The organism is Dyadobacter sp. (assembly GCF_039919315.1).
Classification (GTDB): Bacteria; Bacteroidota; Bacteroidia; order Cytophagales; family Spirosomataceae; genus Dyadobacter.
This window is the reverse complement of record NZ_JBDSFX010000082.1, coordinates 1-40,986: the sequence shown is the minus strand read 5'-3', so window position 1 is coordinate 40,986 and position 40,986 is coordinate 1. Positions and strand designations below refer to the sequence as shown.

The window sequence follows — 40,986 nt, the reverse complement described above, 5'->3', positions numbered from 1 at the left end:
CATTAAAGGAAAACTGGGAGTCTATGTGGCAGGTCGCGGAGCATTCAATGATTTTATCCTACCAAAACTCGATAAGCGCCTTAACAACATCAGGGCGAAATTCGGAGAGCTGTCGGCCAAGTCTTTCTGGCGGGTCAATGAGCGGAATACGGTAACGTTGATGGGCTATTATAGCAATGATTTTTTCAAAACAGATTTACTGACGAACCTACCGAATGTAGTAGGCAATGATACGCACTATAAGCACATTACGACCAATTCCATGTTGCGCTGGCTGCATGTAATCTCGCCGAAACTGAATTTACAAACCTCCGTCATTTATGCCAGATATGCCCCGGACATAGGTACCGCCGAAAAGGAAACAGGGAATGTAGTCAGGTTGCGATCGTCGGTTGAGCAAAAACAGGTGAAGTCCAACATTAACTACCAGCTGACCAACCACAAGTTTGAAACCGGTCTCATCGCGACGAGATATGAGATCAGGCCCGGCACATTACATCCGGGGCTCAGCCAAAGTGTTAATTACATTTCCACTCCTACCGAAAGAGCCAACGAAATCGCCTGGTATGCAGATGACGAGATCAATTTTTCCAAAAATCTGGCGCTATCCGTCGGTTTGCGCTATTCCCGTTTTATGGCAGTTGGTAAATCCATTGTCAGGAATTATTCGTCCGATCAACCCCGGGATGATTTTTCGGTGGTTGATTCCACGGTGTATGGTAGCGGAAAAATTTCCAAGTCTTACGGAGGGTTCGAGCCGCGAATTGGGTTGCGGTATGCTCTAAATGACCAAATTTCGCTCAAATTCGGCTATAACCTGATGCGGCAGTACATTCAGGTGGTTTCCAATACCGCAACGCCCATTCCAACTTCACGGTGGAAAACAAGTGATACGCACATCAAACCGCAGATCAGCAACCTTTTCACGGCAGGCTACTACCAATCTTTTGATAATGATATTTATGAAGTGTCCGTGGAAGGTTATTACAGGATGGCCAATAATATCATCGACTACAAACCCGGAGCAGATTTCCTTTTGCAGCAATATCCTGAAACCCAACTGGTACAAGGACGTAACAAGTCGTACGGACTGGAACTGATGCTGACCAAGAAAAAGGGAAATGTAAAAGGCTGGGCAAATTATACATTTGCAAGGTCACTCAACATTGTAAATGAAGGCGCAGCACTAATCGAGCTCGTAAACCGTGGCGGCTGGTACCCTGCTAATTACGACAAACCGCACAGTTTCAATGCCTCGCTGGACCTGACCGTCGATAGTCACAATTCATTCGGCTTCACATTTGCATACAGTACCGGCAGGCCTTACACCGAGCCGATTGGCTTTATCAATTACCAGAATAACGTCTATCCATTTTACGATAAGCGCAACAATAAGCGCATTCCAGATTACCACCGACTCGATTTCGCCTGGAATATTTATAATCCCAGCATGAAGAACCGGAAATGGCAGGGTCACTGGACGTTCTCAGTTTACAATTTATACGCGCGAAAAAATGCTTATTCTGTATTTTTCAAGACAGAAAATGCGGTCACGAAAAGCTACCAGCTCAATATCTTCGCTACGCCGATCGTGTCGGTTTCCTATAATTTTGTGCTGTAATTATTTCTTGCGGCTGATCACCACAAGTTTATCATTATTCCGCGCAGCGATGATCGCGTCGCCGTTTTTTAGCTTAATCTTTCGGAGCTTTTTAACCTGCCCTTTTACTGACAAACCATTCAATGGTCCCGCCGTGAAATTACAGTTACCATTGTTGATCAGTACTGTTCCATAATCGCTGTCATACCGGCCCATTTGAATGTTACAATTATAAAAATTGCCCATGATGAGCACGTCAGGCAGTTTGTCGCCATTGCCGTCGATGATCTGAGCGTCGTAAAATGGTGTCCATTGTGCCTGGTAACCCAGCGGCTTTAACGTAAAGTTGCCTTTCCCATCATTCACCAGCACAGCGTTTTGGAAGTAGTCGGCTGACCGCATTTGTGCAGACTTCAACTTATCCTCTCCCACCAAATCCGACAGACTCGCCTTGGCAAATTGAGTTGCATAAATGTATTTTTTTCGGATTACAGGCATCTGTTTCTCCATTTCCAACTTGGTAGGAAACAGCGCCTCCTTGCCATTCAGGTAGTAAGTCAGGATCGGTTCCTTCCTGCCATTGCCGTCGTAATCATTGATATACATCTTGATCGGCTCTTCCGAACTGGCCTTCAAGCGGCTGTTAAGCCCCAGATTCCCAGCCAGAATATCCACATCTCCGTCCCCGTCAAAATCAAAAGGCATGACAAAATTCCACCAGCCTTTCTTGTCTGTCAGCATTTTCTTAGAGAAGCTTTTGCCGTCATTCTGCATCATACAAATCCCGTCCCATTCCAATGCAATGACCAGGTCCTGATCTCCATCCTTGTCCATGTCGGCAAGTTTAGCGTTTTTCACATAACCAATGGTCGCCAGATCTTTCGCATACTGGTTCGTAACATCCGTAAACCGGCCGGTACCGTCGTTTTTTAACAAATATGACCTCGGTATTTCACCATAATTCAGGGGTACCGCGCGCCCTCCTATAAATAGATCGACCACTCCATCACCGGTAAAATCAAATGGAATGACGCAGGAAGCCGTGACGTAAACATTCGAAAAAGCATCTGTCTTGGGACTGAGCTTACCTTTTCCATCATTCAGATAGACACGTGGCATCTGGTACTCCGAGTTATTGGAATACTCATTTCCACCATTCGCCACCACCAGGTCCGGATGGCCGTCGCGGTTCACATCCGTCCATTCCGCATCAACTTCCTCGTAAGTGCTGTCCCTCGTCAATGCTGGCTGAATAGATTCCTTGAACTTGCCATCTGCACTTTGCAAGAACAAATGATTTCTGAGTTTTTTGGAAGAGCCTACAAAAATATCTTCCAGCCCGTCGTGGTTAATATCCGCCACAGCAAGCGCCGGACCGTCGCCGGTTACTTCGAATGGGATCAATGAGTTACGGTCGAATTCTACGAAATTATTCTCCTCGTGCTTCACATCCACGCCCAACTTGGCGGCAATGTCTTCGTAGGAATATGATTTGTCAGCTCTACTTTCTTTAAACTTATTATAATCAAAAATGGGGAGATTGGCTTGATAAGTCAATGACAATGAATCCTTTAAATCACTGCCTTTCAAAACCTGATAATGGTTATCAGGCCAGATAACCAACATGGAATCCACGTCAGCCTTTCTACCCAAACCAATGTTCAAAGGAACTTCCATACTCGACTGAAAACCGCGCACCGGAAACTTCTCCATACTGATCACCTTGTCCTTCTTGAAAACCAGACATTTGGCACCGATCGCATTCAGGTTTCCTTTGGCTCCTTTCAGATAAACTCTTGTAAAGTCGTTTTTAGCTGACTTCTTGTTGTTCAGGTTTTCGTAGATAAATGCCTTCTCATTAATGTTATTGGTCACAATGTCCAGATCACCGTCATTGTCAAGATCTGCGTAAACAGAACCATTGGAATACGAAACCTGATCATTCCGGATCGAACCGCCCCAGTCTTTGAAAGCCAGATCGCCCTGATTGGAAAAGAATTTATTGGGTAGCTTGATCTCGGGCAGCTTATCCGCCAAACCCGGGTCATTTTCATCGAAGTTTTTATTCCTGATCTTTTCCTGCACCACATCGTCCGACACAAACTTAATGTAATCGGTGTCATTCATTCTTTTCGGGATGCCATTTGAAATGAATAAATCTTTCAGTCCGTCATTGTCAAAATCAGTGAAAAGTGCTGCCCATGACCAGTCAGTGGCGTGAACACCAGAATACATTCCTATTTCGCTGAACGTGCCGTTTCCGTTGTTGTATTGCAAATTGTTCCTTGCAAACTGGTAGTTATAACCCTGCCGGATCTTGTACTGAAAAATACTGTACATATCCTCTCCTTCCGACTTTTTAAGAATCTCATAATCAGAGGGAAGCATATCCAGGGACACGATTTCAGGAAAAATATCATTGTTGAGGTCACCAATGTCCACGCCCATGGAAAACTGGCTGGTATGCATCAGCGACGAATCGGTCATGTCACGGAAAGAGCCGTTTTTCTGATTGATGTAGAGGTAATCATTCTCGTGAAAGTCGTTTCCGACGTACATATCCGGGTACCCGTCAAAATTGAGGTCGCCTACGCCCAACCCGAGCCCGTAGCCCAATGCTGAGCTGTGAATGCCTGTTGTCTTGGTCACTTCTACATATTTACCACTGTCATTCCTGAAAAGCTTGTCGCCAGCCAATGGATGATAGGTGTTTTCAAAAAGCGCCCTCCGACCGAATGTGCCATTTTGATGAACGGAATGGTTAAGCTGAAACATATCGAGGTCACCGTCCAGATCGTAGTCAAAAAACATGGCCTGCGTTCCAAAAACGACCAGATCCAAACCATACTCTTTCGATTTCTCAGCATAAACCGGAATACCTTCCTTCGTGATTTCCTGACAGACAAAAAGCAGGTTATGACCCTTCATCGAATCAAAATCCCCTACCTGGCTGATGTAAATATCCAGCATACCGTCCTGATTGATATCCACAATCGATACGCCGTTGGACCAACCTTTTCCTCCTTTGAAATTCGCTTTTTCGGTAATGTCCTCAAACTTCATCCCCGACTTGTTCAGATAAATGCGGTTCGGTTCCTGATTGGCCGAGAAGCAGAGATCTACCAGTCCGTCGTTATTCAGATCTCCCGCCCCAACACCGCCGCCATTGTAAAAATACATGTAGTAGAAAATGTTGAATTCCTTAGTCGGTTTCAATGTATTGGAAAAATCGATGCCGGTTTTTTCGGAGGTTAGCAGGTCAAAATTGTAATCCTGCGCATCTTTTTCCTTCGAGCAGGACAAGCCAATCCAGCATAAACTGACTAACAGAATATGATTAACAGTTTTAAGAAAACGTGTTGGAAATTTTAAGAACAAAACAATGTGGTTTTACAGTTTGTTGATTTTGAACAGGACTGGCGCTGCATTATTGACCAGATTGATCAGATACGGCGCTCCCTGAATGGTGATCGGGCTGATCTGTTTTACCTCGCCATCGATCGCAAAACCGCTTTGGTTACTCAGCAAAACATCGAATTTCATATTCCCTTTATTGATCAGCACATTGCCACGGCAGGCATCCAGACTTCCCAGTTGCGGAATAAAATGAGTAAAATTACCGCCGACGATCAGGTCCTGCTTTCCGTCATGGTTCACGTCCTGGCTCTGGATCGCATTCAGGCAGGAAATTTGAACCATATAAGGAAGCTCAGTCAGCTTGAAATGCCCTTTTCCGTCATTGACCGCGATGGCCGATTGTAGGTAATTGACCGATTTCTCCACGGCAGCTTTGAGTATATCTTCCGGAAACAGATCCTGAATCGCCTGTGTCGCGTACTCGGAATGTTTAAGGCTGGTCTTTTTCAATAGTGGAAATTGCGTGGTTAATTCTCGTTTTAAAAGGATCGGCACGTCTTTAGAATCGACAACTTTGGTAATCACTTTTTCGATTGTCCCGTTTTTGTTGAAATCATTGATCCAGATCTTCATAGGCGATTTTTCAGAAGCTTTCAGCGAAAAGTTTTCGCCAATATTCCCCAAAACAATGTCCTGATCCCCGTCCCCGTCCATGTCAGCAACCTTAATACAACCCCAGAAACCCGCATAGGCCTCCATACCGGACTCCATTTTAACGAATTTTCCTGCCTGAAATTTAAAGACGACAGGCGCCATCCAGTCTCCGGCAACAATCAATTCTTTGGCTTTATCCCCATCCACATCCGCCCAGGCTGCGTCCCGGATCATGCCCAATTTCAGAAACTGTGGCGCAATTTCCTTCCCAATATCCTTAAAAACACCTTTTCCGTCATTCTGATACAGGTAACTTCTCGGACTAGAACCGTACTCCCGGGGAACGCTTCTACTACCCACAAAAAGATCAATGTCACCGTCCCCATCGTAATCATGTGCTGCAATAACCGCAGTATTCATGGAATTAGGTGGCAATGCTCTGGTATTGATCGCAAAATTACCTTTGCCGTCATTTAAATATAGTCTCGTCGGCAAATCCGGACTGGTTACCAATGTTTCATTTCCTCCGCTTCCGACGATCAGGTCTTGGTCGCCATCACCGTCTGCGTCGAAAAAAGTAGCCGCAGTATCTTCAAATCCAGCCAGCTCCGTGAAAACCTTCTGTACAGATTTGATAAATAACCCGCCTTTTTGCAAATATAGTTGCCCGCCTTGCCCCTTGCCGCCGCAAATGTAAACATCGTCGGTACCATCGCCATTTACGTCCCCGATTGCGGCTTTGGGTCCTTCCTGTGATAACATGATCGGAATGTTCCGCTCATTATAAAAATCTTCGTACTTATCTTCCTCATGTGCGTCAAATCCGTTGCTAGCAACCACAGTGAGCGGTGTGGCGATTTTCTTAACAGGCGAAATAACCGCGTCAACCGCGTCCTTGATTGCAAAGTTTAATGTCGTATCTGTTTTGAACTTCGCTGTCCTCGTCACTTTTCGGTTAGGCCACATAATATGGACCGAATCGATCTGCGTTATTTTCCCCAATCCAATGGTCATCGGATATTCGGTACTCGACTGAAATCCGCGTGCGGGATTCAGTTGTTTGCTAAAAATCTGATTGCCTGCGTAAACCGCTATCTTAGCCCCGATCGCAAAGGTATTCTTGCCTTCACCGGTCAATTTTAGCTTCACATAATGGTTCTGCTTCTGCTCCGATTGATTTTTATATACAAAACAAGGCTGGTTCACATTGTTAACGACCAGATCCAGATCACCATCATTGTCCAGATCGGCATAGGCAGCACCATTGGAAAATGATTTGGCACCCAAACCAAATTCCTCGCCTCTCTCCTTGAACTGCAAATTTCCCTCATTATGAAAGAAGTTATTCGGGATCGGGTTCGATGGCATCTTGTCAATGATACTCTGCATATTTTGTTTTTCGCCTGACATGACCATTTTCTGGGTCACTTCATTGGCAAAAAAATCGATAAAGTCCTGGTCCAGAATGTCGTGATTAATGCCATTGCTCACATAAATATCCGTTCTCGCGTCATTGTCAGCGTCGAACAAAAGAGCGCCCCAACTCCAATCACTGGCAGCCACACCCGCATAATTCGAGATTTCACTGAACGTACCGTCCTGATTGTTGAATTGCAGACTGTTCTGCATGTATTGATTGTAAAAACCTTTTTCCTTTTTCAGATTGAACAGGTAATGGTTTTCGAATGAAGTGCTGGTTTTGTAACGGTACCCATCAAGAGGAAGCATATCCGTCACGAACAATTCAGGGTAGCCGTCGTTGTTAATATCCGCCATATCAGCGCCCATAGACGCTAAACTGGTATGTTTGACGCGCTTTTCAAGTTCTTCGGAGAAAGTACCGTCCTTTTGGTTGATATAGAAATAGTCTTTTTCGTAAAAGTCATTGGAAACGTAAATGTCCGGGTACTGGTCACCATTAATGTCGCCGACCGTCACACCCAACCCAAATCCAATGAGGCTTCCATAGATACCGGCCTCCTCGCTCACATCCACGAACTTGCCATTATCATTGCGAAGCAGCTTGTCGCCGCCTCCTTTCAAAAAGTCCTTGACCGGCCAATCCTTTGCCCGCAAATTACGGTCGTTGGCATAGTTGAGTGTGTTTACAGGAATAAAACTGTTGTTCAGGATATAGGCATCCAGGTCGCCGTCCAAGTCGTAATCCAGGAACGCGGCATGCGTCGTATAACCCGACTCATTGAGGCCATATTGTGCAGCCGACTCTGTAAAAGTGAGGTCGCCGTTGTTAATGTAAAGTGAGTTTCCCTGCTTCTTGACAAACTTCTGGTAGCCCGCATTACAGACATATATATCGAGCAGCTTGTCGCCGTTCACGTCCACCATCACTACGCCGGTACTCCATTTCATCGGCTCGGCGACTCCTGCTTTGGTGGTGATATCTTCAAATTTCCAGTTGCCTTTATTGAGATAGAGCTTGTTATCGCCCATGTTGGCGGTGAAATAAATGTCGGGTAGACCGTCGTTGTTAATGTCGCCTATCGCCACTCCGCCACCATTATAGAAATTGCGGTAGTTAAAAATATTAATGTCCTCGCGGTCCTCTACCTTGTTTATAAAGTCGATACCGGTTTCAGAAGCATCCAGTTCTTTAAACAACCCGGCTGGCTTATCCGTTTTTTGGCAGGATAAAAGGAAAATTAAAAGCCCGAATAGAGGGGTATTTTTTGCAAAAATGTTAACTATAATTGTCATTTATCTAACTTGGTGGAACTGAAAACTTCGTCTTCAGTAATATTTGACCAATTGATGGCGGGCATTTTATAAACGATGAACCCCTCGGCTGAAATATACTTGTCGGGTTGTTCAAAATCACTGTATTTGCCAACTCTGCCTGTTATTTTAAAAACCATTTGGTCTTTGGCAAAAGTAATAGCCTCTATTTGCCCATCCGTCATCATATAGCCTTCGCCAATCATATTTTTGGGGTCAATGAGCTTTCCTATTTTCAGGCTGGCATTGAATGCATCTTTCAGATCGACCTTTTTGACAATGGGATTTTGTGCATACCATTTCTCACCGCCGAGGCTGAGCATCGTTTTTCCCTCAAACTGATTGGTTAACGCAAGGCTAAGCATTTGATGCGACAAAGTTACCTGGCCCTTGAAAACACTTTCCGCAGGATAGAATTCCTTTCCGTTAAAGCTGATGATAACCTTCGCCTCGTTCTCTTTAAGTGCTTTAAAAATCTGCTCGACCCTTTCGTTGGAGGCGTTGTTTTGACTGCACCCAAAATTCAAAAAGCCTATTAAAATCAATAAACAATAACCAACTCCTGAACGCTTCATTTGATATCTCAATAAAAAACAAAGATGCCCGGAAACTTCGGGCATCTTTGGCAAAAACTAAGTTGAAATAATTAATATCCCGGGTTCTGAGTAAGATTTGGATTGGAAACCAAAGCCGCAGAAGGAATCGGATAAAGAACAGTATAAGCCTCTTTTACAGATGCACCTAATCCTGTTGTGAATTTACCAAAACGAATTTCAGTAGTTCTTTTGAAACCTTCCCAGTAAAGTTCACGTCCAATTTCGTCAAACAGATTCGCTTCTGTCAACGAAGCCAAAGCAGTTGCACCACGGAGACTTCTCAAAGCATTGACCTGGGTAAGTGCTGCCGCAGCATTTCCGCCTCTCAGCAGCGCCTCAGCTTTCATCAGGTAAGCCTCTGCATAACGCATCAGAAGATATTTTCCGGAATTTGCAGGGTGATATTTGATAACGCGAATTCCCTTATCCGTTGCAGCACCAGCCAATGGTACATCTTTGGTAAACTGCAAAGGCTTCTGAGTACGGGTATCGATCACAACAGCACCTTTATCATCATACTGCTGACCAATCAAGAAGCCATAGCTTATTCCTGCAAACTGGCTACCATCTTTTTTAGCAGGTTTTCCGATACGTGTATCCTTCGCTTCGAAAGTGTCGTAGAAGTCAGCCAATGTTGCAAACCCATTCCATCCTGATGGGTTTTGACCATAATGCAAAGTCATCATCCAGCGGTTTTGAGCTGTTCCTTCCTGCACATTGAAGATAGGCTCTGTTTTCGCGCTTGAAGAGAAAGCGTTAAAATAGTCTGACTCCAATGCATATCCGTCAGCTGTAATGGCATCCACATAAGCTACCACCTTATCCATATCCGCTTTATCGAATGTGTAGGGACCTGCCGGAGTAGCGCTTTTGTAAACTGCCTTATTTAAAAGCAATTTGGCAAGAAGGAAGTTCGCTGCTGCTTTTGAAGCTGTTCCGTTCGTTACGCTTGGTCCTTTTTTAGGAAGGTTTGGTAGCGCCTCTTCCAGATCTTTCATTATATAATCGTATGCTTCCGAGCGAGTTAGCACCTTGGGTAGCTCGTCAACGCCCTGCGTTACTTCGCGGAACGGAACTGCACCCCAGTAATCCATTACCCAATACATATTATAAGCTCTCAAAAACTGCGCTTCCGCTTTCTGCACCGCAGTAGGATTGGATGCAATGATCTCAGTAGCCTTATATGCTCTCTGGTTCAGGTTGTTCCATGCGCTGAGGATCGCGGAGTGAGTCGCGTCCCAGGTATGCTGGTCCAATGTACGCCAAACCCCGTTATCACCCCAGTCCACACCGCGTGTAGGCGGGATCATCTCAGCGGTAACGTGCTCTCCAAGAGCGTAAATTCCGCCCTGATCCGAATAGGTGGATAAATCTTTGTAAGCAGAAGCTAACGCCTCGGGAACGTTCACCGGAGCAAATTTCCCATCAGCGGATTTATTCACCACTGAATCTTTCTCTTCGTTAACAAGGTCAGTACAAGCTGACAAAACAGCCATGCTCATCCCCGCAACTAGTACTTTATATATTTGACTGGTTTTCATTTTTGTAACAAATTAAAATTAGAATGAGACGTTTACGCCAATAGTCCACGTTCTTGCTCTTGGATATGCTGTATAATCTATACCAAATGAAGGAATATCATTCAAAGATTTGTTGGTACTAACCTCTGGATCTTGTCCGTCATATTTGGTAAACGTTAGCAAGTTCTGTCCGGTAACGAAAAGTCTTGCGTTGCTCAGGATTTTGCTGCTCTTCATTGGAATACGATATCCCAAAGTCAGGTTTTGTAATCTTACGAAATCGCCTTTTTGAAGGAAGCGGGTTGATACGTCAGGAGCATTCAATCCACCTTCTCCGTTTCCGATCACATCTTTGGTCACGTTACGTCCGTTAGCAAATGATCCTTGTGTAAAGAATGCGTTGGCTGTATTAGAGTAAAGGTAGTTTCCGAATACACCGTTAAAGAAAATATTCAAATCGAAGTTACCGTATTTCAGGTTATTTGTCAAACCAGCATTCACTTTTGGAAGCGGGCTTTTTCCGCCAAGGAATTGCTGGAAGTCTCCGTTTGGATAAATCGAGTTTCCATTTTCATCATATCCGCCGAATTCACGAAGGAAGTATGCAAATAATGGCTGTCCTTCTGCCAGACGTTGTGCAAATGCACCTGTTAAACCTTGTCCATTGATCTCACCTGTATCATAAACACCGATCAGGTTCTTAATCAGGTTTTTGTTATAGGACGCATTGAACAGCACTTCCCATGAAAACTTCTTGCCGTCTACCACCACTGCATTCAATGCAAGCTCTATACCACGGTTCTGAATATCGGTATCCAGGTTACGGTATACAAACGGGTTTGGTGCAGGCTGAGCCGCCACAACTTTGAACAACAGGTCTTTGGTGCTTTTGTTATAAACATCAATGCTACCTGAAAGTCTTCCTTTCAAGATAGAGAAATCCAAACCTAAGTTTAATGCAGCCGTTGATTCCCATTTAAGATTAGGGTTGTTGAACGCGACTGCATTCAAGCCACCGCCCGTGATAGCGTCGCCACCCTGGTTGATCACATAGTCGCCGTAACGATCTCTTCTGTCATATACGTTGTGAGGAATTGCCTGGTTACCAGTAACACCGTATCCTACTCTCAGAGAAAGATCCGTAAACACTGTCTTAGGTATGAAATCCTCTTCAACCAGCTTCCATTTGAATGCGCCGGAAGGGAAGTAACCGTATTTGTTGTTACCTCCAAATTTAGACGAACCATCCACACGCAATGTACCGGTAAAAAGGTATTTGTTTGAAAACCCAAGGTTAACACGACCAAAGTAAGATTGCAGCTCATCTTTCACATAGCTAGAATTCTGAATAACAGAACCTACGCTTGAAAGTGAGGTTGCGTCTTTAAGTCCAACAGTTCCTGCAATACCCAGGTTATTGATCATCAAATCGAGATCATTGGTCCGGAAGTTGGCAGCCGCAACGTTTTTACTGCTGTTTTCAAAACTTTGATAAGAATAACCTAGCAATGCATTCAGTGTTACACTCCCGATTTCTTTATCATAGGTAAAATAGTTTTCCCACAACTGGTTGTTGCTTTCCACGTCACGAATATAAACGCGACCAATTTTCTCTATACCTGCAACGACCAGTTGTTTTGAATATGCCTGCTTTCTGCTAGACATTGATTTATCAAAACCAAGCACTGTTTTAAATTTCAAGCCTTTGAAAATTTCGAGCTCAGCGTTGATGTTACCCAGTGCGCGAAGCGTGTTACTGTAATCTTTAGACAGCTTGACAAACGCGAGCGGATTTGGTTCTGTGGTAGTCGACTGGTTCAGGGAATCACCTTTGTAGGCTGAACGTGTAGGGTTAGCTTTCAAAATACTACCCATCAAATCTCCTTCAAACCCAATGTTTTCGGAGATAGGAACGCCAGTATCTTGTGTATTTGCAAAATTCAGGTTGCTACCTATTGTGAGTTTGTCACCGATGAATTTCTTTGTTCCGCTAAAACCTACACTGTAACGTTTTACATTGGATGTCTCCACGATACCGTCCTGGTTCAGGTAACCCAATGAAAACCGGTAATTGCCAGAAGCATCTCCGCCGCCGTAAGAAAGGTTATGCTGATGCGTCAATGCAGTTCTGAACAACAGGTCCTGCCAGTCGGTATTCGAGCCTTGATCCTGTCCGCCGGCTGCCTTGTATTCAGCAGCATTCAGCAAATCGTATTTTTTGGTAATGTTACTGATACCGACAGAATATCCGTAGTCCAGTGAACCCTTACCTCTACCTCTTTTGGTAGTGATCAAAACAACACCATTAGCACCACGAGAACCGTAAATAGCTGTTGCAGAAGCATCTTTCAGGATGTCCATGCTGGCAATATCGTCCGGGTTCAGGAAGTTCAATGGGTTTTTGGCTGGCTGACGTCCTACACCCTGGTTATCGCCACCGCTGGAAGTGTTATCCCCGCTCAGAGGCACACCGTCGATCACGAAAAGCGGGTTATTTCCACCAAGTACGGACGACGTACCCCGGATACGAACGTTGATACCACCGCCCGGCTCACCGCTGGACTGGGTGATCTGCACACCGGCAACGCGGCCCTGCATCAATTGTTCAGGAGAGGTCACGATCCCTTTTTGGAAATCTTTCGATCCCAAAGCAGAAACGGCACCGGTTGCATCCTTTTTCTTCACCGTTCCGTACCCTACAACCACCACTTCTTCGAGGGCTTTAACATCCTCGGAAAGCACTACATTTAATACTGATTTATTTCCAACCGCCACATCCTGCGTCTCATATCCGATAGCACTGAAAGACAATGTTGCATTTCCGGGAACGCTGATCTGGTAGTTACCTCCCACATCCGTATTAGTTCCTTTGGTGCTTCCTTTGAGTGTTACCGTTACACCCGGAATACCACCCGTTTTGGCATCCGTAACTTTACCGGATACACTCACATCCTGAGCCATCACGCTCATTGTAGTACTGATCAGCATCAACAATACTGCCAGAAATCCTGATCTGTAAGCTGAAAATTTTACCGAAGCCAGACCATCATTTGCAATGCATGGATCATGTTGACGAAGTAAAAAAAAGGACAATTTCATCATAGGTTAGTTATTAATTTGGTAAAAGTCAAAACTCGCAATTGTATCATTTTAACATTGTCACATAACTTACTCAAAAAGCTCCCAGACGCATCGAAAAGCCTATTTTTCTGAATATTAATGGGATTTAGTTTAAATTTAACATTACGGGTAATACAAAATAATATAAATAATTCGGATAATACAATAACGGAAGTCTAAAAAATGTGCATTAAAATCATTTTATTTAACAAACCAGTTACATTTATAATTATAGTGCAATAGACTTATTTGAGAAGTACAAATAGGGTCACAACCGCTTATTTTTTTAATAAACATTTAATCCGGAAACGGTTTTTCAAAATATTATATCAGTTCAAAACACGCAAAAATCTATCTTAAAATTTTGCTGGAAATCCTTACCGGTTGTGCGTAACTTTGGTTCGATTTTCTAAGTTTAATTACATTTATGACATCGCCGTCTTCTGTTTCCGGTTCTGACCTGAATTCGCTTGCCCAACAACTTGAAGGTGACTTGTATTATGACAATACAATGCGCACCTTGTACGCTACGGATGCCTCCGCGTACCGTGAAATGCCCTTGGCAGTGGCTATTCCCAAAACGATCAGCGACATCAAAACCCTGATCGCGTATGCAACTAAAAATCATATATCACTGATCCCCAGGACAGCAGGAACTTCACTGGCAGGGCAGGTAGTGGGAAATGGAATTGTCGTAGATGTCTCTAAAAATTTCACCAAAATACTGGAAATCAATGCCGAAGAACGCTGGGTGAGCGTACAGCCGGGCGTAGTGAGAGATGAGCTGAACATGGCTTTGAAACCGTACGGGCTATATTTCGGACCAGAAACTTCCACAGCCAACCGCGCGATGATCGGCGGAATGGTCGGGAATAACTCATGCGGCTCCAATTCCATTGTTTACGGCAGCGCCAGAGAACATACATTGGAAGTAAAGGCGATTCTGGCGGATGGTTCGGACGCTGAATTCAAATCCGTTTCGGGTTTGGATTTCAGGACGTTACTGGGCAATGCGCAACAGAAAAACGGAAGTGCGTCGCTTCTTGACAAGATATACCTCAAAACACATGAGATACTAAACTCGCCGGAAAACCAGGCTGAGATCAGAAAAAACTTTCCCAAGCCAAGCATTGAAAGACGCAACACCGGTTACGCGCTCGACATGCTGCTGCATACGGAACCTTACGCAAACAGCTCAGAATCAGCAGAAATCAAGCCTTTTAACATGTGCAGCCTGATCGCAGGATCGGAAGGTACATTGTGTTTTTTAACTGAAATAAAATTGAACCTGGTACCGCTGCCTCCCAAAACCCAGGGACTGGTTTGCGTGCATTGCGATACCATCGACGAAGCGCTCCGTGCTACGATACTGACATTGAAATATCAGCCGCAAGCGGTCGAGCTGATCGACGATTATGTGCTAGAATGTGCCACTACGAACGCGGAACAGAAGAAAAATGCATTTTTTGTCAAAAACAAACCAGACGGGACTTTCCCCGCGATATTGGTAGTGGATCTTTCGAGAGAAACCAAAGAAGAAGTGGAAAGTCTGGCAGCTGAAATGACCAAAGAGTTGCAGGAAGCAGGCATTGGCTTCCATTACCCGCTTCTTTTTGGAGATGATACCAAAAAAATATGGACGTTACGGAAAGCAGGGCTAGGACTGCTGGCCAATATTCCCGGTGATGAAAAAGCAGTTGCGGTGATAGAAGATACTGCTGTGGACGTTTACGACCAACCGAACTATATCCGCGATTTTAATGTGATCCTGAAAAAGCACGGCATGTCCGCCGTGCATTATGCCCACGCAGGAACCGGTGAAATCCATCTTCGTCCGATCATTAACCTGAAAACCAGCGAAGGTCACAGGCAATTCAGGATGATAGCGGAGGAAATCGCTGACCTGGTTAAAAAATACGACGGCTCACTTTCCGGCGAACACGGCGACGGCCGTCTGCGAGGCGAGTTTATCCCTAAAATGGTCGGAGAGCATAATTACCAGCTTTTTAAGGAGATCAAAAAGGCCTGGGACCCGAATAATATTTTCAATCCCGGCAAGATCGTCGACACCGCTCCGATGGATACGTTCCTTCGCTACGAAGCCGACCAGCAGACGCCAGAGTTCAAAACGTATTTTCGTTTTCAGGACCAGGATATATTGCAGCACGCGGAACAATGTAATGGGTCGGGCGACTGCCGCAAGACTGAAATGAGCGGCGGTACCATGTGTCCGAGTTTCATGGCAACCCGCAATGAAAAGGACACTACCCGCGCCCGCGCCAACATTCTGCGCGAAATGCTGACGCGTTCGCCGAAAGAAAACCGGTTTGATAATCAAGAAATTAAGGAAGTATACGACTTATGCCTGGCCTGCAAAGGCTGCAAAGGTGAATGTCCATCCAATGTGGATGTGGCCAAACTGAAAATGGAATTTCTGCAGCAATACCACGATGTTCATGGTGTTCCGCTGAGGTCATGGCTGGTAGGAAATTTTTCCAAGATGACGGGTATCGCGAGTTATGTTCCCTGGGCTTACAATTTGATTTTCAAGAATGCACCGCTGCGTAAAATCGCCAACCGCGTGGTAGGTTTTCACCCTGAACGTACCATGCCATTGTTGCACAGTACCACATTGATGAAATGGTACGAGCAACGCAAGAAGCCGAATGTGGCTGGTTCTCGCAAGGTTTATCTGTTTTGTGATGAGTTTACCAACTATAATGATGTTGAAATAGGCAAAAAATCTATCCAGGTTTTGGAAAAGCTGGGTTATGATGTGATCATTCCAAAACACGGACCTTCCGGGCGTCCGCAGCTGTCGAAAGGTCTTTTGAAAGATGCTAAAAAAATAGCCGAAGAAAACATCCGCCTTTTGAAAGACATCATTTCCTACGATACGCCGTTGGTGGGCATCGAGCCGTCGGCAATATTAACATTCCGTGACGAGTATCCTGATCTTGTCGATGAAAGTATGCTTGAAGATGCCAAAAAGTTAGCGTTGAATGCATTGCAGTTTGACGAGTTCGTAGCTCGGGAAATCGAGCTGAAACACATTTCCAGAAACCAGTTTACCAAGGAGAGGCGTTTGATCAAATTACATGGACATTGCCAGCAAAAGGCGATTTCCAGTATGGTACCGACAAAGAAAATGCTTTCGCTCCCTGAGAATTACACCGTCCAACTCATTCCTTCAGGATGCTGCGGAATGGCGGGATCGTTTGGCTACGAAAAGGAACATTATGATATCTCCATGCAAATTGGCGAATTGGTACTATTCCCTGCTGTGCGTCAACAACCAGAAGAAGTAATCATTGCTGCGCCGGGAACAAGCTGCCGCCATCAGATCCACGACGGTACCGGCCGTAAAGCCATGCACCCCGCTGAGATTCTCTGGGAAGCGCTGGTTTAAGCAGAGACTTACCAAGTCTGCGAGACTTGGCAAGTCTTGTTCTTTTTACAAACCAGCAATAAAAGGCGCCTGCCTTAAATAGTTATTATCCGCCAACTGCGCGATCATAAAACGCGCGATATCACCCGCACTTATTTTACTCCCGGGGCAATCTTCCAGATCAACTTTTACATTGCCTTTTTCATCATTGAATTCAATGTAAGGCACCCTCACTAGTGTCCAGTCTACACCACTAGCGTCCAGGATTGCATATGACTTTTGTCTGTCCTCGTGGATAATGGGGAATGTTTCCTTCATCCATGCCGTCGCCTTTTGCGTTTCAGCACTCTTTTTGTCAAAAGGTGTATCAATATTCAGCCCAGCCAGTAAGATGAATTTTACCCTTTCTGCCGAAATCTGCTGTTTTTGAATCGCACTTATCACGTTAGTCACGGCTTGGCTGGCCACAAGAGGCTCATCTTTGCGCTGCCCCACGGTACTGAGCACAGCCTGGCAGCCTTCGATAAGCATATCGACCGCTTTTGCGTCCAGAACATCTCCTTTTACTATTTCGATGAGCGGATCTTGAATGGTGAAAGTTTCGGGATTGCGGAGCAGTAGTCGCAGTGAGAATCCCTTCTGTAGTAATTGGTCGACTATATATTTGCCAGTACGACCTCCACCGCCGATGACGGCTATTTTTTGAATTGCTTCCATTTCTCTTTCATAAAATATAAGACATAAAATTAACCCAGCGCTGCCTGGCGCCGGTTGTCACAACAGATTACTCACGCTGCAACGGATGCTTCTATATTTTATCAGGAGATTTGAATGCGACAAAGATAGAGGTTTTGGGAAAATTTAAACCTAGTAGTGACCAAATCGAAATCATTCCGTCTCATTGATAAAGTCCTGACTTCAAGATCATGAATTTAAGCCACATCGAAAGAGACTTTATAACCGATATAAAGGAAAAAATAAGGAAAGCTCAATACGAAGCACTAACCGCAGTCAATACCAGATTGATTAGTTTGTACTGGGAAATTGGCAAATCCATTGCGGAAAGACAATTGGAAAGCTGGGGCAAATCCATTGTCCCGACCCTGTCCAAAGAGTTACAGGCGGAGTTCCCTGGAACCGGTGGTTTTTCGACTACAAATATCTGGTATATGGTGCAATTTTACACTGATTATCAGTCGAATATAAATCTCCAACCATTGGTTGGAGAAATTGGGTGGAGTAAGCATATTGTGATCCTTTCGAAATGCAAGAATAGCCAGGAACGACAATTTTACATTCTATCTACAAAGAAATTTGGATGGACTAAAAATGTTTTGATCCATCAGATTGAAAACAAAACTTTTGAGAAATATCTGCTTAATCAAACAAATTTTGATCAGGTATTGCCTGAGACATTAAGCCGACAGGCAATGCTTGCAATCAAAGACAGCTACACATTTGACTTTCTTAATCTAGCCAACGAGCATTCTGAAAACGAATTGGAATTGGAGTTAGTAAAAAATATCAGAAAATTTCTACTGGAAATGGGAAGTGATTACACTTTTGTAGGCAATCAATATAGAATACAGGTAAATGACCGGGATTACTGGGTTGACCTGCTACTATATCACCGTAAACTGCAATGCCTCATTGCCATTGATTTGAAAATTGGAGAATTCGAGCCCGAGCATAAAGGAAAGCTCGAATTTTATCTCGCAGTATTGAATGATAAGGTTAAACTACCTCATGAGAATGAATCAATTGGAATTATCATATGTAAAAACAAAGACAGGACCATCGTGGAATACTCGTTAAAAAATGGAACACTTCCGATTGGCGTCTCTACCTATAACACCACGAACTTGCTTCCACACAAATTTAAACAGTTATTGCCAAGCCCTGAGGAAATTGCTGAGCGGTTAACGGATTTTTACAAGTAACATTCTTAGCAATGCTTTTACGTACCTTTACCGCCATTCAACTTTACCCACAACACATTCAAAATGGAAGTAAAAGACAGTAATGGCACCTTGCTTTCGGAAGGTGATTCCGTGAAAATAATTAAGGACCTGAAAGTAAAAGGCAGCTCTGCGACATTGAAAAGAGGAACGCTAGTGAAGAACATTCGCCTGACTGATGATGCCGAAGAAATCGAAGGTAAAGTGGAAAGAAGCGTTTTGGTTCTGAAAACGATGTTCCTGCAAAAAGTATAGACCTGGCTGCTAAAATTACTAAAAACACTACTTTCTGGGAATGTATTCCTAAAAAGTAGTGTTTTTTTAGGAATCAATTCCCGAAAAGTAATGTTTTTGAATATATTTGTACGATGATAATAAGAAATCTGCAATCTATAATCGAATCAAAACTTCATGATGGCAAAGCCATCATCCTTCTGGGCGCACGTCAGGTGGGGAAAACCACATTATTAAACCAGCTATTTGCTAACAAGGAAGAAACGCTATGGCTCAACGGAGATGAGCCTGATGTTCAGGCTTTGTTCGAAAACGCGACATCTTCTCGTTTAAAAAATCTATTCGGTGACAAGAAAAATATTGTCATTGATGAGGCTCAACGCATTTCCGACATCGGGTTACGCTTAAAATTAATAACAGATAACATTAAAGGTGTTCAGCTCATCGCAACCGGAAGTTCGTCTTTCGAATTAGCCAATAAGGTGAATGAACCATTGACAGGTCGTAAATGGGAATACAAAATGTTCCCAATCTCCTTCGGTGAAATGGTTAACCACCACGGATTATTGGAGGAAAAAAGACTTTTACCACAAAGACTTGTTTATGGGTACTATCCGGATATAGTTAATCATAATGGCTCAGAGAAAGAAATACTAAAGCAATTGACTGACAGCTATTTATACAAAGACATCTTAATGTGGGAAAATATACAGAAACCAGAAAAACTTCTGCGCCTTCTGCAAGCCCTGGCCTTTCAAGTTGGCTCGCAGGTTTCCTTTAATGAGTTGGGGCAGATATGCAGTCTGGACAATAAAACGGTTGAAAAATATATCACCTTACTAGAACAAGTCTTCGTAATTTTTAGGCTGGGGACATTCAATCGTAACCTTAGAAATGAACTTAAAAATAGCCGCAAGATTTATTTTTATGACAATGGAATTCGAAATGCGCTGATAGCTAACTTTAATCAACCCGAACTGAGGACTGATATTGGTGCCTTGTGGGAGAATTTCATCATCTCAGAAAGGATGAAATTTATAAACTACCAGGGAATATGGGCAAACAGCTATTACTGGCGAACAAAAGAACAAACAGAAATCGATTATCTTGAAGAATCGGACGGTAAATTAAGCGCTTATGAATTCAAATGGAGCGCTAATGCCAAGGCCTCTTTCTCAAAAACTTTTTCCAACGCCTACCCGGATAGTGAATTCAAAATTATACACAAAGACAACTTCGACGAATTTATCTTGTGACAAACCAAGCTGTTAACCCCAATATCAATTCCGCCCCAGATTAAAATTCATCGTCGTGCCGATACGGAGGGCGGTGCTTTTATATTTGAAACCCTCAAAACTGTTCACAACCTCTACCCGTAATGGAAAACGAATACCTATGTCCAGACCGTAGCCAAGTTCGGTATAGTTGTCAGATGCAGGTGTTGCGAGGTAATGCAGGAAAAAGTTTTCTTTAATCCCCAAAACCCGGAACCAGGTGATTTGGGTGAGCAGGAACTTGCGGAATTCACTCAGCACATGCGCCTCAAAAAACTGGTTTGCAGTACTGTACCGGTAGTAATCCAGCATTCTGAATGTACTCACCGGGTCGCCTAGCTGAAAGAAAAACCGGTTACCGGCAAAATGTTGGTAATCGGGAAAGAAAACCGATTTGTGATTCAGGAACTTCCCCGCCGCCAACTTGTAACTCAACTTGCTTCTGACACCCGTTTCAAATCCATGCTGGACACCGATCTGCACAAAATCAAAATCCACGTCGCTTTCGAATGCATCTTTGATCCCTTTCCGGTAACTGATTGAAAACTTGGGAGTATCATCGTCGTAGAATGACGTCTTGCCACTTTTCGTTTTGTATTTCTGCCAGGGTTTGTAAGCAGCGGATACACCCACCGTCAGCGCCTGATGTTGTGGCATTTCGTAGGTCGGGTTTACATTCTCGTCAGTCACTTCCGCATTCATTGGGATATTGGAGGTGAACTCCCTGCGTTTCCAGTCGATCCAACGATAGGAATTGGTATTTATCAAATTTTGTAATGGAGTCCGGTAAGCATATTCAATGTTCGCTTTCAGTTCGAAATGCTCATTTTCGCGGTTGGTTTTGAAATCCATTCTAACGAAATTCTTCTGATACTCCTTGATGAAATTCCTTTCCAAAAACAATGTCGTCAATGTGTTCAAAAGCGGATGCATCGGATTTTCTCCGTTGAACTGAGAGACAGTTTGCCCGCCCGAGACATTCATCGTGCTCCGTTTCCAGCCATAGTCAATTCCAACGGTGGGCATTAATCTCTCCCGCGCAAACGAGTACCTGGTCAATGCATTGAACGACCATTCCTGACCCTGCCTCACGGAAAAACGTTTGATACCCGACGAGCTCAGCTGCACGCCCTCCTGATTATTCTTTGGATTACCTCCCCGATATTTCAGTTTCAGTCCGCCGCCATTTAAAACCAGCCCCTCCACCGTATTCACCTGCGCGCCCAAAAGCGGGCTGACATAATCCAGTCGCCACGGACTTTTTTTGCCCAGCCGAAAGCTATGGCCTGTTAGTACGCCTCCGAAGAAGCTATTCCCGCCACCCTTTTTACTCTTTTTTGTCGTATCAGATTTTGCAACTTTAAGACTATCGCGCTGTTCCTGAGTACCTTCATTCACCACAACAATGCTATCCAGCCGGGTGTAGCTTTTCACTTCGGCCGTGGTGAGCGGTACCGTCCGGATCGAATCCCAAAACGCCATACTACGCATATTGGCCATAGAATCAACCTGCGTAGAATCGTTTCTGGTGAAATCCAGGTCAATATCCTCCCCTTTTTCTTCCTTCGCTTTTAGGTCCTGCTTTTCATATTCCTTCATCATTTTGCGCAGGTTTTTGGCAGAAAACTCCTTCTGCTTGCTCACTACCTCTTCCAGCTTTTGAGATTTTATTTCCCGGCCCGTCAGCTTGATCTTTTTAGCTTCCTCTTTTTGTCTTTTGTCATCAACCACCACGATGTCAGGCTTGAAAGCGGGATTGATCTTAATGTTGGAAAATGATTGAGAAATCACAAAATCCCCTTTCCCTTTTAAACCGTAAATGCCTCCTTGCACGTGAAATTGCTGATTAACAGGCATCCAAACGTCCTGCACCGGGCTGTAAACCTGTTTGATATCAATGGTAAAACCAGTATTAACAGTTTGCAGGTCAAGACTGTAAATGCTCCATTCGTCTTCGATAATGTGGATCGTACCGCGGTAAACGCCTTCGCCATAAGATCGTGGCGTAACCTTTATTTTATTGACTTCGATACCATTTTCCCTGAAAGCACCCTGATATTCGAATTTGTAGTAAGCAAATGCCCTCGGAGAAAGCGGGGATACCGCTTTTACCACTTCGGGTTGATAAAAACTGGTCAGTAAGTAAGCATTGGGATTGGCAAAACCCTTGTCCTGGCTATTACGGGCTGCGATCACCTTTTGTTTGTAGGAATTGGGCTGCTTGAAAGTTACTTCCGAAACGCTCTCATTCAGGATAGGAACGCCTTTTTTAAAATTGGACTCCTTTTCCATTTCCTTCAGTTCTTTTTTATACAAAAACTCCATCGGAAGATCGGTGACTACGATCGAGGATTTGGTGTAAGCCTTTGCTACATAGCTATCGACCTGCAACAAATGATATCTGCTTTTGGCAATCGCCCGTCGCATGATCGTATACGCCGGATCTTCGTCCTTGTTCCCGATACGCACTTCGCCCAGGTTAAGCGCCTGCTCCTCCATCGTGAGGTCGAACGTTTCCATTTTATTTTCGACCGTAAATCCTTTCTGTCCTGTTTTGAAACCCAAATACTGAAAAATAACTTCGTAGTAACCTGGTTTCAAATCGAGCAGGTACTTGCCTTCTTCATTGGAAATGGTACTGATACTGGTCCCTTTGACCACAATAGCGGCAAAAGGAAGCGGCTCCCCCTTTTTTGTTTTGATCGTGCCCTTAATGCCGGAAGCAGGTGTGGCTGTCTGGGCAAAAATGGCAGGGGCTAAGAAAATAATCAGGAATACGGCTAATAGGAAACGTTTCGGCATACAGGGTCCGGATTGGAGATATATTACTTACTGGTAGATGCATTTAAATATAAAGCGGTTGCATGTAAAAGCAAACACATTTAAATGTTCTCTCAAAGATCCGCAAATTCCCACGCGCTCTGATACGCGTTCAGGCCCTCGGCGTATGCGATAAAATCCAGGTAGAATGGTAGCTGAGAAAGCGTAGCGCTGTCACCGATCACGACCAGTTTTTTTCGTGCACGCGTCATAGCAACATTCATGCGGCGTATGTCAGACAAAAACCCGATTTCGCCTTCCGGATTACTTCTGGTCATGCTAATGTAAACCACATCACGCTCTTGGCCCTGAAAACTATCAATGGTATTGACTGAAATTTTGTCCCCAAAAGCCAGCAATGCAGGACTGTGCAGCAACTGCTCTTTCAGTAAGTTAATCTGTTCTTTATAAGGAGATATAACCGCGATGGTAGGAAAATCTACAGGATTCAGTTCTGCCGCAAACTGGGTCAGATGTTTGAATAAAAATACGGCTTCTTCGGGATTAGTGGAGCTGGTACCTTCCAGTTTTTCGTCAAAACCACAGCCGGCAGTATCAATGAATGCCAGAGGAGCGTCGCCCGGGAATAGCAAATGATGCGCGACGGATTCGTGCGCCTTTAATCTATTCTGGTAAAATATTTTGGAAGAAAAACCCATGATCGCCTCATTCATCCGGTATTGCTCTTCCAGCAGGATCACCGATTCGGGATGCATTGCGGCACATTTTTCGAGTAAGGTAGTACTCAATCCATTTTTGGCGGCTTCACTCGATTTGATAGTAGGCGACAGCTGGAAATGATCACCAGCCAGCACGACTTTTTCACCTTTCAGTATCGGGATCCAGCACGCAGGTTCCAATGCCTGCCCCGCTTCGTCGACGACTACCGTTTTGTATTTCAGATTTCTGACCGTGTGATGGTTAGCCCCCACGAGCGTCGCCGTGATCACATGCGCCTTATTCAGCACATCATCGATCACATATTGCTCCATGTTACCCACCTCTTTCATAATCCTGTGGGCCTCATCGAACAACGCTTTTCGTTGGTCACGTTCGGCCTTTCCAAATTGACGCTTGTACTTGTGCGCCATGTTTTTGTACTCATTGGCCTGCTTTTTAAGCGCCTTCACATCCTTGATAGCGCTATGGCCAGCCATTTTGCTATCCAATGTAAGAGACGTAAGCCGCTCCGAAACCCGCACCGGGTTCCCTACCCTGACCACATTCAACCCTTCCTCGCTCAATTTCTCACTTAGCAAATCCACAGCCGTGTTGGAAGGTGCTACTACCAGGATTTTCTGGTGGTCAAGCTGATGCAGCGCCTTGATCGCCTGTACGAGCGTGGTCGTTTTACCGGTACCCGGGGGGCCGTGCACAATAGCCAGTTCATTGGCTGCAATGATCTTATTCACGGCTTCAAGCTGGGAGCTGTTCAGCCTCGGGATTTCAACTTTGGGTAGGTCGGGATGAAAAGTAGGTGATTTTTCGCCAGTTAACACGTTGACCAAACCTCCCTCTTTTTCATCATTTGCCAATGCAGACGCGGTTTTCAGCGCATTCTGCATTTCATCATAACTATTATCATCAAAAAGCACATCAATCCCCAACTTGCCGTCGCGCGACCATTCGGGTAATTCATCCGTCCGTAATGTAATTTTCAATCTGTTGCCGCCCTGATAAGTGACGATCCCTTCTACCCTGTCCGTTTTGGCATCATGATTACTGAAAAGTACGGCAGGCATGCCAAACCGCAGCTGATGCGGGATATCCTGGTGGGTAGTACGCTCTACTTCGACAGACAAGTAATCGCCGCGGCTCATTTCCGTGCCACGTATCGCAATGGGATACCACGAAAGTCCTTTCGCGCGGCGTTCCGACACCGACGACATTTCGGTAATTCTCAGGTAAGACCGGCGGTCTTCTTCTCTTTCTGTTTTAAGTAAATCGAGGAGCTTTTTGAAATAATCCATGCACAAAATAAGGTCAACTAATCGGATTTAATGCATCACACCAGCATCCGCGCCTTGCTGCACCTCCACTTTTTCAATGATAAAACGGCGGCCGAGCATTAAAACAATGAGCGCAAGTAAAGCTGAACCCGCCATCGCCCCCACCATGGGAACTACGGACGGCTCTTCAAATAAACTGATAGCGATCGATATCAATGTCCCCATTCCCATTTGAAAAGCACCCATTAATGCAGATGCGCTACCTGCATTTTTGGTAAATGGCGCGAGTGATAAAGCAGCGGCGTTCGGGTAAGTATAACCGACGCAACATAAAAACAGGAACAGAAATCCTACCGTGCTCAAAAGCGTCAGCAGGCCACTTAAAGCGGTAGCAAGAAATGTAAAACCGATGACTACCTGGCAAATCAAAGCCATATTGACGATCTGCTCGCTGGTATATTTCCGTAAAAACAATGTATTCAGCTGGCTTGAACCGATAAAACCAATGGAGAGGAATGCGAATATCCATCCGTACACTTTTTCGTCGGTATGGAACACTTCCATGAATACGAGCGGCGAGCCGGAAACGTAGGCGAATAATCCTGCGAATGCGATGGCGCCGGTTAACGAATAAGTATAAAACTGAGGCTCTTTTACCACTGCCAGAAAGTTGAGAATGATCGGTCGCGGTTTCAGTGACATGGTTTTATCGGGTTTGTAGCTATCAGGAAGCCATAGTGCCGTAGCAGCAAGTATAGCAACGCCCATTCCGGTGAGAATCAGGAACACGGCATGCCAGCCAAATGCAGCCGTCACGTAGCCTCCCACCGTGGGGGCGATCATTGGCGAAACGCCTACTACCAGTAAAAGCAGTGAGAAAACCTTCGCATTGTCACTAACCGGAAACAGGTCACGCACCATGGCCACGGAAGCCACCGTTGCGGCACAGCTTCCTATCGCCTGGATCACCCGCCATACGATCAGTTCGTTGATACTACCGGACATGGCACAACCAGCCGAGGCCAGAATATACACACTGAGACCAATATATAATGGCTTTTTTCTGCCAAACCGGTCAAGTAATGGGCCGTAAAGCAACTGGCCTACCGAAATTCCAATGAAAAACCCGGACAAGGAAAGCGATACTTTGGCAGCCGTAGTATGGAGATCTTTTGCAATGGCCGGAAAACCGGGGAGGTACATGTCAATTGAAAAGGGGCCTAATGCGGTTAAACTTCCCAGGATCAGGATTAAATAGAAATACGTCTTTTTTGACATCAGTGAATGCGGTGTGGATAAGGTCTGATAACGCCTAACATCGGCGGCAGGTTCGGGGAAACGGAAAATATTAACATTAAAAAAAGGCCCCGGTTTTCACCAGAGCCTCTGTATTTTCACGGCAACAGACTGATTGCTTATGCAGCAAGCCAGTTTAGTTTTTTATAAACCTCTCTCTCACTTTCACTTACCGCGTAAGGAACCTTATTTTTCAGGTAAATAATGCAACCTCTCCCTCTTTTGATCGGCGCTATTTTTACTACGTCTTGTCTGTGAATAATGATATTAATGAGCTTTTGCCCCAGCAATTTAAAAGTACCTGATTGTACCATGTCTCTGTGAATGGAAAAATGTTAAAGCTTTATGCAATTCCACTTAACGAACTTCCCGATTTCAGATACAACAAAAAGTAATCTTTTGAAATGAGGAAATAGCCGAGGTCGCTCCGATTAATTACTTGTAGAAAATCCGCCACTTCCATTTGCGCTTCCGATTCACTTTGGGCACCTGTAACTGTAAGTACGGCGCCCGGTTTTAAAGTACTGATTGCGTTGTTACCAATTGTAGCTACCATTGTTATATGGGATTAAGAGTTAGTCGTATGTGAAATTGATTTCGGGAGCATCCAATAAATAAATGTGCCAGAGTGATCAACTTCTAAACGTGTAGACTTATCCTCATCCAATGAATTAATAACTTTCGAATGAATATATAAATTCAAATGTCTGATTACAAGCATTTTGAAAAATTTATAAAAAATTTATACGGGTTATCAAAAAAATCAAATCGGGGTAGTCTCAACATGCGCTTCACTCCACAACTCTTACGTTTCATCCGCCTCGTTCTGCACTTCGGTCAAGGTTAGTTTCCCAGGGTTTTCTTTCTGCTCAATTTTGGATCAAACCAAGAGCGTTATGAAAACATATTTGCTAATACTAACCCTTTTAACCGCCAGCCTGGCCTCGGCGCAAACGCTGATCTCAGGAAAAGTGGCAGATCAGAAAGGTGGGGCGGTACCCGGAGTTAATGTTTACATCAAAGGCACTTACGACGGTACTTCTTCCGATGCCGCCGGAAATTTCTCTTTCGGTACCGGTGAGTCCGGAAAACAGCTACTTAGCGTGCAGGCATTGGGGTTCAAATCCCAGGAAATAAGTGTGGAATGCAACGGACAACCTGTCGCTCTACAAATCTCACTGGCGGAAAGCATTAACCTGCTTACCGCCGTGACCATTACTGCAGGAGCCATGGAAGCCAGCGACGAGAAGAAATCAGTCGTGCTGAAACCCATTGATATCGTGACCACCTCAGGCGCGATGGGCGATATTACGGCTGCGTTGCTCACATTACCCGGCACGTCCACAGTGGGTAACGACGGACGATTATTCGTAAGGGGCGGCGATGCTTCGGAAACCGCCATTTACATTGATGGCCTGCAAGTAGGAAATGCATTCGGCAGTACGGCATCCAATGTCCCTACCCGGACACGTTTCAGCCCCAATCTTTTCAAAGGATCGTTTTTCAGCACCGGTGGTTATTCCGCGGAATATGGTCAGGCGCTCTCCTCTGCATTGGCATTGAATACACTAGACTTGCCGCTCAGAAACCAGGGAGATGTCAGCGTGATGTCATTGGGCGGGGGTTACACACAAACTTTGGTAGGCAAGCAAAACGCAGTGACCGCCTCCGGTAACTATTACAATCTGGCGCCCTATCAAGCAGTCATAAAGCAAAACTTTGATTTTGAAAAAAGTCCTTCGAGCTGGGACACCGAAATTTCATTGAGACAAAAATGGGGAAATGCTGCCGAGGGAAAAGCAGGATTTCTGAAAGCCTATTTCCACACCGAAGGGAGCAATATGACCATCTGGCAAAAAATACCAGGCGACAATGGCCGCGGTGACCGGGTTCAGCTTAATAATCGGTACGCTTATGGAAACCTTTCATTCAAACATGCAGGCAACAAAGGCTGGTTTTACTACGGCGGACTGGCATTCTCGCATAACCGTGACGCATTGAAATTGAACCTCGACCCGATCCGCCAGATCACCCAGCTGGTTCACTCCAAAGTGGTAGCCGTCAAAGATTTCTCCCCTCAGTTTTCGCTTAAAAATGGTTTGGAATGGTATGTCAAAAGCTATTCAGAAGCATTGGTCGACGAAAACCTTAAAAGAAATTACACAGATCAGCAGGTTAACCATTTCATAGAAGCTACCTATTATTTCAGCAACCGGTTGATTATGGTCGCGGGGTTGAGAAGCGGGCATAGTTCACTGGCGAAACAAACCTGGGTAACACCGAGATTTTCAGTAGCCTACAAAATGAACAATCAGGGACAGTTTTCATTTGCAGCCGGAAAATTCAAACAACTTCCGGAAGAGAAAATCAGGATATATCAAACAGACCTAAAAAACGCAGCTGCTACACACTACATCCTTAACTACTTCATTGTCAAAAACAACCGAACATTCCGCGCTGAGTCTTTTTACAAAATATATGATAACCTTATCACGTACAAAGGTCTGGCAACCGACCCCCAAAACCTTTCCCAAAACGGGTCGGGTTATGCAAGAGGCATTGACTTCTTCTACCGCGACAGAACAAGTATCAAAAACACTGATTTCTGGGTAACTTACAGTTTTGTCGATAGCAAACGCAGCTACGCCAATTTCGATACGCAGGTTCAGCCATCATTCGCACCCAAACACAATGGTTCGGTCGTGATCAAGCATTTTGTAAGTGCATTGAAATCGCAGCTCGGAACTTCTTGGTCGTGGAACAGTGGCTATACCTACCATAACCCCAATCTTTCGGGCGAAATGCAGCAAAAAACCAGGGCATATAGTGACCTGAGCATTAGCTGGAGTTATTTGCCTCGGCCCAACATTATAATCCACGCCGCATGTTCCAATGTGCTTGGCCGGGCGAATGTATTCGGTTACCGGTATGCTTCGCAGCCTGACGAGGCCGGGTCGTTGGCAAGCCTTCCGGTGGGGCAGGGAGCTAAACGTTTTGCCTTTATCGGCTTGTTTATTACGCTTTCCAAAGACAAAGGTGCTAATCAGTTAAACAATTTATAAAAAGACTTACCAAGTCTACAAGACTTGGCAAGTCTCGTTAATTTTTTAAACCAATCAAAAACATGAAAAAGCTAACACTAATCTTCGCCGCATTATTTCTCACCATCCTGACCGTGACCGCACAAGAGTCGCCCTACCAAAAAGCGATGAAAAAAGAGATCGCGAAACTGATTGAAACTGACTCGTTGCCAGTAATGCAGCAATCTGCGAATGCATTTGCCCGCATTGCCGAACTGAATCCAAAGGAATGGCAGCCTTACTATTACCATGCATTATCCTACACTTTTCAAGGCTTGAATAACTCGCTCACCGCGGACAAAAAAGACGAAGCGCTGGCCAAAGCAGAAGATCTGGCCAAAAAAGCAGACGGCGTATCACCGAACAATTCCGAAATCGTAGCATTGCAGGGATTCATCACGATGGCGAAAGTGAGTGTCGATCCGTCCAGCCGGGGCCAAAGTTTGTCGGGCCAGGTAATGCAGGCATTTGGAAAGGCACTGGCATTGAATGACAAAAATCCGCGTGCGCTCATCTTATTGGCACAAATGGAGTATGGTATGGCCAAATTCTTCGGTTCTGGTACTGAAAAAGCCTGCGGATCGGCGAAGCAAAGTCTGGCTATATTTGCCGGGCAGGATGAGGAGGCACTAAAAGCGGCTATTCAGCCAACATGGGGTAAATTTCTCGCAGAAAAAATGGTGAAAAGCTGTCAGTAGTTCCAATTTGACCGATATTGTAGCCCTATGCTAGTCGCAACCCGAGGATCGAAAAAATTCTGGAATTTTTCCCCAGCTTTTCTGGGCATCAATCTATTGATCGCGCTGATGATCGCCCTGACTTCGTGCCCGGAATGTTTCGTCACCGGCGCTGGTTGGCGGGTTTTGATGGAAGAACTGCCGGTATCGTTTCTATTGTCGTGCACATTGAGTTACGGCGGCTTCCTGGTCGAATATTATTTTGACAAAACCATTTCCTGGATTCAGTATCCTGTTAAAAGGCTGGTTCTGGAATGCCTGTCGTACTTTTTTTATGTGTTCTGTACGAGTTTTGTGATCATATTTCTCCACGTCTACATGATCCGACAGGCATTTACATTGGACAACATACCCTGGACAGACCTCGTAAACTGGACCAAATTCCCGATGAAAATTGCTTTTGTTCTGTCATTCATCTTGATTAGCCGGTCATTTTTAATAGAATGGCGTAAGGCGGCCATTGAAACGGAGCAATTGAAAACGGAAAGGTTTGCCCAGCAATACCAGTCTTTGAAAGACCAGCTGAACCCGCATTTTCTTTTTAATTCCCTGAATGTGCTGAGCAATCTGGTTTATGAAAACCAGGATACTGCTGCCAAATTCATTCGTCAGTTGTCGGGCATCTATCGCTATGTGCTGGAAGTACAGCAAGAGGAGCTGGTTACCTTGCAGCAGGAGCTGAACTTTGCGAATAACTATCTTTCCTTACAAAAAATCCGGTTTGAAGATGGTTTGCAGTATCACATTCAAGTGGATCAGGCGCAGCCTGGTTTTCTGCCTCCACTCTCATTGCAATTGCTGCTTGAAAACGCGATCAAACACAACATTGCCTCTACGGAACACCCATTAAAAATTGATATTACTTTGAATGGCAATGCATTGATAGTTACAAATAATCTGCAATTAAAGAGCAGTATGCCGGACGAATCCACGGGAGTGGGGCTTTCGAATATTAGCAAAAGATACGAATTGTTGAGCGCCGAAAACATTTCCGTAGATCATTCCGGCGACTCATTTATCGTGAAATTGCCTCTGTTAAAAATATGAAAATCCTCGTCATTGAAGATGAAAAACCCGCTGCCCGGCGCCTCATCCAGCTCATTCAAGAGCGGATGCCAGACGCCGAAATTTATGATAGCATTGATACGGTAACCGCCGCCGTGACGTGGCTGAAAAATAATCCCGAGCCGGAACTGATATTTCTGGACATTCAACTGGCGGATGGCATTAGCTTCGAGATATTTGAAAAAGTAAAGGTTACAGCGCCCATTATTTTCTGCACAGCCTACGACCAGTACGCGATCAAGGCTTTTAAGCTGAATAGCATTGACTACCTCCTCAAACCCGTCGATCCGGAAGAGCTTACCAATGCACTCGAAAAATTCAAGACGGCACGGAAAGAGCCTGCCATATCATTAGAACAGATTCGTAGCCTCATTAAACCCGCCTCAAAACCTTTCAAAACCAGATTCCTCGTCAAGATCGGTGAACGCATCCAGACCGTTGACGTACAGGATATTGGGTTCTTTTACAGCGAGGACAAAGTCACGTTCCTGCAAACACGCGCGGGGAAAAAGTACATCATCGACTACACATTAGACGAGCTCGAAGAAATGCTATCGCCTGATACTTTCTTTCGCTTAAACCGAAAATACATCAGTGCCATTTCAGCGATCAAAGATGTGTTCACTTACTCCAACAGCCGCCTGAAAATCCACCTCGAAAATTGTATGGATAATGACATTCTGATCAGTAGGGAGAAAATGGGGGTTTTTAAGAGTTGGCTTGGGCAATAATTTTTGCCACGAATGCACGAATAAGCACGAATGTTCATATCGCTTATTTGTGAACATTAGTGTATTCGTGGCAACTAAGGCACAGATTTTTAAGCTAATATCTTTCTAAATCTATTATTGATTTTTTCAAAAGAAAGATATGAGAGCAATCTGGTCCGGGGCCATAGGATTTGGCCTGGTAAATATCCCCGTCAAACTTTTTAGTGCAACACAGGGCAGCGAGCTGGACCTGGACATGCTGGACAAAAAAGACCACGCTAACATTCATTTTCAGCGGGTTAATGCAAATACCGGCAAAGAAGTGAAGTGGGAAAACATTGTCCGTGGCTACAAGCTCGAGGATAATTATGTGGTTTTGGATGAAGGTGATTTTGAAAAAGCCAGCCCTGAAAAAAGCAAGATCATCGAGATCGCCGAGTTCGTCAATGAAAAAGACATTGACAGCATTTACTACGAAACCCCTTATTACTTGCAACCCGATAAGTCAGGAGGTAAACCTTATGCATTACTACGCGATGCGCTAAAAAAAACCGGAAAAGCCGGATTAGGAACATACGTTCTGCGTAACCGCGAGAGTCTGGTACTTATCAAACCGCAGGGCGATCTGTTGATATTGAACAAGATCAGGTTTCAGGAGGAAATACGCGATACAGAAGAACTCGTGGTACCCAATGTTACAATCAAACCGGCCGAAATGACGATGGCCGTGCAGTTGATCGAGCAGCTTACCACCGATTTCGACATTTCCCGATACAAGGATACTTACAATGAAAAGTTACTGGAACTGATCATGGCCAAAGCCAAAGGCAAAAAACCAGCCGCTGCGAAAATGACGGTCGTACATTCGAAAAGCAAGGATCTGATGGCGCAGCTGAAAGAGAGTCTTAGCGCTCCAAAACGCAAAGCATCATGAAAAAGCACGCAGAACTGACGCATTTAGACAAAATATACTGGCCGGGCGAAAAAATCACCAAAGGCGACCTGCTGGAATATTATAGCAAAATCGCCCCGTACATTCTTCCCTACCTGAAAAACCGTGCATTGTCGTTGCGCAGGCAACCCAACGGCATTACTGAGCCAGGCTTTTTTCAGAAAGATGCCGGTGACCATGTCCCCGATTGGATCAAAACCGTTGAGATACATGCGGAGTCCACAGACAAAATGGTGAATTACTTTGTCTGCAACGACCTGGAAAGCCTGCTATACATTGCCAACCTCGGCTGCATTGAAATGAACCCGTGGAACTCGACTATCGACAAGCTGGACAATCCCGATTACATTGTGATGGACATTGATCCGTCGGATAAAAATACATTCGATGAGGTGATTGAAGTTGCGCTGGTGATCAAAGACATAATCGACAAAACCGGTATGGTAGGTTATTGCAAAACTTCCGGTTCCAGCGGTTTGCACATTTACATTCCTTTCAAGAAAAAATACACCTACGACGAAAGCCGCGATTTTGCCGAGATAATGGCAACTATGGTAACTGATAAATTACCAGGGCTCACTACACTGGAAAGATCGCTCTCAAAACGTAAGAAAAATCAGATCTACGTCGATTACCTGCAAAACATGATCGGGCAGACGCTAGCATCCGCATATAGCGTACGCCCGAAGCCAGGCGCGACTGTCTCCGCACCGCTCGAATGGCACGAGGTAAAACCCGGGCTGACTCCCCAAGATTTCAACATTGAAAATATCTTTAAAAGGCTGGAAGAGAAGGGAGATCTTTTTAAAGGAGTGCTGGGAAAAGGTGTGGACATGCACAAAGCGCTACAAAAGATGGAGTCTTTGCATGATAAATGATCCTGCGGCTTTAAAAATACATTAGGAGTTGTTTCGAAGTAATAGTTACTTTATTACTTCAACCATACTCTATTCTTATGCATTTGTTTAAAACCATAAAACCCCTAAATCTGGCCTTCAACGCACTTTTGATCCTGGCACCGACCATCTTTGCGATCAGCTGCAAGTCAGAAGAGAAAAAAGAAGAGGTCCATGAAACCGTCGCGAAATCTGTTGTGATTGGCTATGTAGGTGGATTTCATGGCTTGCTCAATACCGAGCGGATCGAAGCCAAAAAACTGACGCACATCAATTATGCTTTCGTGAATGTGCAGGGCGGCAAAGCTTTTTTGACCAATGAAAAAACGGATTCAACCAATTTCCGGAAGTTAAATCTGCTGAAAACCCAAAATCCTGATCTGAAAATCCTGATCTCGATCGGCGGCTGGGCATGGAGCGAAAACTTCTCCGACGCCGTGCTCACCGACGAATCCAGAAAGATATTCGCGAAAAGCTCGGTAGATATCATTAAAAAATACGGTCTCGACGGTGTGGATATCGATTGGGAATATCCGGGCATGATGGGTGAGGAAGGCAATGTGTTCCGTCCGGAAGACAAGCAAAACTTTACATTAATGTTCAAAGCGATCCGCGAAGAGCTGGATTTGCTGGAAAAGGAGGCTGGTAAGGAGAAATTGCTGACTACTGCCGTTCCAGGATTTGTCGAGTTCCTGAGTGTCGTCGAAATGGGCAAGGCGCAGGAATTTCTGGATTATGTTAACCTAATGACCTATGACTTGTTCCAAGGCGATACCGTTGTTCACCATGCAAGTTTATATCCTTCTGATATTTATAAAACCACGAAATCAGGCGATAGTGCATTCAAGGCATTTACTGCCGCCGGCGTTCCAGCTGGTAAATTGGTCATGGGACTACCTTTCTACGGACGCATGTTTACGGTAGCGAAATTGGAAAAAGGCTTGGGACAGAAACAAACTGCCCAGGAATATCTTGATGGATACACTTACATTAAAGACAGTTTGGTCAACAAAAAAGGCTTCAAAGTGTACCGCGATGAGGTAGCCAAAGCGCCGTATTTGCTCAATGCTACTACCGGCCAGGTGCTGAGCTATGATGACGAAGAATCGGTGCGAGAGAAATGTAAATATGTCCTGGATAAGAAAATGGGCGGCGTGATGTTCTGGGAATATGATTCTGATCCCAAACATTACCTGCTGGACGAAATAGACAAGTCATTAAAATAGCCGCCATTCATCTACCTCATGATAGCCTTCGGTTAATTCCCCTGTCCGGAAAAGATTAACATATTCATGCGCTTTTCGGGTAGGCTCGGGTAACCGGTGCTTACCCACGCAACGGAGCGCAATGTCCAGGCTATCCTGCAAGCTCATATGATTTCCGGGAGAAATGAAAACCGGCTTTACACGATCTTTGCTTCTCAATGCGAAACCAATGGTATCGCCCTGGTCGGTAACTGCTGAATACTGGCCTTTAGTTTCTCCCGGATCTGTGAAATTCCCTGCCAGTTTCTTTTTCGCGCATCCCATCGTGACGGAATCTGTCAATACCCCGAAATGGGAAGCGATCCCCATTCTTCTTTTGTGTAAGATCCCGTTTCCGTCGAACATAATCACGTCGGGTTTTACCGGAATCTGTTCAAATGCTTTGAGTATGGACGGTATTTCCCGGAACGCCAGGTAACCGGGTATGTATGGAAATGTTGTATTTCCTTTTACCAGTGAGTAAGCAATGACCCGTAGTTCGGGATATGAGAGGATTATAATTCCTGCATAAACCGTTTCATCATAAAGTGTTAGTGAAATATCAGCCCCGGCGATCGTTCTGATTGGTTTTTGCAGCGGATTTAAATTCAACTGCTTTTTTAAACTTTCCTGAATGAGCTTAGCTTCCGAAATGGTCAACTGACCGTAATTGGACTCTGATGTTGCGGGCATTTCGTTTGTGATGATTGGCATGATATTTCGTATTGACATAGTTGATATGTACTAACTAAAAAACCAAGCCATCCTCATGGAACAAGTCACCGTTAAACGCAAATGGGCCAACTGGAAATTCATTGCATTCGTATTGATCCTCATCGCGATATTTATCAAATTTTTCGTTTTAAATGAAAGAGATGAAAACGCAACGGTAGTGGTGGAGCTGGATCTGGCACAAGTGGCATTCCGAAATCAGAAAGAAGTAGAGGCCGTGCTAGGCAAAGGAAAACTGGACAGCTACTATAAAGATGCAAAAGCGGGATGCGATAAATGTCCGAAGATGATTTATCGAGACGGCAAAATTGAGATTATTTTTATCAACGAAATCGCCGACCGTATTACCCTCAAAAATCTCAAAGACTTCGAATTCGACAATAGGGTGATTCTTGGCCTGCTGAATTTGAAAGAAAACATCAATCCCAACATCGACGAAGACGGTCTGAAAAGGTGGGATAATTATGAAAAATACTCCCAGATCGCAGCGTTCTCGTCTGGTAACAACATGGATTACATTTTGATAAAAAGTAAAACCGAATAACCAGTCGCGCTGACTTACTTTTTTCTACCGAGTTGGCTCAGGATGAAATAACCAAGTATCCCCGACAGAACTGATCCCGTCAGGATCGAGAACTTCGCTTCTGACAGGATCAGTTCTGAGCCCGGAAATGATAGCAAAGCGACAAAAACGGACATGGTAAACCCGATCCCGCCCAGCATCCCTATTCCAACAATATGCGCCCAGCCAGCGCCCGCAGGCCGCACACTGATCCCCATCTTCACCGTTACCCACGACAGGATACTGATCCCGAGCGGCTTTCCGATCACGAGACCCAGAATGATCCCCAGCCCCAGACTGGTGGTCAGCCCGTCGAGCATTTCAGGCACAAAATGAATGTTGGTGTTGGCCAATGCAAAGAGCGGCATGATCACGAAGTTCACAGGATTGACCAGGAAGTGTTCCAGCTTTTCCAATGGAGATTCATCAGCGGTTTCATTAGTAGGAATCGCAAATGCGGTCAGCACCCCGGCTATCGTCGCATGTACACCTGAATGGTGGATAAAATACCAGATAAAGGCTCCCGGAATCAAATAAGCGAAAAGGCTTTTGACACCAAATTTGTTCAGCAACAGCAGTAATGCAAAAATTCCTCCTGCATACAGCAGGTACATATAATGCAGATCCGAGGAGTAAAACACGGCTATCACCAAAATCGCCATCAGGTCGTCTACTATCGCTAGTGCGGCAAGGAATATTTTTAGGGACGCTGGTACCCATTTCCCCAGCATGGTGATGACAGCCAGCGCAAATGCGATATCAGTAGCCATCGGAATCCCCCAGCCAGCTGCGGTTTCAGTGTTTTGGTTCAAAACAAAATAGATCGTCGCCGGCGCTATGACACCTCCTAATGCAGCAAAAATGGGCAGTGCAGCCTTTTTAAAAGACGACAACTCTCCTTCCACCAACTCTCTCTTGATTTCCAACCCTACAAGCAGAAAAAATATCGCCATTAACCCATCATTGATCCATAATAAGATTGGATACCTCAGGTGAATGCTATCCGTGTCGAAGCCGAGGTTTACGCTCAGCAGTTTTTCAAATCCAGGGCCGAGCGAGGTGTTGGCGATGATGAGAGAAATTACTACACAAACGATCAGAATGACTCCCCCCAGGGATTCCGATTGTAAAAATTCACGAAAGGGTTGTAGGTTGATCGATTTAGCCATGCAGGCAATTTAACAAAAAGAAATAAATGTGTTTTAGTAAATTATTGCACTTTTCAAATAACATTCATACATTTTACTGATTTGCACAAAATCAATATTACCCAATAAAACAAAATTCAAAAATACGCTTAAATTGCTCATCATCAATATTAACCACTCATAATACCGTTAGCTCACTTATTAAAAAAACGTGATGTATTCTCGAACAGCACACTTACATTTGTACAGTCAAATAAGACAAAGACAAGAAAAACACATTCAGCTATGAAAAATTCAATCACATCATTCGTTTGCGCAATGGCGCTCAGCACCTCGTTAGTATTCGGTAATCATATAGACGATAAAGCAAAAATGTCCGCTAAAATTTCCCTGCCAGCAACAACGCCAGCATTGGAAACACCGGCACCACAGATTGCCAAAACAGAAAACAATTTCAACAAATACACTCCTGCACAAAAAGCTGCTATTGTTGAGCTTAAAGTTGCAAAATAATAAAGTAGAAGAATTATTAAGGTGAAAAATTGAGATTAAAGAGGAGGCCGTTTGGTCTCCTTTTTTTGTGAACTCAAATTGCGGCCAGCGCCGAATCGGTTGGTTTTTCGTTCTGGTTTGCCCGGTACCTTTCGAGATAAATGTTAGAGAACACCAGCAACAGGAATCCCAAAAACAATTGAATGTATGTAAACTGCATCAGTACTTTGGACCAACTGAAATCCTTCATGAAGAATTCTTTGTAAAGCAGCAGCCCTACGCTACCCAGATACCCGATACTTTCGCAGATATATACGAAATACCCGGCATTCGCCTTGATCCGGTAAAGCGCGATCATCCGTTCGAAAACGACGGTTTGCAGTACTGTGTAAGCCAGAAATGTCCCCAGCCCCACCATCAGCATCCAGTAAAAACCATTGATCACATTCCCCTGAAACAGGAATGTCCCAAGGCCCATGAGCAGAATCGACGAAAAGAGAATGAGGTTCGTGAGCCGGAAACCGATCACATTGTCACGAACAAAAGCCAGGCTTCCGATGATGACGAGAACGACAATTCCGGTGATCATTTCGGTGGTAGTGAGCACGCTGCTACCCCAGTTCATATCAATCTCATTCCAGATCTCGATGGTGAAATTATCCCGGAAGTCGCGGACCACGACGAGCATGGCATAGAAAATAACAAGGCAGACGATCGGAAAGCCAAACTGTTTCATAGCGAGCCGCTTATCCTCTTTGGTCATAGGCACGCGCTCCGTCCTGAGAGCAATGTCTTCGGCGGTAGGCGCAGGGATGACCGAGAGCATCCACACGAACAATAAAAAGAATGGCAGGAACAATGCGCCCATAAAAAAAGGCATCCAGAATTCTGAGATGCCCGGCAATACGCGGTGAATTTCAATGTAAAATGTCTTCAAAATACCGGAAGCGACTACCACACTGATATTGAGCCCCATAGCCAGCATTTCGGTAAAGCGCCGCCCTTCCAGAAAACTAAACACGACCCCGTACACCATTCCCAGCGGAAGCCCATTGATAAACAGGAAAACGAAATTATAAGGGTAAGGAACAAGCCCGAAAAATAGCAATGCAACCTCAGCCACCAGAATAAGGCCCACGATCAGCTTAATCCTGGAACTGTGTTTGAGTTCAGAAATAACTTTGATACCTGCAAATTTGGAAAGCGTGTAACCTGCGACCTGCGAAATGATCAGGATCGCTTTGTAGCTTACGTCCCACAGTTCCAGCCCCTGATAGAGGCCGGCATTGAAAGGCTTTCTGAATGCGTACATACAAAAGTAGGTACCAAAGGACGCAATGACTGCCCAGGCAATAAACAGCGAATTAGAACGCAACAGCGCTTCTTTCAAACGCATAACCAAGATTTTTAGGAGTGTTAAACAAAGACCGAGGCCGTCTCAATGGCATGCTCCACGATCTGCAAGGCTTCCGTCAATTGTTCCCGGCTGATGATCAGCGGCGGCGACAATTGCAATACATTACCTTGCGAAACTTTGAAGCTCAGACCGTTTTTCAGGCACTCGTACATCACTATTTCTGCTTCTTTAACGGCTTTTTCCTTGGTGTCCCTGTTTGTTACTAACTCAATCCCCCACAATAATCCTACGCCTCTGATATCTCCGATCAACGGAAATTTATCTTTCATTTTATTCAATTCTTCCGCCATGAACAACGCATCCTCCTGCACTTTTTGCAGAATATGGTTTTGCTCGATATATTCCAGCATAGCCAATGCAGCCACACTTCCGAGCGGACTTTTCTCATGCGTAAAATGACCCAGCGAAACGCTCTGGGCAATGTTATAGGCGTCCCTGGCAACGATAGCCGCCATAGGCATTACGCCGCCGCCCAGGCCTTTTCCCAGACAAATAATGTCTGGCTCGATCGGATAATGCTCAAAGGCGAACATTTTGCCCGTCCGGCCGAAAGCAATCGGAATTTCGTCCAGAATAAGCAATACCTGATGCTTTTTACAAATCTCCTGTACGCGTATCCAGTACGCTTGTGAAGGAATTTGCACGTCGGTATTCCTGATGGTTTCAATGATAAAAGCACCGATATCGCCTTCCTTTTCAATGACATATTCCAGGTAGTCCGCATAAGCCAGGTCACTATTTCCCGCTGCAGCAAAAGGCCCGCGGTAGGTCATAGGAGGCGGAATGCGTTCAACGCCGGGCATTAATGCGCCCATATCTTTCCTGAAATCCAGCTCACCACCAGCCGAAATAGCATCCAGCGATGCGCCGTGAAATGAATCCCATAGTGAAATCACTTTATGACGCCCAGTCACGATCCGGGCCAGTTTCAGCGCCATACTGATCGCCGAAGTACCTCCCGGCGCAAATAACACACGGTTCAGGTCCCCGGGTAGGAGGCTCCCCAATTTTTTGGCCAGCCCGATCGCCGGAATATTGGTATATCGCCTCGGTGAAAAAGGAAGGATATCCAGCTGTTCTTTTATTTTTTCAATGATATAGGGATTCCGGTAACCGAGCTGATGCACATTGTTACCATGAAAATCCATGTACCGCTTTCCCTGTAAATCTGTGAGGTAAATGCCTTCACATTCAACCAGCACGTCGAGGCACGGTGTGGAAAGCGACTGGTGCAAAAAGTACTCGGAATCTTCATGCAGGTAACCCGTTGTTTCCGGGTCGCTGATGACCGTGTACCAATCGCGCCTGGCAGATGATAGATTAATGTCGCCTTCGGTTCTGTTATGTACTTCTGCCATTGTATCTATTTTACAAACAGTTTGTCTGCCGGAATCAGTTGTTTGGTCACGCCCGGGCCTTTGTAAAAAGCATCGAGCCAGAACCCGCCGCCAT

29 protein-coding genes are annotated in these 40,986 nt (G+C 44.8%); 14 read left to right on the top strand and 15 right to left on the bottom strand.

Features of this window, described 5'->3' with window-relative positions; translation table 11 throughout:
- Window positions 1-1,621 (top strand): TonB-dependent receptor (locus tag ABIO93_RS22510; protein ID WP_348071869.1); only part of this gene is annotated, 1,621 nt, incomplete at its 5' end.
- Here ABIO93_RS22510 and ABIO93_RS22505 read toward each other — a convergent pair.
- The 5 genes from ABIO93_RS22505 to ABIO93_RS22485 form a co-directional block, all read right to left on the bottom strand.
- Entirely contained in the window at window positions 1,622-4,903 is a 3,282-nt protein-coding gene (locus tag ABIO93_RS22505) for a VCBS repeat-containing protein (RefSeq protein WP_348071867.1), read from the bottom strand.
- An 87-nt stretch (window positions 4,904-4,990) separates the two neighbouring features.
- The gene (locus ABIO93_RS22500; RefSeq protein ID WP_348071865.1) at window positions 4,991-8,326 is read right to left on the bottom strand and encodes a VCBS repeat-containing protein; all 3,336 of its coding nucleotides are present in this window, start codon (window positions 8,324-8,326) and stop codon (window positions 4,991-4,993) included.
- On the bottom strand, window positions 8,323-8,919 hold the full coding sequence (locus tag ABIO93_RS22495) for a hypothetical protein (RefSeq protein ID WP_348071863.1): 597 nt from the start codon (window positions 8,917-8,919) through the stop codon (window positions 8,323-8,325). Before ABIO93_RS22495 ends, ABIO93_RS22500 begins: the two co-directional genes overlap by 4 nt.
- Window positions 8,920-8,990: 71 nt before the next feature.
- Window positions 8,991-10,481 (bottom strand): RagB/SusD family nutrient uptake outer membrane protein, encoded by a 1,491-nt coding sequence (locus ABIO93_RS22490; protein WP_348071861.1) that lies wholly within the window; start codon window positions 10,479-10,481, stop codon window positions 8,991-8,993.
- A gap of 18 nt (window positions 10,482-10,499) precedes the next feature.
- The gene (locus ABIO93_RS22485; RefSeq protein WP_348071859.1) at window positions 10,500-13,562 is read right to left on the bottom strand and encodes a TonB-dependent receptor; all 3,063 of its coding nucleotides are present in this window, start codon (window positions 13,560-13,562) and stop codon (window positions 10,500-10,502) included.
- 445 nt (window positions 13,563-14,007) lie between these two features.
- Between ABIO93_RS22485 and ABIO93_RS22480 the strand changes: the two genes are divergently transcribed.
- Window positions 14,008-16,989 (top strand): FAD-linked oxidase C-terminal domain-containing protein, encoded by a 2,982-nt coding sequence (locus ABIO93_RS22480; protein ID WP_348071857.1) that lies wholly within the window; start codon window positions 14,008-14,010, stop codon window positions 16,987-16,989.
- Between the two features lie 45 nt (window positions 16,990-17,034).
- Here the strand turns inward: ABIO93_RS22480 and ABIO93_RS22475 are convergent, their stop codons facing one another.
- Window positions 17,035-17,685: an NAD(P)H-binding protein gene (locus ABIO93_RS22475; RefSeq protein WP_348071855.1), complete on the bottom strand. Its 651-nt coding sequence runs from the start codon at window positions 17,683-17,685 to the stop codon at window positions 17,035-17,037.
- Between the two features lie 209 nt (window positions 17,686-17,894).
- Between ABIO93_RS22475 and ABIO93_RS22470 the strand changes: the two genes are divergently transcribed.
- The 3 genes from ABIO93_RS22470 to ABIO93_RS22460 all read left to right on the top strand — a co-directional run bounded on the left by ABIO93_RS22470 (window position 17,895) and on the right by ABIO93_RS22460 (window position 20,416).
- A complete protein-coding gene (locus ABIO93_RS22470; protein WP_348071853.1) occupies window positions 17,895-18,908 on the top strand; it encodes a PDDEXK nuclease domain-containing protein in 1,014 nt (337 codons plus the stop codon).
- A gap of 63 nt (window positions 18,909-18,971) precedes the next feature.
- On the top strand, window positions 18,972-19,181 hold the full coding sequence (locus ABIO93_RS22465) for an alkylphosphonate utilization protein (RefSeq protein WP_348071851.1): 210 nt from the start codon (window positions 18,972-18,974) through the stop codon (window positions 19,179-19,181).
- Window positions 19,182-19,294: 113 nt separating this feature from the next.
- The gene (locus tag ABIO93_RS22460; protein WP_348071849.1) at window positions 19,295-20,416 is read left to right on the top strand and encodes an ATP-binding protein; all 1,122 of its coding nucleotides are present in this window, start codon (window positions 19,295-19,297) and stop codon (window positions 20,414-20,416) included.
- A gap of 24 nt (window positions 20,417-20,440) precedes the next feature.
- Here the strand turns inward: ABIO93_RS22460 and ABIO93_RS22455 are convergent, their stop codons facing one another.
- The 5 genes from ABIO93_RS22455 to ABIO93_RS22435 form a co-directional block, all read right to left on the bottom strand.
- On the bottom strand, window positions 20,441-23,236 hold the full coding sequence (locus ABIO93_RS22455; RefSeq protein WP_348071847.1) for a DUF5686 and carboxypeptidase regulatory-like domain-containing protein: 2,796 nt from the start codon (window positions 23,234-23,236) through the stop codon (window positions 20,441-20,443).
- Window positions 23,237-23,328: 92 nt separating this feature from the next.
- The gene (locus ABIO93_RS22450; protein WP_348071845.1) at window positions 23,329-25,224 is read right to left on the bottom strand and encodes an AAA domain-containing protein; all 1,896 of its coding nucleotides are present in this window, start codon (window positions 25,222-25,224) and stop codon (window positions 23,329-23,331) included.
- Between the two features lie 27 nt (window positions 25,225-25,251).
- Window positions 25,252-26,481 (bottom strand): multidrug effflux MFS transporter, encoded by a 1,230-nt coding sequence (locus ABIO93_RS22445; protein WP_348071843.1) that lies wholly within the window; start codon window positions 26,479-26,481, stop codon window positions 25,252-25,254.
- A gap of 137 nt (window positions 26,482-26,618) precedes the next feature.
- Window positions 26,619-26,813: a hypothetical protein gene (locus ABIO93_RS22440; RefSeq protein ID WP_348071841.1), complete on the bottom strand. Its 195-nt coding sequence runs from the start codon at window positions 26,811-26,813 to the stop codon at window positions 26,619-26,621.
- Between the two features lie 29 nt (window positions 26,814-26,842).
- Window positions 26,843-27,055, bottom strand: coding sequence for a hypothetical protein (locus ABIO93_RS22435; RefSeq protein ID WP_348071839.1), 213 nt, complete (start codon window positions 27,053-27,055; stop codon window positions 26,843-26,845).
- Window positions 27,056-27,395: 340 nt separating this feature from the next.
- On the opposite strand from ABIO93_RS22435, the gene ABIO93_RS22430 reads away from it, so the two are divergent.
- The 7 genes from ABIO93_RS22430 to ABIO93_RS22400 all read left to right on the top strand — a co-directional run bounded on the left by ABIO93_RS22430 (window position 27,396) and on the right by ABIO93_RS22400 (window position 35,165).
- Window positions 27,396-29,561, top strand: coding sequence for a TonB-dependent receptor (locus ABIO93_RS22430; protein WP_348071837.1), 2,166 nt, complete (start codon window positions 27,396-27,398; stop codon window positions 29,559-29,561).
- Between the two features lie 62 nt (window positions 29,562-29,623).
- Entirely contained in the window at window positions 29,624-30,277 is a 654-nt protein-coding gene (locus tag ABIO93_RS22425) for a hypothetical protein (RefSeq protein ID WP_348071835.1), read from the top strand.
- A 27-nt stretch (window positions 30,278-30,304) separates the two neighbouring features.
- Entirely contained in the window at window positions 30,305-31,363 is a 1,059-nt protein-coding gene (locus ABIO93_RS22420) for a histidine kinase (protein WP_348071833.1), read from the top strand.
- Complete coding sequence (locus ABIO93_RS22415) at window positions 31,360-32,112, top strand: LytTR family DNA-binding domain-containing protein (protein ID WP_348071831.1); 753 nt, start codon at window positions 31,360-31,362, stop codon at window positions 32,110-32,112. The genes ABIO93_RS22420 and ABIO93_RS22415 overlap by 4 nt, the downstream gene beginning before the upstream one ends.
- 139 nt (window positions 32,113-32,251) lie before the next feature.
- Window positions 32,252-33,025 (top strand): Ku protein, encoded by a 774-nt coding sequence (locus tag ABIO93_RS22410; protein ID WP_348071829.1) that lies wholly within the window; start codon window positions 32,252-32,254, stop codon window positions 33,023-33,025.
- Window positions 33,022-33,921, top strand: coding sequence for a non-homologous end-joining DNA ligase (gene ligD / locus ABIO93_RS22405; protein ID WP_348071827.1), 900 nt, complete (start codon window positions 33,022-33,024; stop codon window positions 33,919-33,921). Before ABIO93_RS22410 ends, ligD begins: the two co-directional genes overlap by 4 nt.
- A gap of 77 nt (window positions 33,922-33,998) precedes the next feature.
- Complete coding sequence (locus ABIO93_RS22400) at window positions 33,999-35,165, top strand: glycoside hydrolase family 18 protein (RefSeq protein ID WP_348071825.1); 1,167 nt, start codon at window positions 33,999-34,001, stop codon at window positions 35,163-35,165.
- On the opposite strand, the gene nfi is transcribed toward ABIO93_RS22400, so the two are convergent.
- Entirely contained in the window at window positions 35,157-35,897 is a 741-nt protein-coding gene (gene nfi / locus ABIO93_RS22395; protein WP_348071823.1) for a deoxyribonuclease V, read from the bottom strand. The two genes, ABIO93_RS22400 and nfi, sit on opposite strands and share 9 nt — an antisense overlap.
- 55 nt (window positions 35,898-35,952) lie before the next feature.
- Between nfi and ABIO93_RS22390 the strand changes: the two genes are divergently transcribed.
- Window positions 35,953-36,459: a hypothetical protein gene (locus ABIO93_RS22390; protein ID WP_348071821.1), complete on the top strand. Its 507-nt coding sequence runs from the start codon at window positions 35,953-35,955 to the stop codon at window positions 36,457-36,459.
- 14 nt (window positions 36,460-36,473) lie between these two features.
- Here the strand turns inward: ABIO93_RS22390 and nhaA are convergent, their stop codons facing one another.
- A complete protein-coding gene (gene nhaA, locus ABIO93_RS22385) occupies window positions 36,474-37,646 on the bottom strand; it encodes a Na+/H+ antiporter NhaA (protein ID WP_348071819.1) in 1,173 nt (390 codons plus the stop codon).
- Between the two features lie 264 nt (window positions 37,647-37,910).
- Here nhaA and ABIO93_RS22380 point away from each other — a divergent pair, with 264 nt between their 5' ends.
- The gene (locus ABIO93_RS22380; protein ID WP_348071817.1) at window positions 37,911-38,138 is read left to right on the top strand and encodes a hypothetical protein; all 228 of its coding nucleotides are present in this window, start codon (window positions 37,911-37,913) and stop codon (window positions 38,136-38,138) included.
- A gap of 73 nt (window positions 38,139-38,211) precedes the next feature.
- Here ABIO93_RS22380 and ABIO93_RS22375 read toward each other — a convergent pair whose 3' ends face one another.
- On the bottom strand, window positions 38,212-39,513 hold the full coding sequence (locus tag ABIO93_RS22375) for a DUF5690 family protein (RefSeq protein ID WP_348071815.1): 1,302 nt from the start codon (window positions 39,511-39,513) through the stop codon (window positions 38,212-38,214).
- A gap of 20 nt (window positions 39,514-39,533) precedes the next feature.
- Window positions 39,534-40,892: an aspartate aminotransferase family protein gene (locus tag ABIO93_RS22370; RefSeq protein WP_348071813.1), complete on the bottom strand. Its 1,359-nt coding sequence runs from the start codon at window positions 40,890-40,892 to the stop codon at window positions 39,534-39,536.
- Between the last annotated feature and the right edge of the window lie 94 nt (window positions 40,893-40,986).

Excerpts from the sequence above, each read along its gene's own strand:
- ABIO93_RS22490 (WP_348071861.1), bottom strand. The coding sequence starts at position 10,481 with ATGAAAACCAGTCAAATATATAAAGTACTAGTTGCGGGGATGAGCATG.
- ABIO93_RS22500 (WP_348071865.1), bottom strand. The coding sequence starts at position 8,326 with ATGACAATTATAGTTAACATTTTTGCAAAAAATACCCCTCTATTCGGG.
- ABIO93_RS22370 (WP_348071813.1), bottom strand. The coding sequence starts at position 40,892 with ATGGCAGAAGTACATAACAGAACCGAAGGCGACATTAATCTATCATCT.
- ABIO93_RS22410 (WP_348071829.1), top strand. The coding sequence starts at position 32,252 with ATGAGAGCAATCTGGTCCGGGGCCATAGGATTTGGCCTGGTAAATATC.
- ligD (WP_348071827.1), top strand. The coding sequence starts at position 33,022 with ATGAAAAAGCACGCAGAACTGACGCATTTAGACAAAATATACTGGCCG.
- ABIO93_RS22435 (WP_348071839.1), bottom strand. The coding sequence starts at position 27,055 with ATGGTAGCTACAATTGGTAACAACGCAATCAGTACTTTAAAACCGGGC.
- nfi (WP_348071823.1), bottom strand. The coding sequence starts at position 35,897 with ATGCCAATCATCACAAACGAAATGCCCGCAACATCAGAGTCCAATTAC.
- ABIO93_RS22475 (WP_348071855.1), bottom strand. The coding sequence starts at position 17,685 with ATGGAAGCAATTCAAAAAATAGCCGTCATCGGCGGTGGAGGTCGTACT.
- ABIO93_RS22470 (WP_348071853.1), top strand. The coding sequence starts at position 17,895 with ATGAATTTAAGCCACATCGAAAGAGACTTTATAACCGATATAAAGGAA.
- ABIO93_RS22480 (WP_348071857.1), top strand. The coding sequence starts at position 14,008 with ATGACATCGCCGTCTTCTGTTTCCGGTTCTGACCTGAATTCGCTTGCC.
- ABIO93_RS22425 (WP_348071835.1), top strand. The coding sequence starts at position 29,624 with ATGAAAAAGCTAACACTAATCTTCGCCGCATTATTTCTCACCATCCTG.
- ABIO93_RS22460 (WP_348071849.1), top strand. The coding sequence starts at position 19,295 with ATGATAATAAGAAATCTGCAATCTATAATCGAATCAAAACTTCATGAT.
- ABIO93_RS22440 (WP_348071841.1), bottom strand. The coding sequence starts at position 26,813 with ATGGTACAATCAGGTACTTTTAAATTGCTGGGGCAAAAGCTCATTAAT.
- ABIO93_RS22485 (WP_348071859.1), bottom strand. The coding sequence starts at position 13,562 with ATGATGAAATTGTCCTTTTTTTTACTTCGTCAACATGATCCATGCATT.
- ABIO93_RS22495 (WP_348071863.1), bottom strand. The coding sequence starts at position 8,919 with ATGAAGCGTTCAGGAGTTGGTTATTGTTTATTGATTTTAATAGGCTTT.
- ABIO93_RS22415 (WP_348071831.1), top strand. The coding sequence starts at position 31,360 with ATGAAAATCCTCGTCATTGAAGATGAAAAACCCGCTGCCCGGCGCCTC.
- ABIO93_RS22445 (WP_348071843.1), bottom strand. The coding sequence starts at position 26,481 with ATGTCAAAAAAGACGTATTTCTATTTAATCCTGATCCTGGGAAGTTTA.
- ABIO93_RS22465 (WP_348071851.1), top strand. The coding sequence starts at position 18,972 with ATGGAAGTAAAAGACAGTAATGGCACCTTGCTTTCGGAAGGTGATTCC.
- ABIO93_RS22450 (WP_348071845.1), bottom strand. The coding sequence starts at position 25,224 with ATGGATTATTTCAAAAAGCTCCTCGATTTACTTAAAACAGAAAGAGAA.
- nhaA (WP_348071819.1), bottom strand. The coding sequence starts at position 37,646 with ATGGCTAAATCGATCAACCTACAACCCTTTCGTGAATTTTTACAATCG.
- ABIO93_RS22455 (WP_348071847.1), bottom strand. The coding sequence starts at position 23,236 with ATGCCGAAACGTTTCCTATTAGCCGTATTCCTGATTATTTTCTTAGCC.
- ABIO93_RS22390 (WP_348071821.1), top strand. The coding sequence starts at position 35,953 with ATGGAACAAGTCACCGTTAAACGCAAATGGGCCAACTGGAAATTCATT.
- ABIO93_RS22380 (WP_348071817.1), top strand. The coding sequence starts at position 37,911 with ATGAAAAATTCAATCACATCATTCGTTTGCGCAATGGCGCTCAGCACC.
- ABIO93_RS22375 (WP_348071815.1), bottom strand. The coding sequence starts at position 39,513 with ATGCGTTTGAAAGAAGCGCTGTTGCGTTCTAATTCGCTGTTTATTGCC.
- ABIO93_RS22430 (WP_348071837.1), top strand. The coding sequence starts at position 27,396 with ATGAAAACATATTTGCTAATACTAACCCTTTTAACCGCCAGCCTGGCC.
- ABIO93_RS22400 (WP_348071825.1), top strand. The coding sequence starts at position 33,999 with ATGCATTTGTTTAAAACCATAAAACCCCTAAATCTGGCCTTCAACGCA.
- ABIO93_RS22420 (WP_348071833.1), top strand. The coding sequence starts at position 30,305 with ATGCTAGTCGCAACCCGAGGATCGAAAAAATTCTGGAATTTTTCCCCA.